General features: G+C 60.9%; 57 protein-coding genes and 2 pseudogenes (2 of these 59 cut by a window edge). 21 read left to right on the forward strand and 38 right to left on the reverse strand.

Annotated elements, in window-relative coordinates; translation table 11 throughout:
- The 4 genes in view from C0058_RS24865 to C0058_RS24880 are tightly spaced (at most 42 nt apart) and all read right to left on the reverse strand, a layout consistent with a single transcriptional unit that may run on beyond the window.
- A protein-coding gene (locus C0058_RS24865; protein WP_102370297.1) for an RNA polymerase sigma factor crosses the window boundary here: on the reverse strand, positions 1–680 show its 5' portion. The gene continues 532 nt to the left of window position 1, outside the view; the window shows 680 of its 1,212 coding nt (coding positions 1–680); its start codon is at positions 678–680; the stop codon falls past the left edge of the window.
- A 2-nt stretch (positions 681–682) separates the two neighbouring features.
- Complete coding sequence (locus C0058_RS24870; protein WP_003213108.1) at positions 683–1,165, reverse strand: SRPBCC family protein; 483 nt, start codon at positions 1,163–1,165, stop codon at positions 683–685.
- A gap of 29 nt (positions 1,166–1,194) precedes the next feature.
- A complete protein-coding gene (locus C0058_RS24875) occupies positions 1,195–1,539 on the reverse strand; it encodes a YciI family protein (RefSeq protein WP_003213107.1) in 345 nt (114 codons plus the stop codon).
- 42 nt (positions 1,540–1,581) lie between these two features.
- Entirely contained in the window at positions 1,582–2,001 is a 420-nt protein-coding gene (locus C0058_RS24880) for a nuclear transport factor 2 family protein (protein ID WP_003213104.1), read from the reverse strand.
- A gap of 146 nt (positions 2,002–2,147) precedes the next feature.
- Here C0058_RS24880 and C0058_RS24885 point away from each other — a divergent pair, with 146 nt between their 5' ends.
- Positions 2,148–2,633 carry an N-acetyltransferase gene (locus C0058_RS24885; RefSeq protein ID WP_102369746.1) on the forward strand — a complete coding sequence of 162 codons (486 nt, stop codon included), beginning with the start codon at positions 2,148–2,150 and terminating at the stop codon, positions 2,631–2,633.
- 20 nt (positions 2,634–2,653) lie between these two features.
- Positions 2,654–3,259 (forward strand): pyridoxamine 5'-phosphate oxidase family protein, encoded by a 606-nt coding sequence (locus C0058_RS24890; RefSeq protein ID WP_063027754.1) that lies wholly within the window; start codon positions 2,654–2,656, stop codon positions 3,257–3,259.
- A 46-nt stretch (positions 3,260–3,305) separates the two neighbouring features.
- On the opposite strand, the gene C0058_RS24895 is transcribed toward C0058_RS24890, so the two are convergent.
- Positions 3,306–3,791: a GyrI-like domain-containing protein gene (locus tag C0058_RS24895; protein ID WP_102369747.1), complete on the reverse strand. Its 486-nt coding sequence runs from the start codon at positions 3,789–3,791 to the stop codon at positions 3,306–3,308.
- A 196-nt stretch (positions 3,792–3,987) separates the two neighbouring features.
- On the opposite strand from C0058_RS24895, the gene alaC reads away from it, so the two are divergent.
- Positions 3,988–5,205, forward strand: a complete 1,218-nt coding sequence (gene alaC / locus C0058_RS24900) for an alanine transaminase (protein ID WP_003213096.1) — start codon at positions 3,988–3,990, stop codon at positions 5,203–5,205.
- Positions 5,206–5,339: 134 nt separating this feature from the next.
- Here alaC and C0058_RS24905 read toward each other — a convergent pair whose 3' ends face one another.
- Positions 5,340–6,695, reverse strand: coding sequence for a GntP family permease (locus tag C0058_RS24905; protein ID WP_102369748.1), 1,356 nt, complete (start codon positions 6,693–6,695; stop codon positions 5,340–5,342).
- 84 nt (positions 6,696–6,779) lie between these two features.
- Positions 6,780–7,313, reverse strand: a complete 534-nt coding sequence (locus C0058_RS24910) for a gluconokinase (RefSeq protein WP_087693163.1) — start codon at positions 7,311–7,313, stop codon at positions 6,780–6,782.
- A 212-nt stretch (positions 7,314–7,525) separates the two neighbouring features.
- Here C0058_RS24910 and C0058_RS24915 point away from each other — a divergent pair, with 212 nt between their 5' ends.
- The 6 genes from C0058_RS24915 to C0058_RS24945 all read left to right on the forward strand — a co-directional run bounded on the left by C0058_RS24915 (position 7,526) and on the right by C0058_RS24945 (position 12,787).
- Positions 7,526–8,557: a LacI family DNA-binding transcriptional regulator gene (locus tag C0058_RS24915; RefSeq protein WP_167665540.1), complete on the forward strand. Its 1,032-nt coding sequence runs from the start codon at positions 7,526–7,528 to the stop codon at positions 8,555–8,557.
- 341 nt (positions 8,558–8,898) lie between these two features.
- Positions 8,899–9,135: a DUF6124 family protein gene (locus tag C0058_RS24920; protein WP_003213089.1), complete on the forward strand. Its 237-nt coding sequence runs from the start codon at positions 8,899–8,901 to the stop codon at positions 9,133–9,135.
- Positions 9,136–9,334: 199 nt separating this feature from the next.
- Positions 9,335–9,967: a glutathione S-transferase family protein gene (locus tag C0058_RS24930; protein ID WP_102369750.1), complete on the forward strand. Its 633-nt coding sequence runs from the start codon at positions 9,335–9,337 to the stop codon at positions 9,965–9,967.
- Between the two features lie 16 nt (positions 9,968–9,983).
- A complete protein-coding gene (locus C0058_RS24935) occupies positions 9,984–10,721 on the forward strand; it encodes an NAD(P)-dependent oxidoreductase (RefSeq protein ID WP_102369751.1) in 738 nt (245 codons plus the stop codon).
- A gap of 11 nt (positions 10,722–10,732) precedes the next feature.
- On the forward strand, positions 10,733–12,142 hold the full coding sequence (locus tag C0058_RS24940; RefSeq protein ID WP_087693167.1) for an MFS transporter: 1,410 nt from the start codon (positions 10,733–10,735) through the stop codon (positions 12,140–12,142).
- A 135-nt stretch (positions 12,143–12,277) separates the two neighbouring features.
- Entirely contained in the window at positions 12,278–12,787 is a 510-nt protein-coding gene (locus C0058_RS24945) for a hypothetical protein (protein WP_102369752.1), read from the forward strand.
- Positions 12,788–12,862: 75 nt separating this feature from the next.
- Here C0058_RS24945 and C0058_RS33305 read toward each other — a convergent pair whose 3' ends face one another.
- The 3 genes and pseudogenes from C0058_RS33305 to C0058_RS24955 all read right to left on the reverse strand — a co-directional run bounded on the left by C0058_RS33305 (position 12,863) and on the right by C0058_RS24955 (position 15,219).
- Positions 12,863–13,435, reverse strand: a complete 573-nt coding sequence (locus tag C0058_RS33305; RefSeq protein WP_371132976.1) for a methyl-accepting chemotaxis protein — start codon at positions 13,433–13,435, stop codon at positions 12,863–12,865.
- 18 nt (positions 13,436–13,453) lie between these two features.
- A pseudogene (locus tag C0058_RS33310) lies at positions 13,454–14,182 on the reverse strand (PAS domain-containing protein); the annotation flags it as partial.
- 167 nt (positions 14,183–14,349) lie between these two features.
- Complete coding sequence (locus C0058_RS24955; protein ID WP_102369753.1) at positions 14,350–15,219, reverse strand: LysR family transcriptional regulator; 870 nt, start codon at positions 15,217–15,219, stop codon at positions 14,350–14,352.
- A gap of 98 nt (positions 15,220–15,317) precedes the next feature.
- Between C0058_RS24955 and gstA the strand changes: the two genes are divergently transcribed.
- The gene (gene gstA, locus C0058_RS24960) at positions 15,318–15,920 is read left to right on the forward strand and encodes a glutathione transferase GstA (protein ID WP_003213075.1); all 603 of its coding nucleotides are present in this window, start codon (positions 15,318–15,320) and stop codon (positions 15,918–15,920) included.
- A gap of 106 nt (positions 15,921–16,026) precedes the next feature.
- On the opposite strand, the gene C0058_RS24965 is transcribed toward gstA, so the two are convergent.
- The 9 genes from C0058_RS24965 to C0058_RS25005 all read right to left on the reverse strand — a co-directional run bounded on the left by C0058_RS24965 (position 16,027) and on the right by C0058_RS25005 (position 27,103).
- Positions 16,027–17,421, reverse strand: coding sequence for an aromatic amino acid lyase (locus C0058_RS24965; protein WP_102369754.1), 1,395 nt, complete (start codon positions 17,419–17,421; stop codon positions 16,027–16,029).
- Complete coding sequence (locus C0058_RS24970) at positions 17,418–18,422, reverse strand: ornithine cyclodeaminase family protein (protein WP_003213072.1); 1,005 nt, start codon at positions 18,420–18,422, stop codon at positions 17,418–17,420. Before C0058_RS24970 ends, C0058_RS24965 begins: the two co-directional genes overlap by 4 nt.
- Before the next feature lie 311 nt (positions 18,423–18,733).
- Positions 18,734–19,660, reverse strand: coding sequence for an aliphatic sulfonate ABC transporter substrate-binding protein (locus tag C0058_RS24975; RefSeq protein ID WP_008431606.1), 927 nt, complete (start codon positions 19,658–19,660; stop codon positions 18,734–18,736).
- A complete protein-coding gene (locus C0058_RS24980) occupies positions 19,660–20,673 on the reverse strand; it encodes an ABC transporter substrate-binding protein (RefSeq protein ID WP_102369755.1) in 1,014 nt (337 codons plus the stop codon). The genes C0058_RS24975 and C0058_RS24980 overlap by 1 nt, the downstream gene beginning before the upstream one ends.
- 146 nt (positions 20,674–20,819) lie before the next feature.
- Complete coding sequence (locus tag C0058_RS24985) at positions 20,820–23,459, reverse strand: TonB-dependent receptor (RefSeq protein WP_102369756.1); 2,640 nt, start codon at positions 23,457–23,459, stop codon at positions 20,820–20,822.
- A gap of 253 nt (positions 23,460–23,712) precedes the next feature.
- The gene (locus C0058_RS24990; RefSeq protein ID WP_102369757.1) at positions 23,713–24,648 is read right to left on the reverse strand and encodes a FecR domain-containing protein; all 936 of its coding nucleotides are present in this window, start codon (positions 24,646–24,648) and stop codon (positions 23,713–23,715) included.
- Positions 24,645–25,154 (reverse strand): sigma-70 family RNA polymerase sigma factor, encoded by a 510-nt coding sequence (locus C0058_RS24995; protein WP_003213062.1) that lies wholly within the window; start codon positions 25,152–25,154, stop codon positions 24,645–24,647. The genes C0058_RS24990 and C0058_RS24995 overlap by 4 nt, the downstream gene beginning before the upstream one ends.
- 218 nt (positions 25,155–25,372) lie before the next feature.
- Positions 25,373–26,152, reverse strand: a complete 780-nt coding sequence (locus C0058_RS25000) for a phosphate/phosphite/phosphonate ABC transporter substrate-binding protein (RefSeq protein ID WP_102369758.1) — start codon at positions 26,150–26,152, stop codon at positions 25,373–25,375.
- A gap of 9 nt (positions 26,153–26,161) precedes the next feature.
- Entirely contained in the window at positions 26,162–27,103 is a 942-nt protein-coding gene (locus C0058_RS25005) for a fatty acid desaturase (RefSeq protein WP_008431594.1), read from the reverse strand.
- 334 nt (positions 27,104–27,437) lie between these two features.
- Between C0058_RS25005 and C0058_RS25010 the strand changes: the two genes are divergently transcribed.
- Both C0058_RS25010 and C0058_RS25015 read left to right on the forward strand, forming a co-directional pair.
- Positions 27,438–27,875, forward strand: a complete 438-nt coding sequence (locus C0058_RS25010; RefSeq protein WP_102370298.1) for a GNAT family N-acetyltransferase — start codon at positions 27,438–27,440, stop codon at positions 27,873–27,875.
- Between the two features lie 60 nt (positions 27,876–27,935).
- Entirely contained in the window at positions 27,936–28,754 is an 819-nt protein-coding gene (locus tag C0058_RS25015) for a class I SAM-dependent methyltransferase (RefSeq protein WP_102369759.1), read from the forward strand.
- Positions 28,755–28,890: 136 nt separating this feature from the next.
- On the opposite strand, the gene def is transcribed toward C0058_RS25015, so the two are convergent.
- The 3 genes from def to C0058_RS25030 form a co-directional block, all read right to left on the reverse strand.
- Positions 28,891–29,430 (reverse strand): peptide deformylase, encoded by a 540-nt coding sequence (def, locus tag C0058_RS25020; RefSeq protein WP_003213049.1) that lies wholly within the window; start codon positions 29,428–29,430, stop codon positions 28,891–28,893.
- 3 nt (positions 29,431–29,433) lie between these two features.
- On the reverse strand, positions 29,434–30,378 hold the full coding sequence (locus C0058_RS25025) for a YihY/virulence factor BrkB family protein (protein ID WP_003213047.1): 945 nt from the start codon (positions 30,376–30,378) through the stop codon (positions 29,434–29,436).
- 181 nt (positions 30,379–30,559) lie between these two features.
- A complete protein-coding gene (locus C0058_RS25030) occupies positions 30,560–30,745 on the reverse strand; it encodes a CsbD family protein (protein WP_003213044.1) in 186 nt (61 codons plus the stop codon).
- A gap of 199 nt (positions 30,746–30,944) precedes the next feature.
- On the opposite strand from C0058_RS25030, the gene C0058_RS25035 reads away from it, so the two are divergent.
- Positions 30,945–31,322 carry a hypothetical protein gene (locus C0058_RS25035; protein WP_003213043.1) on the forward strand — a complete coding sequence of 126 codons (378 nt, stop codon included), beginning with the start codon at positions 30,945–30,947 and terminating at the stop codon, positions 31,320–31,322.
- 183 nt (positions 31,323–31,505) lie between these two features.
- Here the strand turns inward: C0058_RS25035 and fadD1 are convergent, their stop codons facing one another.
- Both fadD1 and fadD2 read right to left on the reverse strand, forming a co-directional pair.
- On the reverse strand, positions 31,506–33,197 hold the full coding sequence (gene fadD1 / locus C0058_RS25040) for a long-chain-fatty-acid--CoA ligase FadD1 (protein ID WP_003213041.1): 1,692 nt from the start codon (positions 33,195–33,197) through the stop codon (positions 31,506–31,508).
- Between the two features lie 395 nt (positions 33,198–33,592).
- Entirely contained in the window at positions 33,593–35,281 is a 1,689-nt protein-coding gene (gene fadD2 / locus C0058_RS25045) for a long-chain-fatty-acid--CoA ligase FadD2 (RefSeq protein ID WP_102369760.1), read from the reverse strand.
- 209 nt (positions 35,282–35,490) lie between these two features.
- Between fadD2 and C0058_RS25050 the strand changes: the two genes are divergently transcribed.
- The gene (locus C0058_RS25050) at positions 35,491–36,435 is read left to right on the forward strand and encodes an alpha/beta hydrolase (protein WP_003213037.1); all 945 of its coding nucleotides are present in this window, start codon (positions 35,491–35,493) and stop codon (positions 36,433–36,435) included.
- A 58-nt stretch (positions 36,436–36,493) separates the two neighbouring features.
- A complete protein-coding gene (locus C0058_RS25055; RefSeq protein ID WP_003213034.1) occupies positions 36,494–36,964 on the forward strand; it encodes a MaoC family dehydratase in 471 nt (156 codons plus the stop codon).
- A 55-nt stretch (positions 36,965–37,019) separates the two neighbouring features.
- Here C0058_RS25055 and C0058_RS25060 read toward each other — a convergent pair whose 3' ends face one another.
- Positions 37,020–37,487 (reverse strand): PA2169 family four-helix-bundle protein, encoded by a 468-nt coding sequence (locus C0058_RS25060; RefSeq protein WP_003213033.1) that lies wholly within the window; start codon positions 37,485–37,487, stop codon positions 37,020–37,022.
- A gap of 206 nt (positions 37,488–37,693) precedes the next feature.
- On the opposite strand from C0058_RS25060, the gene C0058_RS25065 reads away from it, so the two are divergent.
- The 3 genes and pseudogenes from C0058_RS25065 to C0058_RS33105 form a co-directional block, all read left to right on the forward strand.
- Positions 37,694–37,930 (forward strand): DUF3820 family protein, encoded by a 237-nt coding sequence (locus C0058_RS25065; RefSeq protein WP_003213031.1) that lies wholly within the window; start codon positions 37,694–37,696, stop codon positions 37,928–37,930.
- Positions 37,931–37,942: 12 nt separating this feature from the next.
- The gene (locus C0058_RS25070; RefSeq protein WP_102369761.1) at positions 37,943–39,124 is read left to right on the forward strand and encodes an aminotransferase class V-fold PLP-dependent enzyme; all 1,182 of its coding nucleotides are present in this window, start codon (positions 37,943–37,945) and stop codon (positions 39,122–39,124) included.
- Positions 39,115–39,222: pseudogene (locus tag C0058_RS33105) on the forward strand (outer membrane lipoprotein carrier protein LolA); the annotation flags it as partial. The gene C0058_RS25070 and the pseudogene C0058_RS33105, both read left to right, overlap by 10 nt.
- A 99-nt stretch (positions 39,223–39,321) precedes the next feature.
- Here C0058_RS33105 and C0058_RS25080 read toward each other — a convergent pair.
- From C0058_RS25080 to zwf, 3 genes are read right to left on the reverse strand one after another with little or no spacing between them, the layout of a single operon-like run.
- Positions 39,322–39,987, reverse strand: a complete 666-nt coding sequence (locus C0058_RS25080) for a bifunctional 4-hydroxy-2-oxoglutarate aldolase/2-dehydro-3-deoxy-phosphogluconate aldolase (RefSeq protein ID WP_003213027.1) — start codon at positions 39,985–39,987, stop codon at positions 39,322–39,324.
- Positions 39,988–40,004: 17 nt separating this feature from the next.
- The gene (gene pgl, locus C0058_RS25085; protein WP_102369762.1) at positions 40,005–40,718 is read right to left on the reverse strand and encodes a 6-phosphogluconolactonase; all 714 of its coding nucleotides are present in this window, start codon (positions 40,716–40,718) and stop codon (positions 40,005–40,007) included.
- Positions 40,705–42,171, reverse strand: coding sequence for a glucose-6-phosphate dehydrogenase (gene zwf / locus C0058_RS25090; protein ID WP_102369763.1), 1,467 nt, complete (start codon positions 42,169–42,171; stop codon positions 40,705–40,707). Before zwf ends, pgl begins: the two co-directional genes overlap by 14 nt.
- Positions 42,172–42,389: 218 nt before the next feature.
- Here zwf and C0058_RS25095 point away from each other — a divergent pair, with 218 nt between their 5' ends.
- Positions 42,390–43,250 (forward strand): MurR/RpiR family transcriptional regulator, encoded by an 861-nt coding sequence (locus C0058_RS25095; RefSeq protein ID WP_173406104.1) that lies wholly within the window; start codon positions 42,390–42,392, stop codon positions 43,248–43,250.
- A 142-nt stretch (positions 43,251–43,392) separates the two neighbouring features.
- On the opposite strand, the gene C0058_RS25100 is transcribed toward C0058_RS25095, so the two are convergent.
- The 10 genes from C0058_RS25100 to C0058_RS25145 form a co-directional block, all read right to left on the reverse strand.
- Positions 43,393–44,238, reverse strand: coding sequence for a D-hexose-6-phosphate mutarotase (locus C0058_RS25100; RefSeq protein WP_003213018.1), 846 nt, complete (start codon positions 44,236–44,238; stop codon positions 43,393–43,395).
- Positions 44,239–44,416: 178 nt separating this feature from the next.
- A complete protein-coding gene (locus C0058_RS25105; RefSeq protein WP_063027703.1) occupies positions 44,417–45,763 on the reverse strand; it encodes a carbohydrate porin in 1,347 nt (448 codons plus the stop codon).
- A gap of 105 nt (positions 45,764–45,868) precedes the next feature.
- A complete protein-coding gene (locus C0058_RS25110) occupies positions 45,869–47,029 on the reverse strand; it encodes an ABC transporter ATP-binding protein (protein ID WP_003213014.1) in 1,161 nt (386 codons plus the stop codon).
- Positions 47,030–47,031: 2 nt separating this feature from the next.
- Entirely contained in the window at positions 47,032–47,877 is an 846-nt protein-coding gene (locus C0058_RS25115) for a carbohydrate ABC transporter permease (protein WP_003213012.1), read from the reverse strand.
- Positions 47,870–48,778, reverse strand: a complete 909-nt coding sequence (locus C0058_RS25120) for a carbohydrate ABC transporter permease (RefSeq protein WP_003213011.1) — start codon at positions 48,776–48,778, stop codon at positions 47,870–47,872. Before C0058_RS25120 ends, C0058_RS25115 begins: the two co-directional genes overlap by 8 nt.
- A gap of 88 nt (positions 48,779–48,866) precedes the next feature.
- A complete protein-coding gene (locus C0058_RS25125) occupies positions 48,867–50,153 on the reverse strand; it encodes an ABC transporter substrate-binding protein (RefSeq protein ID WP_003213009.1) in 1,287 nt (428 codons plus the stop codon).
- Positions 50,154–50,259: 106 nt separating this feature from the next.
- A complete protein-coding gene (locus tag C0058_RS25130; protein ID WP_102369764.1) occupies positions 50,260–51,519 on the reverse strand; it encodes an AGE family epimerase/isomerase in 1,260 nt (419 codons plus the stop codon).
- A 156-nt stretch (positions 51,520–51,675) separates the two neighbouring features.
- Complete coding sequence (locus C0058_RS25135) at positions 51,676–52,503, reverse strand: hypothetical protein (protein ID WP_003213005.1); 828 nt, start codon at positions 52,501–52,503, stop codon at positions 51,676–51,678.
- 118 nt (positions 52,504–52,621) lie between these two features.
- Entirely contained in the window at positions 52,622–53,620 is a 999-nt protein-coding gene (locus tag C0058_RS25140) for an NAD(P)-dependent oxidoreductase (protein ID WP_003213003.1), read from the reverse strand.
- Positions 53,621–53,672: 52 nt separating this feature from the next.
- On the reverse strand, positions 53,673–54,566 hold the full coding sequence (locus C0058_RS25145; RefSeq protein WP_102369765.1) for a LysR family transcriptional regulator ArgP: 894 nt from the start codon (positions 54,564–54,566) through the stop codon (positions 53,673–53,675).
- Between the two features lie 98 nt (positions 54,567–54,664).
- On the opposite strand from C0058_RS25145, the gene C0058_RS25150 reads away from it, so the two are divergent.
- Positions 54,665–55,066: an ACT domain-containing protein gene (locus tag C0058_RS25150; protein ID WP_003213000.1), complete on the forward strand. Its 402-nt coding sequence runs from the start codon at positions 54,665–54,667 to the stop codon at positions 55,064–55,066.
- Between the two features lie 5 nt (positions 55,067–55,071).
- Positions 55,072–55,214, forward strand: the start of a protein-coding gene (locus C0058_RS25155) for a LysE/ArgO family amino acid transporter (RefSeq protein ID WP_003212999.1). Its footprint extends 460 nt past the window's final position; only the first 143 of its 603 coding nucleotides appear in the window; the start codon lies at positions 55,072–55,074; its stop codon lies beyond the right edge, outside the window.

Genomic DNA, 55,214 nt, shown 5'->3' on the forward strand with positions numbered 1-55,214 from the left:
AGCAAGCCCATCACTTCCGGCTCCGGCAACAACTCCATCAGCAAGCGGCCCAGGCGAATCGCTTCGCGGGTCAGGTCTTCACGGGTCAGGTCGGCGCCCATTGACGCCGAATAGCCTTCGTTGAACACCAGGTAAATCACCCGCAGCACACTGTCCAGGCGCTCGGGCAACTCCGCCAGGGATGGCACCTGATAGGGGATCTTCGCTTCGCGGATCTTGCCCTTGGCCCGCACGATGCGCTGGGCGATGCTAGTGGGCGTGGCGAGAAACGCCCGGGCGATTTCCTCGGTGGTGAGGTCGCAGATCTCACGCAAGGTCAGCGCCGCCTGGGCATCCGCCGCCAGCGCCGGGTGGCAGCAGGTGAAGATCAGGCGCAAGCGGTCGTCTTCCACGTCTTCAACGCTCCAGTCTGCCGCTTCCAGCGCATCAGCTTGCGCCTGCAACAACGGGGTAAAACGCGCCTGGCGACGTAAACGGTCGATGGCCTTGAAGCGCCCGGTCGAGACCAGCCAGGCCCGGGGGTTATCCGGCACACCGTCCTGCCCCCAGCGCTCGACTGCGACGAAGAACGCCTCGTGCAAGGCTTCTTCAGCCAGGTCGAAATCGCCAAGCAAGCGAATCAGGGTCGCCAGGATGCGCCGCGATTCGCTGCGATAAACCGCTTCAACCCGGGCCTGCACCGTCAATCGCGCAGGCCTTCGGTCACCAGCGTCACCAGCCGGTCGAGGCTCTGTCCCCAGCCCTCGTGAAAGCCCATGGCTTCGTGGGCCTGCTTGGTTTCGGCGCTCCAGTGCATGGCGCGGGCGGTGTACAGGGTCTTGCCGTCGACATCTTCAAAGGTGACTTCGGCGGTCATGAATGGCTGGCCCGAAGGGATCCAGCCGGGGGTGAAGGCGTCGGTAAACACCAGCCGACTGGGGGCGGTAATCTCCAGGAATACGCCCTGGGTCGGGTATTCGCTGCCGTCCGGCGCGCGCATCAGCGTGCGAAATTGCCCACCCACCCAAAGGTCCATTTCGCACTCGGGAGTGGTCATGCCGTGTGGGCCCCACCACTGCTGCAACAAGGCCGGCTCGGTCCAGGCGCGAAACACGCGGCTGCGAGGGGCATCAATCAAGCGACTGATGGACAGTTCAAATTCGGCGGGTTTGGGTTGAATGCTCATGGGAAACCTCCTGGGTTTTATTGTTGTGATCAGAGATTCAATTCACGCACTGGGCGCACTTCCACACTGCCGACCCGGGCCGCCGGTATGCCGCCGGCCACCTGGATCGCTTCATTCAGGTCCTTGGCTTCGATCAGGTAAAACCCGGCGAGCTGCTCCTTGGTTTCGGCAAACGGCCCGTCGGTGATCGACAACTTGCCATTGCGCATGCGCACGGTGGTGGCGGTGCTCACCGACTCCAGCGGTTCGGCGGCGAGCATGCGCCCGCTGGCCTGCACGGACTGGCCATAGGCGAAACATTCCGGGTCCTTGGGGCTGTCGGGCGAATCGTGCAGCACCTGTTCGTTGCTATAGATCAGGCAGAGGTATTTCATGGGATTCTCCGTTTTCGGACAACTGACTATAGTTCGCGGCGCTCAAGGTTTCAGGTCGAACAGACCGGCGCCGGTTTCCATGTCGAACGGTGCCGACCAATGTTCATGCACCACTTTCCACTCGCCGCCAACGCGTTGGTAGCCGGCGCTGACGCGCATCCAGCAGGTCTTGAGTACGCCGTCGGGCCCGGTGCCGCCACAGTGCGCGAGCCAGTGGGCAAAGGCGCTGTTATCGCCGGCGACGATACGCATCTCATGGAAGTCAAAGACCCCAGGGCCCGGGCAGAACTCCATGCACGCCTTCCAGTGCGCCTGATAGGCGGCCTTGCCCTTGAACTGCAGGGCGCTAACGGCGTCGAACGCGACGATATCGTCGGCGTAAAAGCTGACTATTTTCTCGACATCCTTGGCGGTGACCGCCTGTTTCCATTGTTCGATCAAGCTGCTGATTGCGGTGCTCATGGCGATACTCCTTGCGGGAAAAATCACTGAAGACCCCCTTAGTCGACTGAGCCCCGGGCCAATCGACAGTCCCGCAAAAAATAATTGCGACTACCGCAAACCCGCTAGAATCCGCGCTTCTTTGTAGGATTTCGGATGCTACGCCGATGGAAACCCGCCTCGTCGCCTATCAGACGTTGACTGCCCTGCAACAACAGCAACTCAACGCCCTGGAAGTGCATCCCGAACAACTGGGTTTTTCCGGCGATATCTACTGTGCGCTGAACACCCTGCTGGTCAATCCGAATCCCGGCGTGGCAGGCTTTGCGTTACTCGCCGACGCGATTCCCGTGGCCTTCCTGCTGCTCAAACGCCCACCCTGCCTGCCCCATTGGGCGGATGAACACAGCGCCACGCTGCACGCGTTGCAAGTCGATCGCCATCAGCAAGGCCTGGGGTTTGGCAAAGCCTGCCTGCAAGCCCTCCCCGCCGCCGCGCGCCTGGTCTGGCCGCAGATCAAGGCACTGGAGCTGTCGGTGGACACGGATAATGTGGCGGCGATGGGGCTGTATTTGCAGCAGGGCTGGGTGGACAGCGGGGAGGCGTATAAGGGGCGGATTGGGTATGAGCGCCGGTTGGCGTGGGTGTTTTAAACAATAAGGAGCTGGTGAAGATGCTAACAACCCTGGAACAACTCGAATCCCTCTACGGCCTGCCCCACGAACGGGCCGTGCGCAAGGAAATCCCGTTTCTCAACGAGGATTACCAGGCCATGGTCCGCGCGTCACCCTTGGTGGTGGTGAGTTCATCCGGCCCGGACGGCATCGACGGTTCGCCCCGTGGCGACGTGCCAGGTTTTGTACGAATCATCGACGAGCGCACGTTGGCGATTCCGGATCGGCCGGGGAATAACCGCCTCGACACCCTGCGTAATCTGGTGGTGGACCCGCGTATAGCGTTGCTGTTCATCATCCCGGGCATTGGCGAGACGTTGCGGGTCAATGGCCGGGCGCAGATTTCCATCGAGCCTGAGTTGCTGGAGAGCTTTGCGGTAAATGGCAAAGCGGCCCGTTCGGTGATTCTGGTGCAGGTGGAGGCGGCGTATTTCCATTGCTCCAAAGCCTTTGTGCGCTCCGATTGCTGGAACCCGGAAAAGCACTTGGATCGCTCGGCACTGCCCTCCGCCGGGGCGTTTCACAAGCGCTTGAATGATGGGGCGTTCGACGCCGAAGCCTATGACCGCGAGATGCCGGAGCGGGTCAAGGCCACGCTGTATTGAGAGGCCATTGCAGGAGCGAACGTGCTCGCTCCTGCCGGTGGCGCGGTCAGGCGGATTCGGCGTTGATCGGGATCCAGATTTCCACGGAGCCCGTGCCTTTACCCACATCGAAATCGGCGCTGTAGCGCTCAAAATCAGCCCCGACCACCTTGTACCCGGAGACCGGCAGCCATTCGAACATGATGCGTTCATAGGTCTGCGCCAGCGCCTGCACCGGGCCAAAATGCGGGAACACGGCATAGCGATGGGCCGGGATTTCAATCGACTGGAAGTTGCTCGGTACATCGCCCTTGGCCGGTACTTCAACGCCGGCCAGGTAGTCAAATTCATCGTGTTTGGCGTTGTGGCACACGCCATAGGTTACGCCGCCGACGCGTTTCTTGATCTCTTTGAAGCAGCTGTCGAACAGCTCCCACAACTTGGGAATATCGCCAATCGTGGCCTTTGAATAACGCCCTTGCACACCCGCGATCACCAGGGCCTTGCCCTCTTCCATGCGCGGCTGTAACGGCAGTTTTGTCTGTTGATCCATCTGAACAGTCTCCTTCTTATGAGGGAACAAACCCGCGTCGAGTATAGGGGCATATCCCCGTCGCACTCCAAACAGAAATTTTTCCCACAGCATCTGGACAATTGGCCATCACCGACCGTATTGTCTGCCCCGCAGGCCACCGCAGTGGCCGACGTCGCTCGGACGGTTCCGGGCGCTTACGTATTTCGAGGCAACAATGGCCGAACCCCGTTCGCCGCGCCGCTTTGCGCGCATAGATCGACTCCCCCCTTACGTGTTCAATATCACTGCCGAGTTGAAGATGGCTGCGCGTCGGCGCGGCGAAGACATCATCGACTTGAGCATGGGTAACCCGGACGGCGCCACTCCACCGCACATCGTGGAAAAAATGGTCACCGTCGCCCAACGCGAAGACACCCACGGTTACTCCACTTCCAAAGGCATTCCGCGGCTGCGCCGGGCGATTTCGCGCTGGTACAAAGACCGCTACGAAGTGGACATCGACCCGGAAACCGAAGCCATCGTGACCATCGGTTCCAAGGAAGGCCTGGCGCACTTGATGCTGGCCACCCTGGACCAGGGCGACACGGTGCTGGTGCCCAACCCCAGCTACCCGATTCACATCTACGGTGCCGTGATTGCCGGCGCCCAGGTGCGTTCGGTGCCGCTGATTCCGGGGGTGGACTTCTTCGCTGAACTGGAACGTGCGATTCGTGGCTCGATCCCCAAGCCGAAGATGATGATCCTCGGCTTCCCGTCCAACCCCACCGCACAGTGCGTGGAGCTGGACTTCTTCGAACGGGTGATCGCCCTGGCCAAGCAGTACGACGTGCTGGTGGTGCATGACCTGGCCTACGCCGACATCGTCTACGACGGCTGGAAAGCTCCGTCGATCATGCAAGTGCCGGGCGCCAAGGATATCGCGGTGGAGTTTTTCACCCTGTCCAAGAGCTACAACATGGCCGGCTGGCGCATCGGTTTCATGGTGGGCAACCCGGAACTGGTCAACGCCCTGGCGCGGATCAAGAGTTACCACGACTACGGCACCTTCACCCCGCTGCAAGTCGCGGCGATTGCGGCGCTGGAAGGCGATCAGCAGTGCGTGAAAGACATTGCCGAGCAGTACCGCCAGCGCCGTAACGTGCTGGTGAAAGGCCTGCATGAGCTGGGCTGGATGGTCGAGAACCCGAAGGCGTCGATGTACGTCTGGGCGAAGATTCCCGAGGCGTATGCCGCGATGGGCTCGCTGGAGTTTGCCAAGAAGCTGCTGCTTGAGGCGAAGGTGTGTGTGTCGCCGGGGATTGGCTTTGGTGAGTATGGTGACGACCACGTGCGCTTTGCACTGATCGAAAACCAGGACCGGATTCGCCAGGCGGTGCGGGGCATCCGGGCGATGTTCCGGGCGGATGGGCTGGTCAAGAAAGCTGACGCCTGACCCGATCCAACGGCAGGAATGATCGTTCCCACGCTCTGCGTGGGAATGCCGCCTTGGACGCTCTGCGTCCGCTTGTGACGCGGAGCGTCACAGGATGCGTTCCCACGCGGAGCGTGGGAACGATCACTTACCGCCTAGACCACCAGCGACAGCAACATGATAAAGCCCAACGCCACCACCGACAGAATGGTCTCCATCGCCGTCCAGGTCTTGAACGTCTCGGCCACGGTCATATTGAAGTACTGCTTCACCAGCCAGAACCCCGCATCGTTGACGTGAGACAGCACCAGCGAGCCCGCCCCCGTCGCCAATACCAGCAACTCGCGGTTCACCCCCGGAATCATCCCCACCACCGGCACCACAATGCCGGCACCGGTAATGGTCGCCACCGTCGCAGAACCGGTAGCCACACGAATCACCGCCGCCACCAGCCAGGCCAGCAGGATCGGGTTGATCTGCGCGGTCACCGCCATATGGCCGATCACATCACCTACGCCGCTGGTCACCAGCATCTGCTTGAAGCCACCACCGGCGCCGATGATCAGGATGATCGCAGCCGTCGGCGCCAGGCTGGCGTCGAGCAGCTTGAGGATTTGCTTGGAGCCAATGCCCTGGCGATGGCCAAAGGTGTACAGCGACAACAGCAAGGCCAGCAGCAAGGCGGTGATCGGGTGACCGATCATGTCCATCCAGTTGCGGATCACGTGGCCGTCCGGCAGGGCGACGTCGGCGAAGGTTTTCAGCAACATCAGGAACACCGGCAACAGCACGGTGATCAGGGTGATGCTGAAGCTCGGCAGGGTCTTGGATTCCGGTTGCTCACTGGCCAGTTGGTCTACCAGTTCCTGGGACGGGTTGCCCGGAATGTACTTGGCGATAAACGAACCGTAGAGCGGGCCGGCGATGATCGCCGTAGGCAGCGCGACGATCAGGCCGTAGAGAATGGTCTTGCCGATGTCGGCACCGAACACGCCGATCGCCAGCAGCGGGCCCGGGTGCGGTGGCACCAGGCCGTGCACCGCCGACAGGCCGGCCAGCAGCGGAATGCCGATCTTGATCAGCGACACACCGGTACGGCGCGCAACGATAAACACCAGCGGGATCAGCAACACAAAACCGATCTCGAAGAACAGCGGAATGCCCACCAGGAACGCGGCGAACATCATTGCCCACTGCACCTTCTCCTTGCCGAAGGCCCGCACCAGGGTTTGCGCGATCTGATCGGCACCGCCGGAATCGGCCATCATCTTGCCGAGCATCGTACCCAGCGCGAGGATAATCCCGACAAAGCCGAGCACCCCGCCGAAGCCGTCCTGGAAGGCCTTGATGATCTTGTCCACGGGCATGCCCGAGGTCAGGCCGAGAAAGCCTGCGGCGATGATCAGCGCAATGAACGGGTGGACTCTGAACCGGGTGATCAACACGATCAGGCCGATGATGGTCACCACTGCATCGAGCAGCAGATAGGTATCGTGGGACAAGCCAAACATGGGGGTCTCTCCTGTTTGTTGTTGTTATTAAAGCCGGTAAAAAATTCAGTGCAGGCGGACAGCGCTATCTTGTCCGGCAAAAAATTATTTGTTTGGTTCAAAGCCGTGTTCGAGCCACCAGGCATTGGTTTGCTCGGCCAGTTCTTCAACGCTGTCTTCACTGGCGTTCAGCGCCAGGGTCAACGGCTCGCCCACCGGGGATTCCAGGGTGGCGAACTGGCTGTCGATCAGGCTGGCCGGCATGAAATGGCCGGGGCGATGGGATACACGGTCGGCGGCGACTTCGCGGGTCAGCTCCAGAAACACAAACCCCAGGCCCGGCGCGGCTTCGCGCAGGTGGTCGCGGTATTTCTTCTTCAGGGCCGAACAGGTGAGCACCGGATGCTCGCCGGCCTTGAGCGAGCGGCGCAGCTCATCGCACAGGATGTCGAGCCAGCCGGCGCGGTCTTCGTCGTTAAGGGGATGGCCGGCGCTCATCTTCTCGATGTTCGCGGCGGGGTGAAAGCTGTCGCCTTCGATGGCGGTGGCGCCGTTCAGCAGGCACAGGGCCTCGCTGACGCTGGACTTGCCACAGCCGGAAACACCCATGATCACGAGGGCAGTAACAGGTTGACTCATGAAACACCTCAAGACGCAGATAGCGCTACCTTTGCACGCTGTAAGGCTAGTGCAAAAACAGGCTTTTCCCGCGCCGTCTTGTCATTTTTATGGAGTGACGCGTGCATCTGCTCCAAAGGTTTGAACGGGAACAGGCATCCCGACGTTCAAGAATTTGCAGGGTCTTGGAGACAGCGCTACCTTAGTGCCTCGATTTTTGTTTGGCAAGCCGCCTGATGACTCCCAAGAACGATAAAAATACCCGCACCACGGGCCGCCCTACCCTCAATGAAGTGGCCCGCCTGGCTGGCGTGAGCCCGATTACCGCCTCCCGGGCCTTGCGCGGCATCAGCACCGTGGCCACCGAACTGGTGGAAAAAGTGCAAAAAGCCGCCGCCGAACTGAGCTACGTGGTCAACCCCGCCGCCCGTGCCCTGGCATCTGCCCAGAGCCAGTCGGTGGTGGTGTTGGTGCCGTCGCTGTCCAACCTGCTGTTTATCGAAACCCTGGAAGCCATCCACCAGGTGCTGCGGCCCAAGGGCTTTGAAGTGCTGATCGGCAACACCCACTATTCCCGCGACGAAGAAGAAGACCTGCTGCGCAACTACATGGCCTACCAGCCACGGGGTTTGCTGCTGACCGGGTTTGACCGTACGGAAAGTGCCCGGCGCATGGTGGAATCGAGCAACGTGCCGTGTGTGTACATGATGGACCTGGACCCGGGCGCCGGACTGAACTGCGTAGGATTTTCGCAGTTGAACGCCGGGGAAACAGCGGCGGCGCATTTGATCTCACGGGGGCGCAAGCGGTTGGCCTACATTGGCGCTCAGTTGGACCAGCGCACGTTGTTGCGCGGTGAGGGTTTCAGGCGCGCTCTGCAACAGGCGGGGTTGTATGACCCTGCGCTGGAAGTGTTGACGCCACGGCCATCGTCGCTGGGCCTGGGTGGTGAATTGTTCCTGCAGTTGCTGGCCAGCCATCCGGATGTGGACGCGATCTTCTTTGGCAACGACGACCTGGCTCAAGGTGCGCTGCTGGAAGCGCTGCGCCATGGCATCAAGGTGCCGGAGCAGATCTCGGTGCTGGGCTTCAACGACCTGCCGTCTTCCTCGTTCATGGTGCCGCGTTTGAGCAGCATCAGCACCCCGCGTGAAGCCATTGGCCGGCGGGCAGCCGAGCATTTGTTGACGGTGATGGCCGGCAACAAGATCGCCCGGCCGGTGGTGGACATGGGGTTTGAGTTGAAGGTGCGCGAGAGTACCTAGGCGGTAGCTGTAGGAAGTGGCTGGTGTTGATGGCAGCGCCTTGCTCCGTTACCTACAGGTACGTCAGAATCCGCCGGCTTGTGCGCCTGGGTAGGGCTCTCTAAGGTTGCCCGGTCGCTGAATTTCTCAGTGATCGGGTTTAGTAGCCCGAGCAACCCCTCACAAATGTGCATGAGCTTCATCTATCGGACTTACCTGTCTGTGCTTGATGGTGGCTGTGCGCAGGGCGCCCTCGTGGCGCGCCGGGTTTTGTGAGGGTCTACCGGTCTACTAACCTGCGTGCAGCCGCCACCCTTTCGTTTAGTAGCGATCAGGTGGTGGCCCAGTTAGAGAACTCACCTATGTTCAAAGCAACTCCAAATCCTCCCGCCTTATTCACCGTCAGCCCCGACGCCAGCAGCGAAAGCCTGATCGCCAACAGCTACGAGACGTTTTCCTCGGTCAGCACGTTATTGCTCGACCTGTCTGATGAACTCACCGGCAAAGACCGCGACACCGCATTGGCGATTCACCAGTTGAGTGAGTTGGGCGTATTGCTGATGGGCAAGCTGATGGACCAGGAATCACCACTGATCTAACAGACCGCACGCGGTCAAACTGTGGGAGCGGGCTTGCTCGCGAATGCGGTGTGTCAGCCGAGCTTTCCATCACTGATACACCGCATTCGCGAGCAAGCCCGCTCCCACATTTTTGATCCTGCCCACTTAACAACCTCGCCGTGCCTTCTGGCCCCTGCTAAATTGCCCCCTGCCTTCTCACCCTCGTCAGGAAAGCACCATGGGCCATTCGCTGAAAATCCTCGGTCGCACTTCTTCCATCAACGTGCGAAAAGTCCTGTGGACCTGCCAGGAACTGGATATCCCCTACGACCGCGAAGATTGGGGCATCGGCTTCGCCTCCACCCAGTCCCCCGAATTCCTGGCCCTGAACCCCAACGCCCAAGTCCCGGTGATCATCGACGACAACGGCGTGCTGTGGGAATCCAATACCATCTGCCGCTACCTCGTGGGCCTGCACCAACGCCACGACCTGTTGCCTGTCGAGCCGGCAGCCCGGGCCAGAGTCGAGCAATGGATAGACTGGCAAGCCATCGAACTCAACCGTTCCTGGGGTGCTGCGTTTACCGCCCTGGTGCGCAACAACCCGGACGGCCTGGACGCGCCAGCCATCGCCGCCGCGGTAAAGGCCTGGAACGACAAGATGGGCCTGCTCGAAGAACAACTGATCAAAACCGGTGCCTACGTCGCCGGTAAAGACTTCACATTGGCCGACATCCTCATCGGCCTGTCGGTGCACCGCTGGTGGATGACGCCCATGGAGCATCCGTCCTACCCGGCGGTCAGCGCCTACTACGAAACCCTCAGCCAACGCCCCGGCTTCAAAACCTTCGCCCTCGACGGCCACAACTAAAAACAAGGACTACCCAATGAACGGACTCAACGTACTACTCACCGGCGCCTGCGGCCGCATCGGCAAGACGTTTTTCCAAGCCTCGAAAGACCGCTACCGCTTCACCCTCACCGACCGCATCGAGCCGGATTTCGCCCTCGGCGAGCACCGTTTCATCCCCGCCGACCTGAGCGACAAAACCGCCCTCGCCGCCCTGCTCGACGGGATTGACGTGATCGTGCACCTGTCGGGCATCCCCCACGCCAGCGCGACCTTCGACGAGTTGTTGCCCAACAATATCCTGGCCACCACCTACCTGTTCGAAGCTGCCGTGGCCGCAGGTGTGAAGCGCCTGGTGTTCGCCAGCAGTGCCCAGACCATCGAAGGCTACCCGGTAGACCGGCAGATCACGCCGGGCATGCCGGTACTGCCCGCCAACCTGTACGGCGTGAGCAAATGCTACGGCGAAGCCCTGTGCGGTTTTTACGCGGCCAAAACCCCGCTCTCCACCATCGCCCTGCGCATCGGTGCGTTTGAATTCCCCGAAACCCACGACCTGAACAACGCCCGCGACCTCAGCGCCTGGCTCAGCCCCCGCGACGCCGTGCAACTGCTACAACGCTCGGTGGAAACCATCGGGGTGAAACACCTGATCGCCCATGGCATTTCCAATAACCGTTTCAAACGCCTGGACCTCAGCGAAACAACCCGTGTGCTGGGTTACCAACCGGTGGATGATGCGTTCCAGGAATTCGAGATCCCGATCACTTACTGAGTCTTCTGCCCATGTCTTCACCCTCTCTTGCAGACGGTATCGACCCGATCCGCGCCGCGCACATCAGCGCGCGCATTGATCGGTTGCCCGCCGTCGCCACTGTCTGGCGCCTGGTGGCGCTGCTGTCGATTGGCGGCTTTTTCGAGCTGTATGACTTGTTCCAGACTGCCTATATCAGCCCCGGCCTGATCAGTGACGGAATTTTCCACACCGGCAGCCAGGGCGTATTCGGCTTCTCCGACCAGGCGGCCTTTGCCTCGGCGACCTTTCTCGGCCTGTTCCTCGGCGCCAGCCTGCTCAGCCCGATTGCCGACCGCTACGGGCGCCGGGCGATCTTCACCTTTGCGTTGATCTGGTACACCGTCGCCACGGTGTTGATGGGTATCCAGACCTCCGCCCTGGGCATCATCTGCATGCGCTTCCTGGTGGGCATTGGTTTAGGCATCGAGCTGGTGACCATCGACGCCTACCTCTCGGAACTGGTGCCCAAGCGCATGCGCAGCTCGGCGTTTGCCTTTGCGTTTTTCATCCAGTTCCTGTCGGTGCCGGCGGTGGCGTTGATGTCGTGGTGGCTGGTACCCCAGGCACCGTTCGGGATTTCCGGCTGGCGCTGGGTAGTGGTGAGCAGTGCGGTATTTGCGCTGTTTATCTGGCAACTGCGCAAGCGCCTGCCGGAATCGCCGCGCTGGCTCGCACAAAAAGGCCGTTTCGACGAAGCCGGGCAAATCATGGACAACCTCGAAGCGCGCTGCCGGAAAGACCACGGCAAGCCACTCGATGAGCCGGAACCGCAAGCCGTCAGCGTGCAGGGCCAAGGGCGCTTCGCCGATATCTGGCAACCGCCGTACCGGCGCCGGGCGTTGATGCTGATTGTGTTTCATGTGTTCCAGGCCATCGGCTTTTTTGGCTTCGGCAACTGGCTGCCGGCCCTGCTCTCGGGCCAGGGCGTGAGCGTCACTCACAGCCTGGGCTATGCCTTCATCATCACCCTCGCCTACCCGTTGGGGCCGCTGCTGTTTGTGAAGGTGGCGAACCGGTTTGAGAACAAATGGCAGATTGTCGGCTCGGCGCTCGGCGCGGTGATCTTCGGCAGTTTGTTCGCGCTGCAAACCACCGCCGTGGGCCTGGTGATCTGCGGGGTGATGATCACCTTCTGCAACGCCTGGCTGAGTTTCAGTTATCACTCCTACCAGAGCGAACTGTTCCCCACCAACATCCGCGCCCGGGCGGTGGGTTTCTGCTATTCGTTCAGCCGGTTGTCGACGGTGTTCAGCAGCCTGTTGATCGGTGTGATCCTCGAACACCTCGGCACGCCCGGCGTGTTGGCGTTTATCGCCAGCAGCATGTTGATCGTGATGATCACCATCAGTTGGTTCGGCCCGCGCACCCGCAACCTGGCGCTGGAGAACATTGCCCACTAGCGGCAAACAATGGCCGTCGGCACGCCAACGCTTGCCGACGGTAGCGGCCAAAAGCCCCGTAAACACGGGGCCATACCACTGGGCACGCTAATTGCTCCACCTGTGGCACCGCCCACATCCACAGGTGTCCTGATCATGCTGATCAACAACAACCCCCAGGCTCAGTCGACGATCCAACGCATCAAGCGCGCAGACATGGACCCGGCCAACGCCGCGGCCAGCGCGCTGTACAGCGGTGCCGCGCAAAACGTGCAACAGGGCACTACCACTGTATCGACCACACAGGCAGCGGCCGACGCCACTGCCGACAACATCAACGCCGCCTTCGCCAAGACCCGTGTGCAGTTGCAAGCCACCACCGCAACCGCCTCGACCACCGATACGGCCAAGACTGACTCCACCACGTCGGCCCGCAGTGACTTCACCGACTACATGAAAAAAAGCCCGGCCGAGCGCATCCGCGAGCAACTGCTCAAGGAACAGGGTTTGACCGAGGACGATGTGAAGAACATGCCTCAGGACAAGCAGGATGCTATTTCCAAGGAAGTTGCAGAACGCCTGAAAGAGCAGCAGACGCAGCAGGTAGCGGCGAAGACGGCTGACCCGCAGGCGCAGAACGTGAAAGAAACCCTGGCTGCGATCTAAGCCACACCACAAACCAAATGTGGGAGCGAGCAAGCCCGCTCCCACACAAGCTCATTCCACATTTGATCTGCGGTGTTACTGCAATTGCAGTGTCGAGTTGAACTGACTGATCGCATCCACCACATGCCGTGACCCTTCCTGAATCTCCAGGATCACCTGCCCCGCCTCATTCGCCAGTTCCACCCCAAGCCCCGTGCGGCTCAGGCTCGACTGCATGCTCGACACCGCGCTGATCGACAGGTCGTGGTTCTTGCGCACCACATCCACAATCTCGATCGTCGCCTGGCTGGTTCGCGCCGCCAAACTGCGCACCTCATCCGCCACCACCGCAAACCCGCGCCCATGCTCGCCCGCCCGGGCCGCTTCGATCGCCGCATTCAGCGCCAGCAGGTTGGTCTGGTCGGCGATGCCGCGGATGGTCTGGACGATGGTGCCGATGATGTCCGACTGCTTGCTCACTGCGTCGATGCTCACGGCCGCTTCGTTAAGGTCACGGGAAATTTCTTCGATGATCTGCACGGTCTGCTGCACCACTTCCGAACCCTTGCGGGCGCAGGCGTCGTTTTGCACCGAGGTGGCGTGAGCCGAGTCGGCAGCCGTGCGCAAGGTGGTGACCTGGTCGGTGATGTCGCTGGCGAACTTCACCACTTTGTACAGGCGCCCGTTGGCATCGAAGATCGGGTTGTAGGAGGCTTCCAGGAACAGCGTTTGGCCGAATTTATCTTTGCGCTCAAAGCGGTGGGAGTGATATTCGCCGCGGTTGAGCGAGGCCCAGAATGCCTTGTAGGCCGGCGAATCGGTCTCACCGCGATGACAAAACAGACTGTGGTGCTGGCCGACGATTTCACTGAGGGAATACTTCACCGTCTTCAGGAAGTTGTCGTTGGCATTCAGGATCTGGCCTTGCGGGGTGAATTCAATGACCGCCATGGAGCGGCCGATGGCGTCGATCAGGCTCTGGTTTTCATGCTCGCGGTGAATCCGCGCCGAGATGTCCGAGGCCACCTTGATCACGCTCTGCACCTGGTTGTCGGCACCGATTACCGGCATGTAACTGGCCTCCAGCCACACTTCCTGGCCATGCTTGTTCAACCGCATGAAGGTGCCACTGAGGGGCTCGCCCCGCGCCAGGTCGCGCCAGAGTTTGGCGTAGGCATCGGTGTGGGTGTAGGCCTCTTCGCAGAAAATCCGGTGATGCTTGCCGCGAATTTCTTCGGCGCGGTAGCCCATGGTCTTGCAGAAGTTTTCATTGGCATCCAGCACGATGCCATCGCGATCAAACTCGATCATTGCCATGGAACGGCTGATGGCGGCCAATTTGGCTTTGGCTTCGGTAAGGGCGCAGGAGAAACGTTCGATTTCCAGCAGGTCGGATTTGTGTTGGCGGTTGAACATGTCAGATCACCCTTTATTTTCCCGACGCCCAGGCGGGCGCATTCCATTCACGGTTTGAATCTTGATCGCAGACCTTTATGGAGAAACCTATCCGAAACGCTTTATATGCCGAGCGTCATCAACGGTTCTGGGTGAGCATAGACAGGCGTTGGCGCTATGCAAGGCCACTAGTCAGCCAGCATTTGCAACAAAGCATTAACCACTGCGGAGGGCGGTTGGTGGCGTGATGTCACCAACGCAAACTCGCGATGCACCGGCTCCGCCAGCGGCATGATGCGCAAGCCGTGGCGCTGGGCCGGCAGGGTCATCTCGGGCACCAGCGTCACTCCCACGCCTTCACGCACCAGGCTGAAAGCGCTGTTCCATTCGCGCACTTCCACCCGCACCTCGCGCAGCACCAGGCCGGCTTCCTGCGCCAGGCTGCGGGCGTTGACGGTGCAGCCGCCGGTGGCAAGCACGAACGGTTGCTCCACCAACTCTTCCAGCGTGACCGTTGCCTGTGCCGGGCGCCGGGAAAACCCGTGGGCCATCGGCAGCACCGCCACCCAGTTATCGCGCCCCAGCACGGCGGCACTGCGCTCGGACGGCGGGTTGAGCACCACGCCCAGGTCGATCAGATTCGCGTCGAGCAAGGTGTTCACTTCATCGTCGGTCACTTCCAGGGCCGTGACCTCGATGCCGGGGTAAAGCTGGTTGAACCGACGCAGCAGCGGCGGCAGGAACACCGCCAGCACCATGGGGAAACTCGCGATGCGAATCGTCCCACGCAGCATCGGCCGCGCTTCGTCCACGGTGGTGCGAATCGCCTGCAAGGCCCCGAGCATCACCCGCGCCTGCTCGATCACCTGCAGGCCCAGGGCGGTAGGCACGGTCTGACGCGCCTCACGCACAAACAACTGCGCACCGAGGTTGGCCTCCATGGCCGCCATCGCCTGGCTGGCGGCGGACTGAGTCATGCCCACTCGTTCGGAGGCGGCAGTGATGCTGCCGTTGTCCGCCACGGCCACCAGCAGGCGCCAGTGCATCAGGTTCATCATGGCAGTAGCTGTCCTTATGGCAGGATTCTGAAAGATTAATTTTACCCAAGGTGCCATGCCCACGAGACTGAAGGCAACTGTCCTGCGGAGTTGTCCCGATGAAGCTGTATTTTTCCCCGAATGCCTGTTCCCTCGCCTCCCATATCGCGCTGCGGGAATTGGCCCTGCCGTTTGAATTGATTCGCGTCGACAACCAGAAAAAGCTCACGGCTGACGGTGATGATTTCCTGCAGATCAATCCCAAGGGCTATGTAGCCGCACTGCAACTGGACAACGGCGAGGTACTGACCGAAGGTGCCGCCATCCTGCAATACCTGGCCGACCGGGTACCCGCAGCGGGCCTGGCGCCGGCCAATGGCAGCTGGGAGCGGGTGCGTTTGCAGGAGTGGCTGAACTATGTCTCCAGCGAGATTCATGGCGGGCTGGGAGTGTTGTTCAAGGACGCGATTCCCGATGAGGTGAAGGCGCTGTTCAAGGCCACGCTGTTCAAGCGCTTTGCGATTCTGGTGCAGACCCTGGAGCGCCAGGATTACCTGCTGGGCGCGCAGTACTCGGTGGCGGATGCGTACCTGTTTGTGGTGCTGCGCTGGGCGGGGTTGTTTGATATCGACTTGCAGCAGTGGCCGGCGTTGGCGAAGTTTCAGCAGCGGGTCGGTGAACGCCCGGCAGTGATTGCTGCCTTGGCCGCTGAAAATCCATGACCTGAAATGCGATCAACCTGTAGGAGCTGGCTTGCCTGCGATAGCGATGGTGAATCCAACACCGCTATCGCAGGCAAGCCAGCTCCCACATTGGGTCTTCATAGTTTTAGAGAATGGGTTTCAAGCCATCGTTTTCGATGAATGCGCTTAACGCCAACACATCCACCGACCCCGAACGATCCTGATCCAGGTGCGCCACCTGGCGGCGCACCGCCTGATGAATACGCCGGGTGCCCTGCCCCAGTTGAACCGTGCCGCACAGGTCCACCGCCTGCGCCGCCACGATCAACTCAATGCTGCCCAGCCACACCACGCGCTGCACCAGTTGCCGGGTTTTCTCGACCACCGCCAGCGCCTGCCCCGCATAATCTTCCACGCGATCCGCTACCGGCACGCTCACCGCCGGGATCGGATTGGCCAAGTGCCCGATCTCCGCCACCAACGCCGAACCGGTGCGCTGCAAGGCGGCCATGCCCACGTGCCCGGGCTGGTCGATCAGAAAGCGCGGCAGTTCACTGGAAGCCGGCGACAGCAACTTGGCAATCCGCTCGGCGCTGCACACCGCCACACGGCTCAACGCCAGGCCCAAGCCTTCGGCCGCCAGCGCGAGATGGGTGCTGTCGAAATTGGCCGTGGCCAGCACCAACGCGTCTTCGCTGATCAACGCCGGATTGTCCGCGCCGCTGGCCAGTTCCAGTTCGATCAACTCGCGTAACGCCTGCACTGCCTGTTGTGCCGCGCCTTGAACCACCGTGGCACAGCGAAAGCTCAGCGGGTCCTGTAGCCGACGCGGGTTATCGGCCAATTCGCCGCCCGCCAGCAATTCCAGCAACGTCGCTGATTGCCCGCTTTGCCCCGGCGCCGGGCGCAACCGCGAAGCCCAAGGCTGGAACGGACTGAGGTTGGCCCGATAGCCTTCACACGACAACGCCAGCCCCGCCAACACGGCCTGCAATGCCTGTTCGGCCTCGGCCACCAGCAACGCGCCAAGGCCGATGCTCGCGGAGTTGGCCGACACCAGCGCCAGGCCATCCTTGCCCGTCAATGGCACGTTCAGCGCCAGACTCAAATGCGCCAACGGCGCCAGGTCGCTCTCACCCAGCGAGCCGAGCAACGGCACCGCGGGCTCCATGCCGCAGTTGAGTAACGCCAACAGCGCCTGCGCTGCACCCGGCGAAATACCCGAACGCCCCTGGGCCAACCCCGCCAAGCGGGCTGCGGTGATCGCGCGTAATTCCTCACGCTTGGCCAGGCGGCCAACGCCCACCGCACGCCCCAAAGGAATGTTTGCCTGCACCGGCGCAACCTGCGTATCCACCGCCGCACCGAGGCCGGTGGTCACCCCGTAAATCGGCGTGCCTTCAGCCACCAGACGCAGCAACAGTCGATGCCCTTCGTCGATACGTTGGCGGGCCGCATCGCTGAAGTCAGCCGGTGCGTCTTGGCGGGCAATCGACAGCAAATCCTCAACCGTCAAACCGGCGGGATCGAAGTGAATCATGCCCAGCGCAACCGCTGGCCGATCCCCAGGCGTCTGGATTTTTCCAGCAGTGCGTGGCCCAGGGCGATATCGCTGAGGCTCAAGCCACGGTGCCAGAACAGGATGGTTTCCTCGGGGGTTTCCCGGCCGGTCTTCAAGCCGGCCACGATCTGCCCCAACTCGGCATGCAAGGTCTCGGCGCTGAGTTTTCCGGCGTCGACATGGGCGCGCAATGCGCCGAACATCCCGCCCTTGCACTGGCCCCAGTCGTCCACCACCAGCTTGTGCATGATGTCGGTCAACGACAGTTCCACCGCGCTCATGGTGCCGTAGGGCACGACGAAGGCACCGGGCTTGATCCACTCGGTGTGCAGCAACGGTTGCGGCTGATCCAGGCGTGAAGCTTCCACCACGATGTCGGCGCCGCGCACCGTGGACTCCCAGTCGTCGGTGACAATCACCGGCTTGCCGAGGTCGCGGCGCAGGCGTTCGGCGAAGGCTTCGCGGCTTTCACTGCGGCGCGAGTGCACGCGGATTTCGTCGAAGTCGAACAGGTGGTCCAGCAGCCGCACGTTCCAATACGCCGTGCCACGGGCACCGATGTGCGCGAGGATTTTGCTGTCGGGACGGGCCAGGTATTTGGCACCGATGGCGGTGACGGCGCCGGTGCGCATGTCGGTAATCGCCGAGGCGTCGAGGATGGCCTTGGGGATGCCGGTGGCCGGGTCCAGCAGATTGAGAATCGCCAGTTCCGAGGGCAGGCCCTTGCGGTAGTTATCGACAAAGTCGCCCACCACCTTGACCCCGGCGTAGCCGATTGCGCCGCCCAATACACCGCGCAGCACGTTGAAGTGGCCGTTGATTTCACCGCCGGGAATCAGGTGCATGCGCGGCTCGATCACCGCCTCGCTGCGGCCCTGGATGGCCAGGCTGGATTCGATGGCGTTGAGGATTTCGTCGTTGGTCAGGGCCAGTTCGTCGATGTCCAGGCCGTTGAGGAAGTCGATGTAGATCGGTTGCATGGTCTGCTCACTGATGGGTTGCGAAGGTCGATGCTGAAGATGCTTTTATGGGGTGAGGGAGATTGCTTTGGGGAGGGAGCTTGTTGTGGTGAAGGAGCTTGTTGTGGTGAGGAGCTTGCTGTGGCGAGGGAGCTTGCTCCCGCTGGAGTGCGCAGCGCTCCCGCTTTTTTTGGGGCCGCTACGCAGCCCAGCGGGAGCAAGCTCCCTCGCCACAGCAAGCTCCCTCGCCACAACAGCTCTTTCCCTAAAGCAAGCTCCCTTGCCACAGCAAACTCCCCCCCACAGCAAGCTCCCTTGCCACAGGGATCAAGTTAAGGGGCCTTGAACACAACCTGCTGCACATCGACCTTTTTCGGGATCAGGCCGTTGGCAAAAAACGCGTCGGCCGTACGTTGCTGGTTGGCGATATCCACCGCTTCCAATGGCCGGCTCGGCGTCGGCGAGCGGTGCTGGAAGTAACTCTCCACCACCGCCGGCTGCAAGCCCAATGTCTTGGCCATCAGCGCGACGCTTTCATCATGCTGGTCCAGCGACAACCGCTGCGCCTGGGCAAACACCTTGAGAATCGCCGCAATCGCCTGCGGGTGCTGCTTGGCAAACGGCCCGCTGGCGATGAAGAAACTGCCCGCCGGGTTCAGCCCCTGGCCATCCCCCAGCACCTTCGCCGAACCGTCCACCACGGCCGCCGAGTAGTACGGGTCCCACACCACCCAGGCGTCGACCTTGCCTTGTTCAAACGCGGCACGGCCGTCGGAGGGCGACAGGTACACCACGTTCACGTCCTTCCACTGCAAGCCGGCACGCAGCAAACTTTTGAGGAACAGGTTGTGGGCGCTGGAACCCTTGAGCAACGCCACGCGCTTGCCCTTGAGTTCGGCCACGCTTTGCACGGTGCTGTCCTTGGGCAGCAGGATGGCTTCGGTGCGCCCGTCATTGGGCTCGACGCCGATGTAGCGAATGTCGATGCCGGCAGCCTGGGCGAAGATCGGCGGGATGTCGCCGATATTGCCGATGTCGATGCTGCCGCCATTTAGGGCTTCGATCAGCGGCGGGCCGCCGAGGAATTCGATCCACTCGACCTTGGTGCCCGGCAACCCTTGCTCGAACAGGTGATGCTCACGGGCGAGCACCATGCTCACCGAGCTTTTCTGGTAGCCGACGCGCAGGGTGGCCGGTTCTGCCGCCAGCAGCGGCCCGGCGCACAGTGCCAGCAGTGTGGCTGCGATGAGCTTGCGCATCAGAGACTCTCCTTGACCTTGGCCGCGACGTCCGCCGGCACCCATTGCTGCCAGACCTGCGGCTGTTCTTTCAGGAACGCTTCGGCCACCTGGCGCGGCGCGGTGCGTTTCTCGGCCATTTGCGCGAGGATGCCGTTGAGCAGGTCAATCGGCAGGTCGACTTTTTCAAAGAACGTCACCAGTTGCGGGTACTGCGCCTTGAACGGCGCCGACACGCCAATCGCCAGGTGCGCTGGCATCGAACGAGTACCGATGGGGTGCGGGTTGTTGGCGTCGGCCAGGGTCTTCCAGGCTTCGGCGTTGAACGGTGGTTCTTCCAGTTTGATCAACTTGAAGCGCCCCAGCAGTGGCGTCGGCGACCAGTAGTAGAACAGCACCGGCTTGCCGCGACGGATCGAGGATGCAACCTCGGCATCCAGCGCCGCGCCGGAACCGGTGCGGAAGTTGACGTAGGTGTCGGTCAGGCCATAGGCCTTGAGCTTCTGGCTGTTGACGATCTCCGAGGTCCAGCCGGTGGGGCTGTTGAGGAAGCGCCCACGGGTCGGGTCTTCGGGGTCGCGGAACACGTCTTTGTAGCGGGCCAGGTCGGCGACGGATTTAAGCTCCGGGGCCAGGGGTTTGATGCCCCGTTCGGCGTCGCCCTTGATCACGTACTCCGGCACCCACCAGCCTTCGGTGGCGCCTTTGACGGTGTCGCCCAGGCCGAACACCTTACCTTCGCTTTCGGCCTTGACCCACGCCGGACTGCGCCCGGCCCACTCTTCGCCGATCACCTGGATATCGTCCTTGGCCAGGGCGGCCTCCAGGCTCACGGTGCTGCCGGGCAAGGTGTCGGTGGGCAGGCCATAGCCTTTCTCGACGATCAGGCGCAGCACTTCGGTGATCAGGCTGCCGCTTTCCCAGGTGATGTCACCGAAGTGGATCGGTTTGGCAGGTTCGGCGGCCGTGGCTGATTGTGCCAGGACGGTGAGTGCCAATAGCGAGCCACCGAGCAGGTTCTTGATTGTTTTCATGTGTTACCTCGTGGTGATTCCATGAAGAGTGCTCTTGTGGCGAGGGAGCTTGCTCCCGCTGGACTGCGCAGCAGGCCCAAAGTGCTTGGGGCCGCTACGCGCCCCAGCGGGAGCAAGCTCCCTCGCCACAGGTTTTGCATCAGGGTTTAAAAGTCATAACTGAGCCGCGTGTAGTAAAACGCCCCTTCCGGCGCCGTCGGCGACAGGTAGCTGTATTGCTGGCCCGGGGTCTGGCGCAAACGGGTGTTGTAGTCGTCAGGCTTGCTGTCGAACAGGTTGTTGACGCCCACCGACACCCGCAGTTGTTTGGTGAAGGCGTAGTTCACGTCCAGGTCGGTGGTCCATTGCGCACTGAAGGTCTGGTCGTACTGGGCGTTGGCTTCGCTGGAGGCATATTTGCGGTACTTGCCGTAACGGGTTTCGTTGAGGGCAATGGTCCATTGGTTGAGCTTGTGGACCGCGCCAAACACCAGCTTGTCTTCCGGGTAACCGTGCTCCAGGAAGCCACGGGATTCACGGGTCAGCACTTCGAAGCCGTTGGGGTTTTCGTGGACCTTTTCGATAGTGGTGCGGGCCTTGGTGTAGCCCGCCGACAGGTTCAGGTTGCCGAACTGCTCAAGGTCCAGGTTGTACTTGCCCACGATGTCGACGCCGCGGGTGCGGGTGTCGGCGGCGTTGGTCATGAACTGCGCCCAGGAGTACTGGCCGTAGCCGGCGTCCTTGAGGATCTGCTCGGCCAGCGGCCCGGAAATACCACCGCTGAACAGCAGGCGGTCACGAATCGAGATCTGGTAGGCGTCGATGGTCAGCGAGGCCTGGTCGGTTGGGCGCAGCACCAGGCCCAGGGAGAAGTTGGTGGACTTCTCGGGCTTCAGCGGCTGTGCACCGAGGGCTCGGGCGGCCGGGTTGTCGGCCGGCAGCATGCGGGTCAGCACCGGGTTGCCGTTGGCGTCGAGGTTGGTGGTGGTGGTCCAGGAGGTGCCGATCTGGCCCAGGCTGGGCGCGTGGTAGGCATTGTTGACCGTGGCCCGCAGGCCGACTTTCGGGGTGAAGTCATAGCGCGCCGAGAGTTTGCCGGTGGTGGCTGAACCGAAGTCCGAGTAGTGCTCGGTACGCCCGGCAATGCCCACCTGGAGCTTGTCGGTGACCTGGTTTTCCAGGCCGAAATACACGCCGCCCACATCACGCTTGAAGGTGCCGGCGTCGTCCGGGGTCAGGCCCGAAGCCTGCACCGCGCCAACCTGCACGCCGTCGATGCCACCGTAGGAATAGGAATCGTAGTCGCCGGCCTCCAGCCGGTATTGCTCATGCCGGTAGGCAACGCCCGCCGACACGGTGAGTGGATGGCTCGACCAGTCGACGTTCAGATCCTTGGCGTAATCCAGGGTGATGTTGGTCTGGTCGTTGACCAGGGTGGCGACGTTGAACTTGGTCGGGCTGTTGATCCCGTAGCTCGGGTTGACGGTGTTGAAAGCCAGTTCGTCGTGCTCGTCGCGGCCATAGGTGGCGCTCAAATCGAAGCGGCCGATGCTCTCGTCTTCATAGCGGGTGCCGACGGTGACGGCGCCGTCTTCATAGCGATAGCGGTATTTCGGGATGGTGCCGTTGGGGTAGATCCCGGCCACGTTGTTCGGGCTGCTGGCCAGCAGCGGCGGCGTGTTGTTCACCGAAGTGTCCTGGCCGAAGGTGGCGAAACTGTAGAGGCGCCATTGGTCGTTCAGGCCGATTTCGGCGTTGGCCGCCAGGTTGTATTTGTCGCGCCCGGCACCGCCCCAGCGCGGGTCTTGTACCTGGCCGTCGGCGACGTATTTGTCGCCGATGTCATCGGGTTTGTTGTTCAGGGTGTTGAAGCTCAGGGTCAGGAAACCATCCCCCGGCAAGCCGATGCCGTACCAGCCATCGGTGGTTTTGCTGAAGCCGTCGCCCTGGGCGTATTTGCCCAGTTGGGTGTTGATGCCGCCACCGCTGTCGCGCTCCTTGAGCACGATGTTGACCACCCCCGCCACCGCGTCCGAACCGTATTGCGCCGAGGCACCGTCGCGCAGCACTTCGACGTGGTCGATGGCGCTGATGGGGATCATGTCGAGGTCCACCGGCTGCGCGCCAATGAACGGCACGCCACCGGAAATGTTCACCACCGCCGAGGTGTGCCGGCGCTTGCCGTTGATCAGCACCAGGGTCTGGTCCGGGGACAAGCCGCGCAGGGAGGCGCCTTTCGGGTCCTGGCCGCGGGTGGCGCTGTTGTTCTGTGGAAAGTTGAACGAGGGCAGCAGTTGGAACAGCGCCTGGTTGAGGCTGGTGGCGCCGGTTTGCTTGAGTTCCTCGGCGTTGATCACATCCACCGGGGCGCTGCTGGTGAGGGCCGTGGCGTCGCTGCGACGGGTACCGATGGCGACCACACGGTCGAGGGTCGGCGCCTGGGCTTCGGCGGTTTGCGCCTTGATGCTGTTGCTGGCAGGCGCGACTTTGGCGCCTTCCTTGATGATGAATGCACCGTCCGGGCTGACCTGGACTTGCAGGCCGGTGCCCTTGAGCGCGGCGTCTACCGCCTGTTGCGCCGACAGCGAACCGTCGACCCGCGCCGAGGAATAATTGCCCAGCTGCGGCGTGAAGGAAATCACCTGGCCGCTCTGGCGGCTGATGTTCAGCAGCACTTCGTCCAGCGGGCCGGGCGCGATGTGGTAGACCTGGCGCGCCTCTTCGGCGCTGGCAGCGAAAGACAGGAACAGACTGGCCAACGGCACCAGGGCAAAGGTTCGAAGCGGTGTACGGTTGAATGGGCTCACGTTGGCTCCCCCCAAGGAAACTCCTGAGCGCTGCTCCCCGCAGCGCTTACGGGAGTGATGTGGGATGGCCGGGGGAAAACTTGCAGATCGTTTGGTTATGTCGATAGAACCGACATTCGGAAACGACGCGGTCAACTGTGGGAGCTGTCGAGCTTTAGCGAGGCTGCGATGGTATCGCTGCGGTACATCTGCGAGGCCGAGGTGCTCGCATCGCAGGCAAGCCAGCTCCCACATTGACCGAGGTGAACCGTTTTCAGGCGGCACTGACGGTCACCCACAACCCGGTCCGGCGGGTGATGTGGATCGGCAGGGTGCGTGCCAGGGTGTCGAGGATCTGGTCGGGATTGTCGAGGCGGTACAGGCCGCTGACCCGCAACCCTGCCACCGCCGGATCGAGGCGCAGCACACCGTTGTGATACGGGCGCAGTGCGTCGATCACTTCCACCAGCGGGCGGTCGCGCACTTGCAGGAAACCGTCGATCCACGCCGTCGCCCCCGAGGAACTGGCCAGCACCGGGCCGAAGCCGAAGCGGTCATAAGTCACCTCGTGCCCGGCCTCCAGTTGCAGGCGTTCGCCGTTCTGGCCGTCGATCTCCAGGGCGCCGTTGAGCGCCACCACATGGCCCTGCCCTTCGCGCTCGCGCAGCAACAGGCGATTGCCCAAGGCATGCAGTCGAGCTTGATCGGTCTGAATGAAAAACGGTCGGTTGCTGTCCCTGGCAATCTTCACCAGCAACTCGCCATCGCGCAGGCGCACCACGCGGTGTTGTGGGTCGAACTGGATGTCGGCGGCACTGCGGGCGTTGAGCAGTAACTCGCTGCCATCCGCCAGCTCTACAGTGCGCCGTTCGCCGGTGCCGGTGCGGATATCGGCGGTCAAATCCTCCACCACCGGCCGGGCCAGCCAACCGGCGCCCAGCATCAGGCCAGCGCCCACCAGGGCGCCGCGCAACACCGTGCGGCGGCTGGATGGCGCGTCCAGTGCCTGCTGCAATACCTTGCCGCTGACGCCTTGGGTCTGCGGAATTTGAAACACACCGAGGCGGGTTTCCAGTTGTTGGCACAAGGCTTCGTGACGCGGGTCTGCGGCACGCCACTGATGGTAACGCTGCCAGTCGGCGGCACTCGCCTCGCCGGAGCGCAGCAACACCACCCAGCGAGTGGCGCTGTCGATCAGGTCGTCGCTCATTCCAGGCACAGCCGCAGGCAGCGGTTGACGGCACGGGTCATGTAGTCGCTGACCGAGCGTTGGGAAATGCCCAGCTCGGCCGCGATTTCCGGGTAGGTCAGGCCATTGAGTTGCGACAGCAGAAAGGTCGCCTTGACCTTGGCCGGCAAGCCGTCGAGCAACTGGTCGATGGCCTGCAGGGCTTCGAGCATCTGCGCCAAATCCTCAGGGGATGGCGCGGGCGAGGTTTCGTCCTGGTCGAGGGCGTCGAGGTAGGCGCGCTCCAGGTCACGGCGACGCCACAGCTGGTACATCAGGCGTTGGGCAATGGTGGTGAGCAAGGCGCGTGGCTGGCGGATCGGCGCCACGCCCGGGGAACTCAGGAGCTGGACGAAGGTGTCGGCGGCGATGTCTTCGGCGTGGGCACGGGAATCGAGATGGCGGTGCAAACGGCCGCACAGCCAGTCGTAATGACTGCGGAACAATCCGCCCACGTAATCGCTGTGAGAAGTGTCGGCGCCGGACATAGTGGCTCCATCTGAGTAGGTTGCGCGTTATGTCCGGTGTTCCGGTGGAGCGATCCTAGCAAGGCTGCTTATTCTTTAATAATATTTAAAAGGTATTTTTATATAACCAATAATTCACACGCTCTGCGTGGGAATGCCGCCTTGGACGCTCTGCGTCTGCTTTGAAATCGTGACGCAGAGCGTCACAGGATGCATTCCCACGCGGAGCGTGGGAACGATCATTGGAGGCGTGGATAACCCAAGGCTTCCGCCTGCTGCCGGTATTCCAGCAGCACCTGGTAATCCGCTTCGGTGGCGGGCAGCACTTCGTGTACGCCGAGGGTTTGCACCACTTCGGGCAGATCCTGCAAGGCCAGGTTCATGACCTCCCGCAGGTGTTCACTTGAGCCCGACGCGCTGATGTAAGGCAGCGTCGGGCTGGGCGCGCTGCGGGTGACGATCCTCAGCCCGGCCACTTCCTCTGGCGCAAAACGGGCGAGGTAGTCGTAGGTCACGCTGTCGATGGCGGCAAGGTCTGCGCGGTTTTCCCGCAGCCATCGCAGGCTTTCGCGATGGGCGCCGCTGATGCCGACTTCGGCAAAGAACCGACCGCCCTGCTGCAGCGGCGCCAGGCGTTCGCGCAGCAGGTTCATGCCGCTGTTGGAGTCATGGCCGTTGATCACGCCGCGGCTGTCTTGGAAGTCGGCCAAGGCAACGCGGGGATTGTCGTCGCGGGTCAGCAGCAGGCTGCAATGCTGGCCGCCGCTGCTGTGGGGCAGTTCGTAGCGCGGGCGGCCAATCACCTGGACTTGCCCGCGCAGCTCGGTCATCAGCGGGTAGCCGCAGGTTTGCGTCAGCAGCAATTGCGGGGCGCGCCACAGGCTGCGCAGGTCGAGATGATCAGCCTTGCGGCGGGTCGCGCCCAGGCGCTCAAGGATGCGCGAAAGCCAGCGCTCATTGGCCTGTTGCACCTGCTGCGGCGCCACGTACATCAGCAGTTCGGCGTAGCGGTCACTCATGGTCGTCTCTCAAGCAAAGGGGTGCCGTGGGCTGTCGATGGCCTTGAGCCCGTGACGGCCGATCAACTGGCCGTAACCCTGCACCAGGAACCCGCCGCTGCGCGCCACCCATTGTTCGCGGCGCGCGCGGTACACGGTGGGCAGCAAATACCACGGCAGCTTCGGCAAGTCGTGATGCACCAGGTGCAGGTTGTTGTTGAGGAACAGCCAGGTCCACGGCCAGGCGGCTTCGTTAAGCACCGTGCGCTGTTCCGGTTGTGGGTGCGGGCGATGCTCATAGTAGGAACGGATCGCCGCCACCGACAAGGCCGGCACGCTGACCAGCGCCACGTAGTGCCACACCGGCAGCACGCTGTAGTGGGCGATGAAGGTCAGCATCAGCACGGTCACGGTGCCATGGCTCAGCCACATCAGCCACGCCTGGCGCTGGCCTTTGCGTAGGCGTCTGACCTCGTTGCGCGCCAGCTTCCACAGCGCCAGCGGCGAACCCAACAGGAAGCGCCCCAGGACGGTCTTGGTCAGCCAATGCAAGGTGCGCTCGAACAGCGAACTGTCATCCCACTGCCGCTGATTCAGGTAGCGGCTTTCCGGGTCGACACCGGGCACCGTCAGGTCTTCGTCGTTGTGGTGCACCAGGTGGCAGTTGCGGTACAGGGTGTAGGGGTACCAGACGGCAAACGGTGCGTAGCCGAGGAGTTTGTTCAAAGCAGTGAAGCGGGTGGGATGGCCGTGCAGCAGTTCGTGTTGCAGGGACATCCACAGCGTCACGAGCGGGATCAACAGTGCGGTACTCAGCCACAGGCCAAGCCAGTGGCTGGCGAGGATCACCGCAAACCAGCCGGCATAGACGCCGATCAACAGCAGCCAGGTCGGCCACTCGGTGCGGGCGGTAAAGGTCTGGGCCAGGGCTTCGATTTCCCGGCGCTGGGTTTCATCAAGGTAGTTGGACATCGGCAGCTCAGGGCAGGCGTGGCCGACGAAAAAGTCGGCTTCATCCTGCTCTGTGCAATGGGGCGGGAAAATCTTGCAGATCGTTTGGTGCTTAGCTTAGAACTTAATGACCGAACAGGTTGCTGTCGGTTTTCTTGGCCTTTTTCTCGGCGCGTTTTTCATCGGCGGTCTTTGCCGGTTTCTTCTTGTCAGCTTTCTTAGAATTCAGACCTTTGGCCATGATGCGTGCTCCACTTACAGGGGATGTAACACTGGGTATAACACCGATTGCCCAACAGAAGGCGCTTTGCCCGACTTATAATCTGCGCCCCCTGGATTCGCGTGTTTGAAAACCATGCCCGAGTTTCACATCGACCGACTGGCAGAGCCGTTGTGGCCGCTGCTGAACAAGTTCTATCGCAGCCATAACTCACCGATGAAGGCCCTCAAGGGTGGCCAGTTGTGGGTGGCCAGGGGCAGCGAGATTGTCGCGGGCCTGTGCCTGACGCCGGTGGTGGGTGGGCAGTGGTTGACCGGGCTGTTTGTCGACCCGGCGCTGCGTGGCCAGGGGCTGGCGGCGCAATTGATTCGCGCCTCGGTCGCAAGCGTTGAAGGCACGGTGTGGCTGCTGTGCCATCCGGACCTGGAAGGCTTTTATCAACGCCTGGGTTTTACCCAGGACACGTTGCTGCCGCAGTCCTTGTCGGAGCGCCTGGTGCGCTACAAACGCAACAAGCCGATGATCGCCATGGGCTTAGAACCGTTGGTGAGGTCGACCTTCAATAAAGTGTGATCAGCCGTTGTGGGCCCCATGCTAGCCTCGGCGGCACCAGCGGCCCATTACAGGATGATCATGAAAGCGACCCTTGCAGCCTTATCCCTTGCAGCTCTCCTCGCCCCGGCCTTGAGCCAGGCAGCCGAAGCGCCGGTTTCCGCCGAGCAGTATGCAACCGTGCTCGCCGGCAGTTGGCGCGTGCCGGCCAACAGCGCGCGTGATGTGTATCGTCACCCGCAGCAGACCCTGGAGTTCTTTGGCCTGCGGGGCGACCAGACCCTGATCGAAATCACCCCCGGTGGAGGCTGGTACAGCGAGCTGCTGGCGCCGCTGCTCAAGGATAACGGCCACTACATCGCTGCCGTGCAGGCGCCGAACAGCAGTGCCTATGCGCGTACATCAGAAGAAAACCTGAAAAAGAAATTCGCCGCAGACCCGCTGCATTATTCCAAGGCCGGCTTCGCCGAGTTCGACCCCAAGGCTCCGGTGCTGGGCAAGCCTGGCTCGGCCGACACCGTGCTGACCTTTCGCAACGTTCATAACTGGGTGATGGCGGATACGGCGCCGGCGATGTTCGAGGCGTTCTTCAAGGTGTTGAAACCGGGCGGCGTGCTGGGGGTGGTGGATCACCGGGCCAAGGACGGGGCGTCGCTGGAAGACATCAAGCACAGCGGTTACCTGACCACCGCGTATGTGGTGAAACTGGCGACGGATGCGGGGTTCAAGCTTGAGGGGCAGAGCGAGGTGAATGCCAACCCGAAAGATACCAAGGACTACCCGGATGGGGTCTGGACCTTGCCGCCGGCGTTGACGTTGGGGGAGAAGGACAAGGCCAAGTATGTGGCGATTGGTGAGTCGGACCGGATGACGTTGCGGTTTGTGAAGCCCGCAAAATAAGCTGAATGCACACAGAACAAATGTGGGAGCGGGCTTGCTCGTGAATGCGGTGGATCAGTCTATATCTTCGGTGACTGGCACTCCGCTTTCGCGAGCAAGCCCGCTCCCACAGTTTGAGGTGTGTTTTGCCTGAGGGTTATTCGTCTGCCGTAGGATCCATATCCGGGAACATCACTTCGATAAACCCGAACTTGCTGAAATCGGTAATCCGCGACGGGTACAGCCGGCCGATCAGGTGATCGCACTCGTGCTGTACCACCCGCGCGTGAAAGCCTTCGGCAATCCGCACAATCGGCTCGCCCTTGGGGTCAAACCCTTCGTAGCGAATCTGCTGGTAACGGTCCACTGCCCCACGCAAACCAGGCACCGACAGGCACCCTTCATAGCCTTCTTCCAGCACCGGGCTGAGCGGCGTGATCAGCGGGTTGATCAGGATGGTCTGGGGCACGGCGGGCGCGTCCGGGTAGCGTTCGCTGCTCTCGAAACCGAAGATCACCAGTTGCAGGTCCACTCCAATCTGCGGCGCGGCCAGGCCGACGCCACCGACGTGTTCCATGGTCTGGAACATGTCATCAATCAACTGCCACAGCTCGGGGCTGTCGAACATTTCCGGCGGAACCGGCGGGGCAATACGCAGCAGGCGCTCATCGCCCATTTTCAGGATTTCACGGATCATCGATCAGACTTCATCGGTAGTGGGCTTGAGGGAAGGGTCGCGGCCAAGGCCTGAGACATGCTTTTTTTCGTCGTGCTCGCCAAAGTCCTTTTCACCAGGATCCTTGCCTTCGGCCGACATGTGTTCGATCACCGCATTCATCTCCGCCCCCAGCAACAGCACGGCAGCCGAGATGTAGAAGTACAACAGCAGCACAATGATCGCGCCGATACTGCCATACATGGCGTTGTAGTCGGCAAAGGTTTTGACGTAGTAGCCAAAACCCAGGGAAGCGACGATCCAGACCACCACCGCCAGCACCGATCCCGGGGTGATAAAGCGAAACTTCTGCTTCACGTCAGGCATCACGTAGTACATCAACGCCACGGAGAACATCAACAGGATGACGATCAGCGGCCAACGCAGGATGGTCCACAGCGTGACCACGAATTCCTGCATGCCGATCTGCCCCGCCAGCCATTCCATCACCTGGGGCCCGAGCACCATCAAGGCGGCGGCGGCCAACAGCATGCCGGCGAAGCCTACGGTGTAGAAAATCGACAGCGGGAAGCGCTTCCAGATCGGTCGGCCTTCCACCACGTCATAGGCGGCATTCATCGCACTCATCATCAGGCGCACACCCGCCGAGGCGGTGTACAGCGCGATCACGATACCCACCGACAACAGGCCACCCTTGGATTGCTGCAACTGGTCGATCACCGGGTTGACCTGCTCCAGGGCCTGGGGCGGCAATACCAGTTCCGATTGCATGCGCAGCCAGGTGAAGAAGTCCGGCAGGTGCAGGAAACCGATCAGGGCAATCAGGAACAGCAGGAAGGGAAACAGCGAGAACAGCATCTGGTAGGCCAGCGCCGAGGCGTACGTAGGCATCTCGTCATCGAGGAACTCTGTGACAGTGCGCACCAGCACTTTGTGCAGGGGCAAGCCTTGTAATACCGGAAAAATCATAGCGTCTCCTTTCGCCGCAAAAAGTTGAGTTCGTGGGCGACTCAGGGGCCGTTTTCTACATCAAGGTAGCTTATTTGGCGACCTTGAAACAATTTCCAAACTTTAATCACTGCAGGTGACACAAAAACGGCCATCCGTGGATGGCCGTCGGGCTGCTGGAGTGCAGGCAGCCAGGTCGGGACTATTTGACCGCTTTCTTTACTGCGTCCTTGGTGTCGCCGACTGCTTTTTGCACTTCACCTTTCTTTTCCTGAACCACGCCTTCAGCCCGCAACTTGTCGTTGCCGGTGACTTTGCCAACACCTTGCTTGATGTTGCCTACGGCTTCGTTCGCCAAACCTTTTGCCTTGTCCGATGTGCTACTCATGGTATTTCTCCTGGGAACAATCAAGGATTTTGGTCACTACGTAATCGTTGACCCTTGGCCTTTCCAGAGAGTTTCAATTATTTTTTCAGCGGCATTTCATCGCGCCGTACAGGTTTGGCTTTATGTTTTGCGGCCAACCCACGAGAATGCCGGGCACATCCAGGCGCAAGCGCTGGGTAACAGATCCCGTAGGAAGGTTATGAAACTCAATAAAGCACAGGCCATTGCCCGCAGAAACCAGGAACTGGGCGGTGCCGTACTCGGTGTCAACAACTGCCACTTCACCGACCTGGACCGCAAACGCAACATCTGGTGGTTCGACCTGCCGGTGGGCCGGATTGCCGTGGGCCAGTACGAGTGGATCCACTTGTTGATGCACAACGCCGAGAGCGACCAGTTGCTGCACTTGAAGGTGCCAACGGTGTTTTTGCGCGAGAAGCTGGAAGGCCTGGTGGTGCGCAATGCCGGCAAGCGCAAGCCGGAGATTACCCTGGAGCTGAGTGCCGACAAGGACTCGTTCCTCAAGGACGTACGCCCGGCCGGTGCCGGTGTGAGCTTCGCGCAGTTCGCACTGTAGGAATGCGGTAAAACCTGTGGGAGCGGGCTTGCTCGCGAATGCGGTGTGTCAGTAACCGGTATATCACTGGCACACCGCTTTCGCGAGCAAGCCCGCTCCCACATTTGGATTGCATTTCAATGCGGGAAAATCAGCGTTCAATAAAAAGCCCCGCATCTGCGGGGCTTTTTGTTGGGGGCCGAGTTACTTCTTCAAACCCAGCTTTTTCAGTTCTTCATCCCGCAACTCACGCCGCAGGATCTTGCCCACGTTGGTGGTCGGCAGCGCATCGCGGAATTCCACGGCCTTGGGCACCTTGTAGCCGGTGACGTTGGCGCGCATGTGCTCCATCACCTGGTCTTTGGTCAGGCTGGCACCCGGCTTGACCACGATGAAGATCTTGATGTGTTCCCCGGACTTCTCGTCCGGCACACCAATGGCCGCGCATTGCAGCACGCCCGGCAGGGTCGCCAGCACGTCTTCCAGCTCGTTGGGGTAGACGTTGAAACCGGAGACCAGAATCATGTCCTTCTTGCGGTCGACAATGCGCATGTAGCCATCTGGCTGGATGATCGCGATGTCACCGGTCTTCAGCCAGCCTTCGCTGTCGAGGATCTCGGCGGTGGCGTCTTCGCGCTGCCAGTAGCCCTTCATCACTTGCGGGCCCTTGACGCACAATTCGCCCACTTCACCCAGCGCCAGCTCGACGCCGTCATCGGTGATGACCTTGCACAGGGTCGACGGCACCGGAATGCCGATGGTGCCGATCTGGATGTTCTGGATCGGGTTCACGGTGGCCACCGGGCTGGTTTCGGTCATGCCGTAACCTTCGCAGATGGAGCAGCCGGTGACCGCTTTCCAGCGCTCGGCCGCCGCCAGTTGCAGGGCCATGCCGCCTGACAGGGTGACCTTCAGCGCCGAGAAATCCAGCTTGCGGAAGGCGTCGTTGTTGCACAGGGCAACAAACAGGGTGTTCAGGCCGACAAAGCCGCTGAACTTCCACTTCGACAGTTCCTTGACCATCGCCGACAGGTCGCGCGGGTTGCTGATCAGGATGTTGTGGTTGCCGATCAGCATCATCGCCATGCAATGAAAGGTGAAGGCATAGATGTGGTACAGCGGCAGCGGGGTAATCAGGATCTCGCAACCTTCATTCAGGTTGGAGCCCATCAGCGCCTTGCACTGCAGCATGTTGGCGACGAGGTTGCGGTGGGTCAGCATCGCGCCCTTGGCCACGCCCGTGGTGCCGCCGGTGTATTGCAGCACGGCGACTTCGTCGCTGGCGGGGCTGACTTCGTTCACCGGCTGGCCGTGGCCCTTGGCCAATACGTCGTTGAACTTGATCGCCTTGGGCAAGTGATAGGCCGGGACCATCTTCTTCACGTACTTGATGACGCTGTTGATCAGCAGGCGCTTGAGCGGCGGCAACAGGTCGGCGACTTCGGTGACGATCACGTGCCGGACGGAAGTCTTGGGCACGACTTTTTCAGCCAGGTGCGCCATGTTGGCCAGGCAGACCAGGGCCTTGGCACCGGAGTCGTTGAATTGGTGTTCCATTTCCCGCGCGGTGTACAGCGGGTTGGTGTTGACCACGATCAAGCCGGCACGGATGGCGCCGAACACGGCGACCGGGTATTGCAGGACGTTGGGCAGTTGCACGGCGATTCGATCACCGGGCTGCAAGTCGGTATGCTGTTGCAGGTAAGCGGCGAAGGCGCCGGACAGTTCGTACAGTTCACCGTAGGTGATTGTCTTGCCCAGGTTGCTGAAAGCCGGTTTGTTGGCGAAGCGTTGGCAGGACTGCTTCAGTACCGCCTGAATATTCGGATACTCGTCTGGATTGATTTCTGCAGCAATCCCGGCGGGGTACTTATCCTTCCAAAAGTCTTCGATCATGGAAGCCCACTCCTCAGCGACGCGAATTCATTCATCGCATTTGATGCGATTATTATTTGTTTGTTTTTGGGTGAGTCTGGCGGTTAAAAGCAGGCCAAGAGGTCACAAAGCGCGCCGAGAGTAGCAGCTTTGCCAAGGGCCGCCTAGAGCCAAAAGAGGCCCCTACGGTCATAAACATGACTCAAGAATATCTAATGGTCATTTTTAGAGCAAAGATTCTATAAGCCAAGAAAGGGCTCTGGAATGGGCTTCTACGCATTTAAACTGAATGAATAAAAAGCCAAATGTGGGAGCGGGCTTGCTCGCGAAAGCGCAGTGTCAGTCACAGGATATGTCGACTGGTATACCGCTTTCGCGAGCAAGCCCGCTCCCACATTTTTTGACCTTATTTCAAATCAGGCTATGTCGCGCAATTCGCGCCGCAGGATCTTGCCCACCGGCGTCATCGGCAACGACTCACGCAACACAATATGCTTGGGCACCTTGTAGCCGGTGAAGTTGGCCTTGCAGTAGGTCTTCAGCTCTTCAAGGCTCACGCCTTGGGCACGGGCCACCACAAACAGCTTCACCGCCTCGCCGGTACGCTCGTCCGGTACGCCGATCACCGCGCAGCTGGCCACCGCCGGATGCGCCATCACCACGTCTTCGATCTCGTTGGGGTACACGTTGAACCCCGAGACGATGATCAGATCCTTCTTGCGATCAACGATGCGCACAAAGCCGTCCGGGTCGATCACCGCGATATCGCCGGTCTTGAGCCAGCCTTCGGCGTCCAGGGTCTCGGCAGTGGCCACCGGTTGCTGCCAGTAGCCCTTCATCACTTGCGGGCCCTTGATGCACAGCTCGCCCCGCTCGCCCAGCGGCAGCTCCGCGCCGTTGTCGTCGATGATCTTCATCGCCGTGCCCGGCACCGGAATGCCCACGGTGCCCAGCTTCGATTTGCCGCCATAGGGGTTGGTGCTGGCCACCGGTGAGGTTTCGGTCAAGCCGTAGCCTTCACCAATCGCGCAGCCGGTCAGTTGCTGCCAGCGCTCGGCCGTGGCCTTGACCAGTGCGGTGCCGCCGGAGTTGGTGAGCTTGAGGTGGGAGAAATCCAGGCTCTTGAAGTCCGGGTGGTCCATCAAGGCCACGAACAGGGTGTTGAGCCCCAGCAGCCCGGTGAAGCGCCACTTTTTCAGCTCCTTGATAAAGCCGCCGATGTCCCGGGGATTGGTGATCAGTACGTTGTGGTTGCCCGATACCATCATGCACATGCAATTCGCGGTGAAGGCATAGATGTGGTACAGCGGCAGCGGCGCCACCATCACCTCCTGGCCTTCCTTGATCAGCGGATGGCCGTCGTCCCCCAGTTGCGACATGCACGCCCGCACTTGCTGCATGTTGGCCACCAGGTTGCCGTGGGTAAGCATTGCGCCCTTGGCCAGGCCGGTGGTGCCGCCGGTGTATTGCAGCACCGCGATGTCGTCGAGGGTCACCGGATGGCGGTTGAGTGCCTGGCCGGCGCCCATGCGCAGGGCGCGCTTGAAGGAGATGGCTTGCGGCAGGTTATAGGCCGGGACCATCTTCTTGACCTTGTCGACCACGGTGTTGATCAGCCAGCCCTTGGCGGCGGGCATGAAGTCGCCCATCTTCGCTTCGATCAGGTATTCGATCTCGATGTCCTTGCTGACTTCTTCAACCCGCGAGCCAAACAGGTTCAGGTACACCAGCGCACGAATGCCTGCATCCTTGAATTGGTGACGCATTTCCCGCGGGGTGTACAACGGGTTGGTGTTGACCACGATCAGCCCGGCGCGCAGGGCGCCGAACACGGCAATCGGATAATGCAGGACGTTGGGCATCTGCACGGCAATGCGGTCACCCGGCTTGAGGTCGGTGTGCCACTGCAGGTAACCGGCGAACGCGGCGCTGCGCCGATCCAGCTCGGCGTAGGTCAGGGTGATCCCCATGTTGCTGAACGCCGGACGATCGGCAAAGGTCTTGCAGGAACGCTCGAAGACTTCGATCACCGATTTATAGGCTGTGAGGTCGATCTCGTTGGGAACCCCGGCTGCGCGTTTGTCATTCCAGAAATCAGGTTGCATTATTCTTGTCCTCTTACCTGAGTGGTCCGGCCGCTTTTGATGTTGCGATGAAAGCGGAGCTTTGGGGACGTTAGCAGCTATGGTCAATCAGGCAAATACAACAAGATGCGTCATTGATTGTGTGAATCTCCCCGCCAAGGCCAGCGCTGATCCAGCGGCCTGCGGTGAATGAGCTATACACTGCAACGACCCTGAGCAAAGGAAGCGCCATGAACCACACCACTTTCTGGCTGACCGCGAATGACCGCAGTCGGGTGTACGTCAACCAGTGGCTGCCGGACGGGCCGCCCAAGGCGCTGATCATGCTGGCCCACGGCATGGCCGAGCACAGTGGCCGCTATGCCCGCCTGGCCCAGGCGTTGTGCGATGCCGGCTACGGCCTGTACGCCCCCGACCAGCGCGGCCACGGGCGTACCGCCGACGAGGGCACCCTGGGGCTGTTCGCCGAGAAAGACGGCTGGAACAAGGTGGTGGGCGACCTGGCGAGCCTCAACCAGCATATCGGCCAGCAAGCGCCGGGGGTGCCGATCATCCTGCTGGGCCACAGCATGGGCAGCTACATTGCCCAGGCGTACCTGCTGCACCACAGCGCGAGCCTTAACGGGGCGATTCTCAGCGGCTCGAATTTCCAGCCGGTGGCGCTGTACGGCGCGGCCAAGGTGATTGCCCATGTCGAACGCCTGCGCCAGGGGTTGCGCGGGCGCAGTGCGCTGATTGATTTCCTGTCATTTGGATCGTTCAACAAGGCGTTCAAACCCAATCGCACCGCTTTCGACTGGCTCAGCCGTGACCCGGCCGAGGTCGACAAGTACGTCAGCGACCCGCTTTGCGGCTTCCGTTGCACCAACCAGCTGTGGATCGACCTGCTGGGCGGCTTGCAGCAAATCAGCAAAGCGTCCAATCTCGCTCAGATAGACCCGGGGCTGCCCATCCTGATAATGGGCGGTGAATGTGATCCGGTCAGTGAAGGCAAGCGTCTCAAAAGTCTGGCCAATGCGTTGCGTGAAGCCGGCTGCCAGCACCTGGAGCTGAGCATTTACCCACAGGCGCGCCACGAATTATTCAACGAAACCAACCGTGATGCGGTCACAGCCGACGTGCTGACGTGGCTGGCCCAGGCAGCAGTGCTGCGCCGCCCTACTCGCTGCGAATGATTTTTCGTTTAAAATCAATATATTAAGATTTCTGATTAGCCACAGGATGCACCAACTGATGACCCAGGTTACCAACACGCCTTACGAAGCCCTCGAAGTCGGCCAGACCGCCAGCTACAGCAAGACCGTCGAAGAGCGCGATATCCAGTTGTTCGCGGCAATGTCCGGCGACCACAACCCGGTGCATCTGGACGCCGAATTCGCCAAGGCGACCATGTTCAAGGAGCGCATTGCCCACGGCATGTTCAGCGGCGCCCTGATCAGCGCGGCGGTTGCGTGCGAGTTGCCTGGGCCCGGCACGATATACATCGGCCAGCAAATGACCTTCCAGAAGCCGGTCAAAATCGGCGACACCCTGACCGTGCGTCTGGAAATCCTCGAGAAGCTGCCGAAATTCCGCGTGCGTATCGCCACCCGCGTATTCAACCAGCGCGATGAACTGGTGGTGGATGGCGAAGCCGAGATCCTCGCGCCACGCAAGCAGCAGACCGTGACCCTGACCGAACTGCCGGCCATCAGCATCGGTTGAACGAATGCCTATGAAAAAGCCCCGCATCTGCGGGGCTTTTTTATTCAGGCGGGGCTCAAGACTGAGCGCGAGCCTGGTTACGCAGGGCTTTCACCTGGTCGTGGTTGCGTTGCGCGCCGTGGAACTGACGCTCTACCAGATCACGAATGCCCAGCAGGTTGTGCTTGTTGATCTTCTCGATCGCTTCTTTGTAAGCCTTCAGTGCGTGGTCTTCACCGCGCTCGGCTTCGTTCAGCACGGCTTCTTCGTCTTTACCGGTCACCATCGACTTCACGTCGACCCAACCACGGTGCAAGGCACCGGCGACGCTACCGGAATCTTCCGGATCGCCACCCAGTGCTCTTACTGCGGTCTGCAGTTCGGCAGCGGCGGTACCGCAATCAACGGAACGTTTGGCAAACAGGGCTTTGAGTTCTGGGTGCTTGATGTCTTCTGCGCAGGTCTTGAAGCCTTCCTGGCCGTCTTTGCTGGTCTCGATCAGGTCGTTGAGTACGGAGATCGATTCTTTGTTGATATCAGTCATTTTTCAATTCCTTCGCGGGTTAAGAAACGTGTATTAGTAATTGCAGCGCCCGTGCCAGCTTTTGAAAAACAATTTATTACTTAAATTTCAATAAGTTAGCCAATACACAAAAATCTGTATCCGCTTTATTTGCATGATCTGTCATTTGGCCTCCATGCAGAATGCCTGTATTTTCCAAGGCATCGACTCAAACACCTGAAGCCGCAATGAACCCTGAAAAACTTGAACTGCTGATCACCCGCGAAATGCCCTTCGGCAAGTACAAGGGCCGGATCATTGCCGACCTGCCCGGCCCCTACCTGAACTGGTTCGCCCGTGAAGGTTTCCCCCACGGCGAACTTGGCGGGTTGCTGGCCCTGATGCAGGAAATCGACCACAACGGTTTATCCGAACTGCTGGAACCCCTACGCGCCAAGCACGGCAAGCCCGCCCCTCGTCATTAATAGAGCACGCACATGGACAGTACCCGCGACGAACAACACTGGCACGCCATCGCCCAGCGCTACGACCTGGAGCCCGGCCCGATCAACCTCGAAAACGGTTACTTCGGGCGCATGAGCCGCGCGGTACTTGAGCAGTATCAGGACAACGTCGCCTTCATCAACCGCAGCAACTCGATCCATGTGCGCCAGCGTTTCGAGCAGGGCGAAAACGTCGAGATCCGTAACCAGTTGGCGCAGCTGATGGACGCCGATCCTGAAGCCATCGCCCTCACCCGCTGCGCCTCGGATGCGTTGCAGTCGCTGATCCGCAACTACAACCGCTTGCAGCCCGGCGACCAGGTGCTGATCAGCGACCTGGAGTACGACACCGTCAAGGGCGCCATGCGCTGGCTGGCGCAGAATCGGGGCGTAGAAGTGATCGAAATTGCCCACGAACACCCGGCCAGTTTCGACAGCCTGGTGCAGACGTATCGCGATGCGTTCCTGCGCTATCCCCGCCTGAAACTGCTGGCACTGACCTACGTGACCCACCGCACCGGGCTGGTGATGCCGGTGGAGGCGATTGCCGGCGCTGCCAGGGAACATGGAATTGATGTGATCCTCGATGGCGCCCATGCGCTGGGGCAGATCGAGTTCAACCTGGCACAGTTGGGTATCGCGTTTGCCGGTTTCAACCTGCACAAGTGGATCGGTGCGCCGTTGACCCTGGGCTTTATTTATATCGACCCGCAACGGTTGGCGGACATTGATCCGGACATGGGTGAGTTTCACTATCCGGTGACCGATGTACGTGCCCGCACGCCGTACAGCACGCCGAATTTCCCGGCGTTGATGACCTTGCCGCTGGTGTTCGAAGAGCATCGTTTGCTGGGTGGATCCAGAGCCAAGGGCGCCCGCCTTAATTACCTGCGGGATTTGTGGGTGAGTGAGGTGCGGCAGTTGCCGGGAATTGAAGTGCTGACGCCCGACGATCCACGGCTGTATTGCGCGATCACGTCGTTCAAGTTCACTGACAAGCAGGATCAGCAGGTGATGGCGGAGCGACTGCTCAAGGAATACAACCTCTTCACCACAACCCGCAGCGGGGCGTCGTTCGGCAGTTGTATTCGGGTGACACCAGGCTTTTTGACGTCAGCGGCAGACATTCATGCGCTGATCAAAGCCATCACCGAACTGAGCGCGATATCACTGTAGGAGCGAGCTTGCTCGCGAAGGTCGTTAACGATGACACGGGAAACCTGACACCCAGCGGTGCTCTCGGTTTTTTCGCGAGCAAGCTCGCTCCTACAGTGGGAGTGGGCCATTTTCCGCAGGCAAAAAAAAGCGGCACACCGACCAAGTGCACCGCAAAAATGCCGTAGAACACAGCAACAACGATTCGGTAAATCCAATCAGTCCAGCAGGGCCAGCGCCTCGGCGGTGGTTTCCTGGATGCGTGCCCAGTCGCCGTTCTTGACCCACTCCGGATCAAGCATCCAGCTACCGCCCACGCACATCACATTTTTCAACGCCATGTAGCTCTTGATGTTGGCCGGCCCAACACCGCCAGTCGGGCAGAATTTCACTTCGCCAAACGGGCCGCCCAGGGCCTTGATCGCCGCCACGCCACCGCTGACTTCAGCCGGGAACAGCTTGAAACGGCGATAACCCAGGCCATAACCTTCCATGATCCCGGAGGCATTGCTGATGCCCGGCAACAGCGGAATCGAGCTGTGTACCGAGGCTTCCAGCAGGTCACGGGTAATCCCGGGAGTGACGATAAATTGCGAACCGGCCACTTCGGCCGCTTCCAGCATATGACGATCCAGCACGGTACCGGCACCGGTGCACAGCTCCGGACGCTGCTCACGCAGTACCTGGATGGCCTTGAGGCCGAACTGCGAACGCAGGGTCACTTCCAGTGCGGTCAAACCACCGGCTGCCAGGGCATCGGCCAGCGGCAGGATGTCCTGTTCACGGGCAATGGTGATCACCGGCAGGATCCGCGCCTTGGCGCAGAGGCTGTCGATCAAGGCAACTTTGTCCGCCATGGAAACGGTAGGTTGAGGGCTGTTCATCGCGGCTGATCCTTGGCTCATGGGCACCAGTAAATCTCTAGAGTAGGTTGCAAAAACGCGCGTATCGGCATGGCAGCAACGTCGTCACTGGCCAGCGCGGCGCTCAAGGTGGTCAATTTCGAGCTGCCGGAAATCGACAGCACGGTGTAGTGGGCGGTGGCCAGCAGCGCGCGACTCATGGTCAGGCGCTGGTGCGGCACGCTCGGCGCCAGCATCGGCCAGCAACGACGGCTGCCGTCCGGCTTCAACGCTTCAGCCAGGTTCGGGCTGTTGGGGAACAGCGACGCGGTGTGGCCGTCGTCGCCCATGCCCAGTACCAGCACATCAATCGTCGGCAACTCGGCCAGCAGGCGATCAGCCTGCTCGGCAGCGTCGTCAAGGGTGGCGGCGACGCTGTACAGGCTCAGGAACTTGGCCTTGGCCGCCGGGCCTTGCAGCAAATACTTCTTCAACAGGCCGGCATTGCTGTCGGCATGTTCCACCGGCACCCAGCGCTCGTCGGCCAGGGTGATGGTCACCTTGGACCAGTCCAGGCCTTGCTTGGCGAGGTTCTGGAAGAACGCCACCGGGCTGCGGCCGCCGGACACCACCAGGGTCGCTTCGCCACGGGCACTGATGGCCGCGCGCAGTTGTTCGGCCACGTCATTGGCCAAGCCATCCGCCAGCAGCACCGGATTGCGGTACTCATGGGCAGTCACGCCCTGAGGCAGTTTCAAATCAGATATCGCCATACCAAGACCTCCCGTCCCGCGTGATCAGTGCAATCGAGCTCATTGGCCCCCAGGACCCCGCCGCGTACGGCTTGGGCGCATCACCGGATTTTTTCCACCCGGCGATCAACTGGTCACACCACTTCCACGCAGCTTCGATTTCATCTTTGCGCACAAACAGGTTCTGGTTGCCACGCATTACTTCCAGCAACAGCCGCTCGTAGGCATCGGGAATCCGTGCGCTGCGATAGGTGTCGGAAAAATTCAGTTGCAGCGGGCCGCTGCGCAGTTGCATGCCCTTGTCCAGGCCCTGCTCCTTGGTCATCACGCGCAAGGAAATCCCTTCGTCCGGTTGCAGGCGGATGATCAGTTTGTTGCTGATCTGCAAGCGCTGCTCCGGGGCGAAGATGTAGTGGGACGGTTCCTTGAAGTGGATGACGATCTGCGACAGTTTTTGCGGCATGCGCTTGCCGGTACGCAGGTAGAACGGCACCCCGGCCCAACGCCAGTTACGGATATCGGCACGCAGGGCGACGAAGGTCTCGGTGTCGCTCTGGGTGTTGGAGTTCTCTTCTTCCAGGTAACCCGGTACCGGCTTGCCGGCGCTGTAGCCGGCGATGTATTGGCCACGCACCACCTGGGTGGTCAGGCCGTCCGGGCTGATGGGCGCCAGGGCCTTGAGCACCTTGACCTTCTCGTCCCGAATACTGTCGGCAGACAGGTCGGCGGGCGGGTCCATGGCGATCAGGCACAGCAGCTGCAGCAGGTGATTCTGGATCATGTCCCGCAGCTGCCCGGCCTTGTCGAAATAGCCCCAGCGACCTTCGATGCCTACTTGCTCGGCCACGGTGATTTCCACGTGGGAGATGTAGTTCTGGTTCCACTGGGTTTCAAACAGGCTGTTGGCAAAACGCAGGGCGATCAGGTTCTGGACGGTCTCTTTGCCCAGGTAGTGGTCGATGCGGTAGGTGCGGTTTTCCGGGAAGAACTGCGCCACGGCGTCATTGACCTTGCGCGAGGAATCCAGGTCCGAGCCGATGGGTTTTTCCAGGACCACGCGGGTATTTTCCGCCAGGCCGACCTTGGACAGGTACTCGCAGATCGCGCCATACACCGCCGCCGGGGTGGCGAAGTAGGCAATCAGGCGTTGTTCGGTGCCGGCCTGTTCTGCCAGGGCGACGTAGTCGTCTGCCTTCAGGAAGTCGACATGCAGGTACGTCAGGCGGGCCAGGAAACGCTGGGCGACGGTTTCGTCCAGTTCCTTGCCAACGTAACCACGCAATTCTTTTTCGATGTGGGCCAGGTGCTGTTGCTCGGAACCGGCCTCACGGGCCAGGGCCAGGATGCGCGTGTCTTCGTGCAGCAGGCCCGCACCATCGAGTTGATAGAGGGCAGGAAATAACTTGCGCAGCGCCAGATCACCCAAGGCGCCAAACAGGGCAAAGGTGCAGGGTTCTACGGTTATCGAAGGCATGATGTTTGTTCTTTTATCAAGTTAAGCTACAAATACCTTTTTTTAAGGCATCACTCAAGGAAAAATGTAGTAATAACCACAACATTTTCCCGAAAAACGTATTCCGAGTGGTGGTGTTCAACTACCCTCAGTAGGATAGGCCACCGCAAAGGGCCGCTCGTCGATTGGTTGACGACCCTTATTTGCATCGTCGCCCTAAGGAAACATGAATGGACCGCGTGCGAAATCTACTGGAACAGATCCAGAAACGCCTCGAAGAACTGAACAAGGCTGAACGTAAAGTCGCCGAGGTCATCCTGCTCAACCCGCAGCAGGCGACCCGCTTCTCTATCGCCGCCCTCGCCCAGGCCGCTTCGGTCAGCGAACCTACAGTGAACCGCTTCTGCCGCTCGTTCGGCGTGAGTGGTTACCCTGAACTTAAATTGCAGCTGGCGCAAAGCCTGGCCAGTGGCGCGGCGTATGTCAGCCGCGCGGTGGAGGCCGATGATAACCCGGAGGCCTACACCCAGAAGATCTTCGGCAGTGCCATCGCGTCCCTCGACAGCGCCTGCCAGGCCCTGGACCCGAACCTGATCAGCAAGGCCGTCGACCTGCTGATCCAGGCTCGGCAGATCCACTTCTTCGGCCTGGGTGCTTCGGCGCCGGTGGCCATGGACGCGCTGCACAAGTTTTTCCGTTTCAACCTGTCGGTCACGGCCCACGCCGATGTGCTGATGCAGCGGATGATCGCCTCGGTGGCCCACACCGGGGAGTTGTTCGTGATCATTTCCTACACCGGGCGTACCCGTGAACTGGTGGAAGTAGCACGTATTGCGCGGGAAAACGGCGCCTCGGTGCTGGGCGTGACCGCCGAAAATTCGCCGCTGGCCAAGGCCAGTACGGTGAGCCTGAACATTCCGTTGCCGGAGGACACCGACATCTACATGCCGATGACCTCGCGGATCATTCAGTTGACGGTGCTGGATGTACTGGCGACGGGCATGACCTTGCGTCGCGGAGTGGATTTCCAGCCGCACTTGCGCAAGATCAAAGAGAGCTTGAACGACAGCCGGTATCCGGTTGGGGATGAATTCAACTAGGCCCGAATCTACTGTGAATGTGCCGGCCTCTTCGCGAGCAAGCCCGCTCCCACCTTCGACTGCATTCCAAAAGTGGAACTCGGTCTAATGTGGGAGCGGGCTTGCTCGCGAAAGCGGCATCAGCAACACCGGAACATCCGGATCAAGCCCCCGCCCTGGCCTGCAAACTCAAATGCGCCCTCTCCCCCGGCGCCAGGCTCGCAGCAGCCATCGCCGACTCCACACACACAAACCCCGCAGCCTCGTTGAAGCTCACCCCCAGCAACGGTCGACTCCCCGGGTGCCACACCACCGTGTCGGCACTCTCGCCGGTGTCGATGCACAATTCGCGCTGCCAGGCATGGTCCTTGAGGTGCAGTTCGCCGTCGTGCTGGAACACCCGCTGACACCCACCATCGACACGCAACTCACCTTCCTGCTGGCACGCCTGACGATTCAGCTGGTCGTAGCCCTGCGCGCCATCGAGCCCAGACAGCGCTATCTCACCAACGTTGCCAATCCGCCAATAAGCGTGCAAAGCATGGCTCAATTGGCACGGCAGCTCGTCCTGGTGCTCGGTGGCCAGGCGCAGCTCCAGGGTTTCCCCCAGGTGTGCATGCAGGTCCACCTGCCAGTCGCATAGCTGCAATTGCCAGTGCAAACGCACGCCGTCGTCGTCGGTGCTGCTGTCCAGCAACTTCCAGTCGATCAGCCGTGCCCAGCCATGGGACGGCCAGGCGTTTTCGCTGGGATGGCGGCCATACCACGGCCAACACACCGGCACGCCGCCACGGATGGCGCCGACCTGCGGCCACTTGGCCGCGCACCACAGCCAGGGCTTCTGGCCCGTGGGCTGAAAGTGCAGCAATTGCGCGCCCTGACGACTGAACACCGCTTGGCAGAGCGGGTGATCAATCACCAGCACATCGCGCATCTGGAAGCGTTCCCAGGCGAATACCGGCCGCTCGCGCAGGGATTTGAAAAAGCGTTGCAGCGGATGCTCATGCATGTGCCACGGTCCTGAATATCTTTGCAGGCGCTGGCTTGCCTGCGATGGCATCGCCTCGGTGTGGCAGATACACCGCGGGGCTCGCATCGCAGGCAAGCCAGCTCCCACACAAAAAAAAGCGGATAGCCATGGCTACCCGCAAAATGCGCACAGAGAGAAGGAGCTTATCGCAACAACGTTAGAACGTAGACTGAATTTTCAGGCCCGCTACCACCGCGTTGTCGACTTGCTTAACACCACCTGGGTTGGCGATGTATTGCAGGTTAGGACGCACGGTCAGCCAGTTGGTGACGTGGAAGCCGTAGTTGAGTTCGACGTTGTACTCCGTGTTACGCAGCGGTGCGTAACCCGATTGGTCGTAATCCGTGAACCCGCCGGCCGCGTTGAGCAACTCAGCATTTTTCTTCACGTCACTGTTGGCATGGATACGGGATACACCGATACCCACGTCATCTTTTGTACGTGCGTCGAATGGACCTTTATACACAAGCATCAGCGACTGGTAGTTGTCGACCAGGTTGGTGTCTTTGTCGTGGAAGGTGACGTTGGCCGCAATGTTCAAGCCGCGGGAAGCATCGCCATTGTGGGTGGTGAGTTGCTGTTGCAGAACGCCCCAGTAACCGCTTTTGCTGCTGCGAACGCGGAAGGCTGCGCCCGTGGTTCCAGCATCGTTACCGTTGACGTCTTCACGTACGTCGGTAGCGTCGGCGGTGCTCTTGTAGTAACCCACACGGTATTCGCCCGGCAGGCCATTGACCTTCGGCGACCAGACCAATTCAACCGGCAATACGGTGCCTTTGGTGCCGCTGCCGCTGAGCTTGAAGCCGTTGCCGTGCTCTAGTTGCGACGGGTTCTGGTTGTACGCACCGATTTGCGCATACAGCTCAGGCGTGATGTTGTACTTCACGCGGATAGCCGCCTGGCTGACGGGCCAGTTGTACCAGGTGTTTACATAGTTACCGACCTGCGAGCCACAGAACGACAGGTTCTGGAAGTCGCACGGGAAGGTGTTGAAGTCTTCGCCTTCACCGAAGTAACCGAGTTTCACGTCCAGCTTGTTGTCGAACATCTGGTGCTGAATCCAGAACTGGGTCAGACGCACCATGTGGCCTCGGCCGTCGACTTCTTGAGACGAACTCAAGGTGCCGGCACGCGGGTCGCCAATACGGTCGTTGGAAATGTTTGCGCCATTACGATTGGTCAACTGGATCTTGGCCTGGGTGTTGTCCCAGCCCCACAGCTTTTGCAGGTCCAGTGCCACGCCCAGACCGAACTGGTCAGCGTAACGGGCAGTCTTGTCGTTGTTGTAGCCACCGCTGAGGTTGCCACCGACTTCACCGACGTAATCCGCCTTGATGTCGATACCTTGCTCGATCAGCTTGGTACGCTCGCCGCCCCAATCGCCGGTCATCCACTTGGAATCGGCGCTGAACGCGTCGTCCGCCATCGCATTGGCGGACAGTACCAGGGCGGCTGCTGCTGACAGTTGGCAGATCAGCCGGGTGTTGTTGTGGTGCTTTTTCATCCCTACATCCTCGTCTTTATTGTTATTAACTGTTTTTATCTAACGCGGTTTACTTCTTTGTGAGAGCAGGACTCTCACAAAAGCCCCTACACATCATTTGAAACTTCAGCGTCCCTTGAATTGAGCAACGTTGTCCGCACGATCCTGTGCCGGCAACGAGGTGGCAGTGCCCAGGCGCTCGCCGGTCTTGGCGTCGAACAGCAACACCTTGGCCGGGTCGAACTGCAAGGTCAGGGTCTCGCCCACTTGCGGCGCCACATCGGGCGCCAGGCGGCAGCAGACCTTGGTGTCATTGATTTGCACGAACACCAGGGTGTCCGGACCGGTCGGCTCGGTGACTTGCACCTCGGCCCGAATGGTCGGCGCACCGGTGGCTTCGGCAGCGGCCAGCACGATCTGCTCCGGGCGCAGGCCCAGGATCACTTCGCGGTCTTCAAGACCGGCATCGTTCATGTTCAATGGCAATTCACAGCGGGCCTGGCCGCTGTCCAGCAGCGCCACCAGGCGGCCGTCCTTGCGTTGCAGGCGCAGTGGAATGAAGTTCATCGGCGGCGAACCGATGAAGCTCGCCACGAACAGGTTGGCCGGGTCGTTGTAGATCTCTTTCGGCGTGCCGAACTGCTGGATGATGCCGTCCTTCATGACCGCCACTTTGTCGCCCAGGGTCATCGCTTCGATCTGATCGTGGGTGACGTAGACGGTGGTGGTTTTCAGACGCTGGTGCATCAGTTTCATTTCGGTACGCATCTCGACCCGCAGCTTGGCGTCGAGGTTGGACAGCGGTTCGTCGAACAGGTAGATCTTCGGGCGACGCGCCAGTGCCCGGCCCATGGCCACGCGTTGTTGCTGGCCACCGGAGAGCTGGCCCGGCTTGCGATTGAGCAGGTGCTCGATCTGCAGCAGCTTGGCCACTCGCGCCACTTCTTCATCGATCGCCGCCTGGGGCATCTTGCGAATCTTCAGGCCGAATTCGATGTTCTCGCGCACGCTCATGGTCGGGTACAGCGCGTAGGACTGGAACACCATGGCGATGTCACGATCCTTGGGGCTCATGCCGCTGACGTCCTGGTCGCCGATCATGATCGCGCCACCGGTGATGTTTTCCAGGCCGGCAATGCAATTCATCAAGGTCGATTTGCCGCAACCCGAAGGGCCGACCAGGATCAGGAACTCACCTTCCTTGATCGACAGTTCGATGTTCTTCAGGGTGTCCGGCAGGCCGGTACCGTAGGTCTTGTTTACGTTACGAAGTTCGAGCGTTGCCATGATTACCCCTTGACCGCGCCGGCCGTCAGGCCGCGCACGAAATACTTGCCTGCGACCACATAGACCAGCAGGGTCGGCAGCCCGGCGATCATCGCCGCCGCCATATCAACGTTATATTCCTTGACCCCGGTACTGGTGTTGACCAGGTTGTTCAGCGCCACCGTGATGGGCTGCGAATCACCGCTGGAGAACACCACGCCGAACAGGAAGTCGTTCCAGATCTGCGTGAACTGCCAGATCAGGCACACCATGATGATGGGTGTCGACATCGGCAGGATGATCAGGCGGAAGATCGTGAAGAACCCCGCGCCATCCAGGCGAGCCGCCTTCACCAGTGCATCGGGAATGCTGACGTAGTAGTTACGGAAGAACAGTGTAGTAAACGCCAGTCCGTAGACGATGTGCACGAACACCAGGCCCGTGGTGGTACTGGCCAGGCCCATCTTGCCGAGGGTGAACGAGGCTGGCAGCAGCACGGTCTGGAACGGCAGGAAGCAGCCGAACAGCAACAGGCCGAAGAACAACTGCGAACCACGGAAGCGCCACATCGACAGCACGTAGCCGTTCAACGCACCGATGGCGGTGGAGATCAGTACCGCCGGAACGGTGATCTTGATCGAGTTCCAGAAGTAGCCGTCAACCGTGGCCCAGGCTTTCACCCAGCCGATGCCGGTGATCACGGTGGGCCAGCTCAGCAGGTTGCCGGTGCTGATGTCTTCCGGGGTCTTGAAGCTGGTGAGCAACATGACCACCAACGGCACCAGGTACAGCAGGACAGCGAGAATCAGCACCGCGTAGATCGCGACGCGGCTCAGGCTGATGGCAGGTTTGCCAGCAAGACTAGTCATTGCGCTTGGTCCTCAGCTCGGAGTACAGGTAAGGCACGATGATCGCGAGAATCGCACCGAGCATCAGAATCGCACTGGCCGAACCCATGCCCATCTGGCCGCGGCTGAAGGTGAAGGAGTACATGAACATCGCCGGCAGGTCGGAGGAGTAACCCGGACCACCCGCCGTCATGGCCGCCACCAGGTCGAAGCTCTTGATCGCGATGTGCGCCAGGATCATTACCGCACTGAAGAACACCGGGCGCAGGCTTGGCAGCACCACTTTCCAGTAGATGCGCGGCATGCTCGCGCCGTCGATCTGCGCCGCACGGATGATCGATTGATCAACACCGCGCAGGCCGGCAAGGAACATCGCCATGATGAAGCCCGAGGCTTGCCACACAGCAGCGATCACCAGGCAATACACCACACGGTCCGGGTCGATCAGCCAGTCCAGGCGAAAGCCTTCCCAGCCCCAGTCACGCAGCAGTTTGTCCAGGCCCATGCCTGGGTTGAGCAGCCATTTCCAGGCGGTACCGGTGACGATCATCGAAAGCGCCATCGGGTACAGGTAAATGGTGCGGATAAAACCTTCGCGACGGATTTTCTGGTCGAGGAAAATCGCCAGGGTCACGCCGATCACCAGGGTGATGCCGATGAACATGCCCCCGAACACCGCGAGGTTCTTGCTCGCGACCCACCAGCGGTCGTTGTCGAACAAGCGCACGTATTGCGCCAGGCCTACGAATTTGTAGGTCGGCAGGAAAGTCGAGTTAGTGAACGACAGCACGAACGTCCACAGGATGTAGCCATAGAAGCCCACCAGAACGATGAACATGCTCGGCGCCAGCACCAGTTTGGGTAGCCAGCGCTGCAGTGCATCGAACGGCGAGGCTTTGCTGAACACAGCAACAGAACTCATGGGAAAATCCAGTACAGGGAAAAAGGACTACAGGAACATGCCTTGTGGGGGTTAGGGGTCCCCCCACAAGGCCATTCGGTACTAACCGTTACTTGGCCGACTTGATCGCTGCCGCGAGTTTCTTCGCGGTATCGGCAGGGTCAGCTTTCGGGTCATTGATGTAGTTGGTCACGACATCAAAGAACGCGCCTTGTACCGCCAGCGTGGTTGCCATGTTGTGGGCCATGCTTGGTTGCAGGCCGCCAGTCTTGGCATCCGCCAGGAAGTCCTTGGCAGCAGTCTGGGCGCAGGAGTCGAAGCCGTATTTGCCCATGTCTTGCAACATGTCGATACGAACCGGGATCGAGCCTTTGTTGATGCTGAAGACTTTCTGGAAGTTTTCGCTCAGCACGACCTTGGCGATGTCCTGCTGACCGGCAGCAGTGCCTTTGTCTTTCTGCTTGAAGGCTGCGAGGGAGTCGATGTTGTAGGTGAAGGCCTTGTCGGTGCCCGGGAAGGCTACGCACTCGTAGTCTTTGCCGGCGACTTTCTTGGCGGCGGTCCATTCACTCTTGGCCCAGTCACCCATGATCTGCATGCCGGCCTTGCCGTTGATGACCTTGGCGGCTTCCAGGTTCCAGTCCTGGCCTTTGCCGTCGGCGTCCATGTAGGTCGCGACTTTCTTCAGCTCGGTCAGGGACTTGATCATTTCAGGGCCGGTCAGGGCTTTTTCGTCGAGGTCCACCAGGGCTTTCTTGTAACCGTCAGCCCCCATGACCGAGAGCACGACCGCTTCGAAGACGGTGCTGTCCTGCCAAGGCTGGCCACCGTGGGCGAGCGGAATGAAGCCCGCGGCCTTGAGCTTGTCGCCCGCTGCGTAGAATTCTTCGAGGGTGGTCGGGTTCTTGGTGATACCGGCTTTCTTGAACACTTCCGGGTTGATCCACAGCCAGTTCACGCGGTGAATGTTCACCGGCACGGCCACGTAGTTACCTTCGTACTTCACGGTATCGGAGACTTTCTTGTCCAGCAGGCTGTCCCACTTCTCTTCTTTGGCGGGTTCCTTCAGGACGTCGGTGTCGAGCAGCCCGGTGGACGCCCATTCCTGGATGTCGGGGCCTTTGATCTGGGCCATGCCTGGCGGGTTGCCAGCAACGGCGCGGCTTTTCAGTACGGTCATGGCAGTGGAACCGCCACCGCCGGCGACGGCACCGTCTTTCCAGGTGAAACCGTCTTTTTCAACTTGGGCCTTCAGGACATCTACTGCCGCTTTCTCGCCACCCGAGGTCCACCAATGCACAACTTCAACCGTCCCTTTCGAGTCGGCGGCAAAAGCACTGAGGGGAAACAACGAGGCAACGGAAATAGCTACGGCGAGGCGACTGATCGCTTTCATCTGAGTACCTTTTTTCTTGTTGTTATGCATGCAAGTCGGTGCTTGCGCTGCAAACGAGTTTAAACAGGGATTTTTCAGGTGCAGGTAACAAAGGGACGCCAAAATGTCACCACTTGGTGACATAGCGCCCGGTGGCCACGGCACTGGCCATGCTCGGTGACAAGGGTAGCCCCGGCAGCAAGACAGACTGCCAGGCGTGGTAGAGGTCCGGTTTGCCACCCCAGATTTTCGCGCTGGGCTGGTTTTTCGGGCTCAGTTCGTGGTGCCAGCTGCCGTGGGTGCGGTCAATGAAACGGGTTTCACAGAACTCCCAGAAGCGCCGGTACCAGGTTTCGTAATGCAACTCCCCCGTGCGTTTGAGCAGCGCCTGGGCAGCGGCACTGGCTTCGCAATGGGTCCAGTGCAGGCGCTCGCGCACCACGGGGCGCTGGCTCCAGTCGAGGGTGTAGACAATGCCGGGAGCGCCGTCGACGGCCCAGGCGTATTCACAGGCGCTGGCGAACAGGCCCTTGGCGTCGGTCACTAGCCACTCAGGGGTGACGAGCCCGGCATCCAGGCGCGCAGCCTCAAGGTGCAACACCAGTCGCGCCCATTCGAAGCCGTGGCCGGGGGTGATGCCGTAGGGACGAAAACCATCGGCCGGGTTGTCTTCGTTGTAACCACGCAGGGGTTGCCAATGGCTGTCGAAATGCTCGATCACCATGTCCCGGTTTTGCGCCGCATGGGTATGAATAATCCGCTCGACGATGCGCAGTGCCCGGTCCAGCCAGCGGGTTTCACCGGTGACATCGGCCAGGGCCAGGAAGGCTTCAGTGGCGTGCATGTTGCTGTTGGCGCCGCGATAGGCTTCTACCCCGCTCCAGTCCTGGGCAAAGGACTCGAGCATCGCGCCCTCCTCTTCGCTCCAGAAATACTGGTCGATGATATGGATCGCGTCGTTGAGCAAGGTTTGCGCGCCGGGAGCGCCGGCCACTACTGCGGAGCTGGCGGCCAGGGCGACAAAAGCGTGCAGGTAGGCGGCCTTGCCGGTGTTGCCGTCGCGGGCGTCGGGCGTGGCGAACCAACCGCCGTGCCGGGCATCGCGCAGCGGGCCGCTGAGGGCCACGACGCCGTGTTCCACCAGGTCGGCATAACCTGGCAGGCCCAGGCCATGGGCCATGGCAAAGCTGTGGGTCATACGGGCGGTGTTCATGGTTTCAGCGACGGCATCGGGCGGCAAAACACCGTGATCGTCGAGGTTGCCGAAGCCGTCAGGCAGCCTGGAAGCCTTGGCGAATGACAGCAGGCGCTGGCCTTCAGTGGCAAGCCAGGCGTGATGGGCAGGTGCGTTCAGCCAACTACTGGCAGGCAGTGGTTGCGTGGTCATGATTAGCCCTTTTTATTATGTGCGGGATGACGGGAGTCTAAACAAGGGCGGCGCGAGGGCAAGTAACGAAGGAGACGGGAAATGTCACCGATTGGTGACATTGATTGTGCCAAGGCCTGCAGGCGTCATGTGTAGTGACGCCTGCAGCACCTCACATCACTGCTGCCCGAGAGGGGTGATCCGGGCCGGCTGGTTGATCTGCTGCTGCAGGTTCTGCACCTGGCTTTGCAAGGCAGTGACGTTACGCGTGGTCTGGATGCGGAACACGTCGAACTCCTTGGTGGACGGACCGTCGGAAGCCGCGGCGCGGTTGTCCAGTTCGCTCTTGAGGACCACAAGGTCCTGCTCCAGGCGGGCGATGGCGGCCGTGGGGTTGCCCTGTTTTTTCAGGGCTGCGACGTCGGCGGAGAGGTCCTTGAACTCGGCGTCCCGGGACTTGAGGGTAGCCACCGCCTCCGTCAGCGCCTGGACCTGGCCCTGCAATTGCGCGTTGGCACTGGACAGCTGGGTCGTGCTGGCGGTCATCTGCTCCAGGCGCTTGTCCAGGTCAGTTGCCTGGCCGGCCACGCCCATCTGCTGCTTGCCCTGCTCCAGCAACTGGGTCTCCAGCTGCTTGATCTGCAGTTTCAGGGCCTCGCTGCCATTATTCACATTGGCTTCGCTGGCCACCACCTTGCCGGAAATATCCTGCAGGCGCCCCGCCGCTTCCTCGCTGATGCGCGCGAAGCTTTCCTGGGTCGCCACCAGTTGCTGGCCCATCAGGGAAATCTGCTGGAAGCTCCACCAGGCAAGGCCGGCGAAGGCGAACAGCAGCGCACCGACCAATGCCCACAGCGGCCCGGTACTGGCGCTCTTGACCTTGACAACCGGCGCAGGCCGGGAGCGCACGGAGGTAGCCGGCGTGGGCTCGAAATCATCGTCGTCCGAGGTGTCGGCCCGCAGGCTGGGAACGTTGTCGAAGTCGTCGTTAGCATCGTTACGCATGAATCAACCTTAAATCCTTTGAGGTGGCATATGGATAGCCAGGCGTCGGAGTATAAACCCCCGACCTGCCGCACTGATCGACCCGGGTTCGCAAATTCGGTTCCCGGTGTGTTGCCGGTTATTTAAGTCCCACGTCCTGGGCCTTCCACCAACTGCAGAACTCGTCGAGGGCCGCCCACAGGCTGACCTTGGGCTGGTAGTCGAGATAATGCCGTGCGCGGGTGATGTCGAGGGTGAAATCTTTGTTCATCACCTGCATGCCCAGCCGTGACAAAGACGGTTCCGGGCGCCCTGGCCACATGGCACAGAAAGCTTCATTGAGCGCCGCAACGCTGTAAGACAAGCCGTAGGACCGATAACGGGTGACCTGAGGCATGTCCATCTGTCGCATCACGTAGTTCACCACATCCCACACCGGCACCGGGGCACCGTTGCTGATGTTGTAGACCTTGCCCAACGCCGAGCCCGTCGCCAGCAAACTGCTGAGCAGGGCTTCATTGAGGTTGTGCACACTGGTGAAATCGACCTTGTTCAGGCCATCGCCGACAATCGCCAGGCGGTTCTTGCGCTGCATCTTCAACAGGCGCGGGAAGATGCTCATGTCGCCGGCCCCCGTGACAAAGCGCGGGCGCAGGGCCAGCACTTCGAGGCCAAACTCCTGGGCGCCAAACACCTTTTGCTCCGCCAGGTATTTGGTGGCTGCATACGGATGCTTGAAACGCTTGGGCACTTGTTCTTCGGTCAAGCCCAGGTGGTCACGGCCGTCGAAGTAGATCGACGGCGAAGACAGATGTACCAGGCGCCCGACCCGCTGCTTGAGGCAGGCCTCCACCACGTTTTCGGTAACCAGCACATTGCCCTGGTGGAAGTCCTGATAACGCCCCCACAGCCCCACGGCCCCGGCGCAATGCACCACGGCCTCGACGTCGCGGCACAGCTCGCGCACCAGGTCCGGATCATTCAAATCACCCTGGATAAACTCGGCGCCGCGCCGTACCAGGTGTTCCACACCTTCGGCCCGCCGCCCGTTGACCCGCACGTCCAGGCCCTGCTCCAGGGCGAAACGCGCAAAGCGCCCGCCAATGAAGCCGCTTGCGCCGGTGACCAGAATTTTCATGACTTACTCCGCATTCTTTCGTTTTTCATCGCTGTTGCCTTGACGCTGGCCATCACTCCAACGGCACCAACCATTGCCCCGTTGTGTGTGCCAGATGATCCGTCAGCAGGCCCAGCAATTGTCCACCACTGCGCCAATGATGCCAGTACAGCGGCACATCGATCGGCTTATCTGGCAATAACTCCACCAACACGCCCTTTTCCAGCTGGTCGCGCACCTGCAGTTCGGGCACCAGGCCCCAGCCCAATCCGGCTTCCGTCAGGCGGATAAAACCTTCGGACGAGGGGCATAAATGGTGTTCGAAACCACCGTCGACGCCCAGGGACGCCAGGTAGCGATGCTGCAGGAAATCATCCGGGCCGAACACCAGCGCCGGCGTGCGGGCCAGTTGATCGGCCCGCACGCCCTCGGGAAAGTGCCGGGCGACAAACGCCGGGCTGGCCAGCGCCCGATACCGCATCGCGCCGAGCAACAGGCTGCGGGCACCGGCCACCGGGCGTTCGCTGGCGCAAATACAGGCTGCCACTTCGCCGGCGCGCATGCGCTTGAGGCCGACGGTCTGGTCTTCTACCACCAGGTCCAACAGCAAATGCTGCTCGGCGCAGAAGTCGCTCACCGCCTCGGCCCACCACGTGGCGAGGCTGTCGGCATTCAAGGCGATGCGCAGGCGCTCGGGCATGCCCTCTTCATCCAGCGCGGGCACCTGGCTTTGCAGGTCGCGCTCCAGCAATCGTACCTGTTGCACGTGGTTGAGCAGGCGGCGGCCGATCTCGGTGGGCGTCGGCGGCGTGGCACGTACCAGCACCGGCTGGCCGATCCGCGCCTCCAACAGCTTGATGCGCTGGGAGATCGCCGACTGGGAAATTCCCAATACCTGCGCGCCCCGCTCGAAGCCGGCCTGTTCCACCACCGCCGCCAGGGCGGAAAGCAATTTATAGTCGAACATCAGTTTTCCTAATGAGCGATCAGCAATATTGGTTTTTCTTATACAGCCTTGGACGGGAGAATAGCCAGCATCGCTTCTTCTTATTCAAGGACCTCCACATGGCTGGCGAAACCGCCCTGGCAACCCTGCTGCGCAGCATGAGCCCACAGCTCAATGACGGCGACTACGTGTTCTGCACCCTGGCCGACAGCCGAATCCCCGAAGGTTGCGAGGTGATCGGCAGCTTCCGCGAGCAGGAAGGCCTGACGTTGATCGTCGAGCGCCAGCAGGCCGAGCGGGCCGGACTGGCCTTCGACTATGTGGCTGCGTGGATCACCCTCAACGTGCACTCGGCCCTGGAAGCGGTCGGCCTGACCGCCGCGTTCGCCACGGCCCTGGGCCAGGCCGGGATCAGTTGCAACGTGATTGCCGGCTACTACCACGATCACCTGTTTGTCGGCCGCGCCGATGCCGAGCGCGCCATGACGGTGTTGCGGCAATTGGCGGCGGGCGCGGAGTAAATCCTATGTGGCAAAGCTATATGAACGGCCTGTTGGTGGCCTTTGGTTTGATCATGGCGATCGGCACCCAGAACGCGTTTGTGCTGGCGCAGAGCCTGCGGCGCGAACATCACCTGCCGGTGGCGGCACTGTGCGTGGTGTGCGACGC

The sequence above is a fragment of the Pseudomonas sp. NC02 genome (genome assembly GCF_002874965.1).
GTDB lineage: Bacteria > Pseudomonadota > Gammaproteobacteria > Pseudomonadales > Pseudomonadaceae > Aquipseudomonas.

Coding starts and splice junctions, on each gene's coding strand:
- C0058_RS25115 (WP_003213012.1), bottom strand. CDS start 47,877: ATGACTAGTCTTGCTGGCAAACCTGCCATCAGCCTGAGCCGCGTCGCG.
- C0058_RS25035 (WP_003213043.1), top strand. CDS start 30,945: ATGAAACTCAATAAAGCACAGGCCATTGCCCGCAGAAACCAGGAACTG.
- C0058_RS25100 (WP_003213018.1), bottom strand. CDS start 44,238: ATGCATGAGCATCCGCTGCAACGCTTTTTCAAATCCCTGCGCGAGCGG.
- C0058_RS25025 (WP_003213047.1), bottom strand. CDS start 30,378: ATGATTTTTCCGGTATTACAAGGCTTGCCCCTGCACAAAGTGCTGGTG.
- C0058_RS24955 (WP_102369753.1), bottom strand. CDS start 15,219: ATGATGAACCTGATGCACTGGCGCCTGCTGGTGGCCGTGGCGGACAAC.
- C0058_RS24880 (WP_003213104.1), bottom strand. CDS start 2,001: ATGAGCACCGCAATCAGCAGCTTGATCGAACAATGGAAACAGGCGGTC.
- fadD2 (WP_102369760.1), bottom strand. CDS start 35,281: ATGCAACCTGATTTCTGGAATGACAAACGCGCAGCCGGGGTTCCCAAC.
- C0058_RS25135 (WP_003213005.1), bottom strand. CDS start 52,503: ATGCGTAACGATGCTAACGACGACTTCGACAACGTTCCCAGCCTGCGG.
- C0058_RS25145 (WP_102369765.1), bottom strand. CDS start 54,566: ATGTTCGACTATAAATTGCTTTCCGCCCTGGCGGCGGTGGTGGAACAG.
- C0058_RS24995 (WP_003213062.1), bottom strand. CDS start 25,154: ATGTCCGGCGCCGACACTTCTCACAGCGATTACGTGGGCGGATTGTTC.
- C0058_RS24875 (WP_003213107.1), bottom strand. CDS start 1,539: ATGAAATACCTCTGCCTGATCTATAGCAACGAACAGGTGCTGCACGAT.
- C0058_RS25000 (WP_102369758.1), bottom strand. CDS start 26,152: ATGAGTGACCGCTACGCCGAACTGCTGATGTACGTGGCGCCGCAGCAG.
- C0058_RS24930 (WP_102369750.1), top strand. CDS start 9,335: ATGGGCCATTCGCTGAAAATCCTCGGTCGCACTTCTTCCATCAACGTG.
- C0058_RS24910 (WP_087693163.1), bottom strand. CDS start 7,313: ATGAGTCAACCTGTTACTGCCCTCGTGATCATGGGTGTTTCCGGCTGT.
- C0058_RS24920 (WP_003213089.1), top strand. CDS start 8,899: ATGTTCAAAGCAACTCCAAATCCTCCCGCCTTATTCACCGTCAGCCCC.
- C0058_RS25060 (WP_003213033.1), bottom strand. CDS start 37,487: ATGACTGATATCAACAAAGAATCGATCTCCGTACTCAACGACCTGATC.
- C0058_RS25120 (WP_003213011.1), bottom strand. CDS start 48,778: ATGAGTTCTGTTGCTGTGTTCAGCAAAGCCTCGCCGTTCGATGCACTG.
- pgl (WP_102369762.1), bottom strand. CDS start 40,718: ATGGCGATATCTGATTTGAAACTGCCTCAGGGCGTGACTGCCCATGAG.
- C0058_RS24890 (WP_063027754.1), top strand. CDS start 2,654: ATGCTAACAACCCTGGAACAACTCGAATCCCTCTACGGCCTGCCCCAC.
- C0058_RS24935 (WP_102369751.1), top strand. CDS start 9,984: ATGAACGGACTCAACGTACTACTCACCGGCGCCTGCGGCCGCATCGGC.
- C0058_RS25010 (WP_102370298.1), top strand. CDS start 27,438: ATGCCCGAGTTTCACATCGACCGACTGGCAGAGCCGTTGTGGCCGCTG.
- alaC (WP_003213096.1), top strand. CDS start 3,988: ATGGCCGAACCCCGTTCGCCGCGCCGCTTTGCGCGCATAGATCGACTC.
- C0058_RS24870 (WP_003213108.1), bottom strand. CDS start 1,165: ATGAGCATTCAACCCAAACCCGCCGAATTTGAACTGTCCATCAGTCGC.
- C0058_RS25125 (WP_003213009.1), bottom strand. CDS start 50,153: ATGAAAGCGATCAGTCGCCTCGCCGTAGCTATTTCCGTTGCCTCGTTG.
- zwf (WP_102369763.1), bottom strand. CDS start 42,171: ATGCCTTCGATAACCGTAGAACCCTGCACCTTTGCCCTGTTTGGCGCC.
- C0058_RS25005 (WP_008431594.1), bottom strand. CDS start 27,103: ATGTCCAACTACCTTGATGAAACCCAGCGCCGGGAAATCGAAGCCCTG.
- fadD1 (WP_003213041.1), bottom strand. CDS start 33,197: ATGATCGAAGACTTTTGGAAGGATAAGTACCCCGCCGGGATTGCTGCA.
- def (WP_003213049.1), bottom strand. CDS start 29,430: ATGATCCGTGAAATCCTGAAAATGGGCGATGAGCGCCTGCTGCGTATT.
- C0058_RS25110 (WP_003213014.1), bottom strand. CDS start 47,029: ATGGCAACGCTCGAACTTCGTAACGTAAACAAGACCTACGGTACCGGC.
- C0058_RS25130 (WP_102369764.1), bottom strand. CDS start 51,519: ATGACCACGCAACCACTGCCTGCCAGTAGTTGGCTGAACGCACCTGCC.
- C0058_RS24975 (WP_008431606.1), bottom strand. CDS start 19,660: ATGCGCAAGCTCATCGCAGCCACACTGCTGGCACTGTGCGCCGGGCCG.
- C0058_RS25070 (WP_102369761.1), top strand. CDS start 37,943: ATGGACAGTACCCGCGACGAACAACACTGGCACGCCATCGCCCAGCGC.
- C0058_RS25055 (WP_003213034.1), top strand. CDS start 36,494: ATGACCCAGGTTACCAACACGCCTTACGAAGCCCTCGAAGTCGGCCAG.
- C0058_RS24970 (WP_003213072.1), bottom strand. CDS start 18,422: ATGCAACCGATCTACATCGACTTCCTCAACGGCCTGGACATCGACGAA.
- C0058_RS25050 (WP_003213037.1), top strand. CDS start 35,491: ATGAACCACACCACTTTCTGGCTGACCGCGAATGACCGCAGTCGGGTG.
- C0058_RS25140 (WP_003213003.1), bottom strand. CDS start 53,620: ATGAAAATTCTGGTCACCGGCGCAAGCGGCTTCATTGGCGGGCGCTTT.
- C0058_RS24895 (WP_102369747.1), bottom strand. CDS start 3,791: ATGGATCAACAGACAAAACTGCCGTTACAGCCGCGCATGGAAGAGGGC.
- C0058_RS24990 (WP_102369757.1), bottom strand. CDS start 24,648: ATGAGCGACGACCTGATCGACAGCGCCACTCGCTGGGTGGTGTTGCTG.
- C0058_RS25150 (WP_003213000.1), top strand. CDS start 54,665: ATGGCTGGCGAAACCGCCCTGGCAACCCTGCTGCGCAGCATGAGCCCA.
- C0058_RS25030 (WP_003213044.1), bottom strand. CDS start 30,745: ATGAGTAGCACATCGGACAAGGCAAAAGGTTTGGCGAACGAAGCCGTA.
- C0058_RS24885 (WP_102369746.1), top strand. CDS start 2,148: ATGGAAACCCGCCTCGTCGCCTATCAGACGTTGACTGCCCTGCAACAA.
- C0058_RS24940 (WP_087693167.1), top strand. CDS start 10,733: ATGTCTTCACCCTCTCTTGCAGACGGTATCGACCCGATCCGCGCCGCG.
- C0058_RS24965 (WP_102369754.1), bottom strand. CDS start 17,421: ATGATTCACTTCGATCCCGCCGGTTTGACGGTTGAGGATTTGCTGTCG.
- C0058_RS24905 (WP_102369748.1), bottom strand. CDS start 6,695: ATGTTTGGCTTGTCCCACGATACCTATCTGCTGCTCGATGCAGTGGTG.
- C0058_RS24980 (WP_102369755.1), bottom strand. CDS start 20,673: ATGAAAACAATCAAGAACCTGCTCGGTGGCTCGCTATTGGCACTCACC.
- C0058_RS24945 (WP_102369752.1), top strand. CDS start 12,278: ATGCTGATCAACAACAACCCCCAGGCTCAGTCGACGATCCAACGCATC.
- C0058_RS25105 (WP_063027703.1), bottom strand. CDS start 45,763: ATGAAAAAGCACCACAACAACACCCGGCTGATCTGCCAACTGTCAGCA.
- C0058_RS25015 (WP_102369759.1), top strand. CDS start 27,936: ATGAAAGCGACCCTTGCAGCCTTATCCCTTGCAGCTCTCCTCGCCCCG.
- C0058_RS25065 (WP_003213031.1), top strand. CDS start 37,694: ATGAACCCTGAAAAACTTGAACTGCTGATCACCCGCGAAATGCCCTTC.
- C0058_RS25080 (WP_003213027.1), bottom strand. CDS start 39,987: ATGAACAGCCCTCAACCTACCGTTTCCATGGCGGACAAAGTTGCCTTG.
- gstA (WP_003213075.1), top strand. CDS start 15,318: ATGAAGCTGTATTTTTCCCCGAATGCCTGTTCCCTCGCCTCCCATATC.